The sequence below is a fragment of the Rhizohabitans arisaemae genome (assembly GCF_025996515.1).
Classification (GTDB): Bacteria; Actinomycetota; Actinomycetes; order Streptosporangiales; family Streptosporangiaceae; genus Rhizohabitans; species Rhizohabitans arisaemae.
Map to the genome: position 1 here is coordinate 574,621 of NZ_BLRH01000035.1, position 57,143 is coordinate 631,763.

The window sequence follows — 57,143 nt, forward strand, 5'->3', positions numbered from 1 at the left end:
AGGTCAGCGAACCGTTCACGGTCTTGGTGTCCACCAGGTCCTGCCGGGTGATCGGCGCGGTGGCCGGGACCGGTGCCGCGCCGGGTGCCGCCGCGCCGGCACCCCCGCCGCCGATGACGGTCGTCGCCGTCCAGACGGCGACGACGGCCGCGAGCAGCCCACCCCCGGCGAGGGTTAGGCCCTTCCTCACAGCGAGAACCCCTCTGGTGCGAACTTGACGCAGATGTCCTTGATCTTGTTGATCTTCTCTTCCGGCGTGCCCGTGGGGAACTGCCATTGGACGCTGCCGTCGGGGCCGGGGTCCTTCATGTCGATGCCGTTCTCGCGCATGCACTGCGCGAACTTGGTCAGCTTGTCCAGGTACTCCGGGTCGACTTTTTGTGTGCCCGCGTCGGCGAACGCGTCCTTCAGGAGGGGCCTGCACTTCGCTTCGGCCTTCTTGGCCGTCTCCTGCTGCTCCGCGCTCGTGTTGTACGTGAAGCCTCCGTCGGGGCCGGGGTCCTTCATGTCGATGCCGTTCTCGCGCATGCACTGCGCGAACTTGAGTGCTGCCGCCCGCCGATCGGTGGGCTTCGCCGAGCCGGAGGGTGCGGTCGTGCCGCCGTTCGCGGAAGCCACCCCGTCGTTCTTCGCGGTCGTGCCGCACGCGGTCAGGGCCAGTGCCAGCGGTACGACGGCCAGGAGGGTTTGAATCCTCATGAGTGAGCTCCTAGACGCCGCGGGTCGTTCGCCCGGGGCGCGAGCACACTTCACCTGTCATGGTGCTAAATCCGGGTAAGCCCGGACGGCTTATCCAGGGTTAACACCGTCCGTGCCACCCTCAAAGGGACAGGGAGGGGGCGGGATGCGGGTACTCGTCGTCGAAGATGAGGAAGAGCTGGCCGACACCATCGCCCGGGGCCTGCGGCTCCACGCGATCGCCGTCGACGCGGTCTACGACGGGCAGGAGGCGATGGAGCTGTCCGGACACGTCCACTACGACGTCGTCGTCCTGGACCGGGACCTCCCCGAGGTGCACGGGGACGACGTCTGCCGCGCCCTCACCGCCACCGGAGCGGCCGGCCGGATCCTGATGCTCACCGCGGCGGGGCAGATCCGCGACCGGGTCGACGGGCTGTCCCTGGGCGCCGACGACTACCTGGTCAAGCCGTTCGCGTTCGCCGAACTGGTGTCCAGGGTCCGGGCGCTGGCCCGCCGCGCGCCCCGGGAGGCGGCTCCGCCGCTGGAGCGAGCCGGGATCCGGCTCGACCCCGCCCGCCGTACCGTCGTCCGGGACGGGCGGGAGGTCACGCTGAACCGCAAGGAGTTCGACCTCCTGCACGAGCTGCTCCGGGTGGACGGCGCCCTGGTCAGCTCGGCGGCGCTGCGCAAGAGCGTGTGGGACGAGCACGCCGCCGCGGGCACCGGCGCGCTGCGGGTCACCCTCACGTCGCTCCGGAAGAAGCTGGGCGCCCCGTCGTTGATCGAGAACGTTCCCGGCAAGGGATACCGGTTGTGAGGGCCCGGGTTCGCGCGGCCCGGCTCTGGTGGAACCGGCGAGGGCTGCGCATGCGGCTCACCGCGCTGTACGGCGGGTTGTTCTTCGTGTCCGGATCCACCCTGCTCTGGCTCAGCTACCTGCTGACCGCGCAAGCGCTGACCCGGCGGTTCGACGTCAAGTTCTCCATGCGGAGCGATCAGCCCGACACGGTGACGCAGGAAGCGGTGAAAGAGGTGGCGCAGGCGGGCGTCGACGTGCGGCTCGACGGCGCCCTCGACGAGATGCTCCGCTCATCGCTGATCGTCATGATTCTGATCGGGGTCATCGCGGTGCTGCTCGGCTACCTGGTGGCCGACCGGGCGCTCCGTCCGCTGGACCGGGTCACCGAGGCCGCGGAACGGCTGTCGGAGAGCAACATGCACGAACGGATCGCGCTGACCGGCCCGCAGGACGAGGTCAAGCGGCTGGCCGACACCTTCGACGCGATGCTCAACCGGCTGCACCGGGTGTTCGAAGCCCAGCGCAGGTTCATCGGCAACGCCTCACACGAGCTGCGCACCCCCCTCACGATCAACCGCACCGTCCTGGAGGTGTCGCTGGAGGAACCGGCCGCCTCGGAGGACCTCAAAGCGCTGGCCCGGGCGCTGCTCGGCACCAACGCCCGGTACGAGCGGCTGATCGACGGACTGCTGCTGCTGGCGCAGGCGGAACAGGAACTCACCGTCCGCAAGACGGTGGACCTGCGGCACGTCGTCCTCACCGCACTCGAACAGATCGAGATGAGCCCCCGCAAACGGCCGGCCGCCGTCCACCGCGACCTGACCGCCGCCCTCGTCGAAGGCGACCCGCTCTTCCTGGAGCGTTGCGTGTTCAACCTGGTGGAGAACGCGATCAAGTACAACGTCCGGGACGGCGAGGTCTGGGTGAACCTGCGGGTGGAGGACGACGGGGCCGTCCTCACCGTGGAGAACACCGGCCGGCCGGTCCCCCCGTACGAGATCGACGACCTCTTCGAACCGTTCCGCAGACTTCAAGGCGACCGGATCCGCTCCTCTCAGGGCTCCGGCCTGGGCTTGTCCATCGTGCGCGCCATCGTCGACGCCCACCGCGGGTCCCTCTCCGCCGCCGCCCGCCCCGAGGGGGGTCTCGTCGTGACGGTACGGCTTCCCCGCTGACGCCGTACGCCGTCGGTACGTCAAGGTGCTTGACCGGGAGGGGGCCACGGCCCGGCCACCGAGAACCCCGTGGGTGGCTCGGTGGTGCCGGATGCCGTGGCCGTGTGACCGTCACCGCTGAGGGTGCGGACCTTTCTCAGGCCCCGATCCCCTCGGGAGCGAGCTTGTTGCAGATCGCCCTGGCCTTGTTGACCTTCTCCTCCGGGGTGCCCTGGGGGATCTGAATCTGGATCCGTCCGTCGGCGGCGGGGTCTTCCATGTCGATGCCGTTTTCGCGCATGCACTGCGCGAACTTGGCCAGCTTGTCCAGCGTCTGCTGGTCGGGTTTGCGCCCGCCCTCGCCGCCGGCCACGTCCTTCATGAAGTGCCGGCACGCCTCCTGGGCCTTCTGGACCTTCGCCTGGTCCCCCGGCCCCGATTTGATTCTGATGCCGCCCTCCGGCCCGGGGTCTTCCATGTCGACGCCGTTCTCGCGCATGCACTGCGCGAACTTGAGTGCCGCCGTCTGCCGGTCGACGGATGCCGAAGGCGAGGCCGAGGGGGCCGTCGTGCCGCCGCCTGCGGAGGCCACACCGTCGTTGGTCGCGGTGGTGCCGCATGCGGTCAGCGCCAGCGCCAGCGGCACGACGGCCAGGAGTGTCCGTAGTCTCATGAGTGAGCTCCTTGATCGCGGGTTGTTCACCCGGGTCGGGAGGTCAACTTCACCTGTTGTGGTGCTAAATCCCGGTAAGCCTGGGCGCCTTGTCCCCAGCCATCCGCCGAAGCGGGACTCTCGGCGCTGAAGGATCCCGACGTCCGCCGGATTGTCCTAGGCCGCGAGATCTAAGCCGGGGTCGAGGGTGACGCGGTCGGCGACGGCGACGGCCAGGCGCCGGCTGAGCGAGCCGGTGCGGGAGACCACGGTGACCCGGCGGCCGGCGGCCGTCAGCCAGATCGCCAGCTCGGCGAAGTACCCGTCACCGGAGCCGATCACGATCCGTTCGAAGCGGAGGTCGATCCGCGCGGTGTACGCGGCCTCCACCAGCGCCTGGTCGGCGCCGTCGGGGCCGGCGCGGGTCAACAGCTGAACGCCTGGGAGGGCGAGGCCTACGGCGAGCAGGGAGCGTGGGTTGACGGCTACCACGAACTGGTCTAGGCGGCCGATGGCGACAAGCCGGGTGTAGGCCCGCATGACTTCTCGGACGTCCGCCGTGGTCGGGCGGCCGGATCCGGTGAGGTTCTCGATGTCGAGCAGGTGAATGGCGCGGTCTTTGCGCAGGGTCTGCAGGCGGGAGGAGAGCACCATGACGAACCGATCCCTTCACAGCGAAGGCGTGTCGTATCCAAGTGATTCCATTAGAACACCTGTTGACTCAATCAACCAGACTTTTTGAGGACGTTGCATTAGCCCACCCGATTGCAGTACGGTCGGATGCACAGGAAAGGGGTGTCCCATTGGGGAGAGACATCCAGGTCACCGCCGCCGACGTGGCGCGGCTGGCCGGTGTGGGCAGAGCCGCCGTGAGCAACTGGAGGCGTCGCCACGACGACTTTCCGCAGCCCGCCGGGGGGACGGCCACCAGCCCGTCCTTCTCCTACGCCGACATCCGGCGGTGGCTTCAGGCGCACGGGGAGAGCAAGACGTTCCCCGAACGCGAATGGCTCTGGCAGGAGCTTCGCCTGATCGTCGAGGAGGACGACCTTCCCGCCCTCATCGCGGACCTCGGCGTCTTCCTGCTGTTCCTCCGGCGGGAGGCGGGCGCCTGGCGACGGCTCGCGGCCAAGGACGACACCGAACTGGCCCGGCTGCTGCCCGAACGGATCCGAGGGACGTGTACGGGCTTCGCCTTCCCCGCGGACCTCGGGATCGCCGAGGCCGGGCTGATGCGCCGGGTCGGCGAACTCGCCGGCGACCAGGGAGTGCTGGAAACGTTCGAGTTTCTCCGCCGGCGCTACTTCGAACTGCATTCCCGGCGCGTTTACACGACCCCCGGCGAGGTCGTCACCCTCATGCTCGACCTGCTCGGCGACGACGTCGGCTCGGTCCTGGATCCGGCCTGCGGCTCGGGGAGCTACCTGATCGGCGCGCACGACCGCTTCACCGGCGTCACGCTCAAAGGCCAGGACGCCGATCACGCGGTCGCCGGCCTCACCGCGGTACGGCTCGCGCTGCACGGCGCCGACTCCGACCTCCGCTGCGGCGACTCCCTCCGCGCCGACGCCTTCCCGCAGGCGTCGGTGGACGCGGTGGTCGGCAACCCGCCGTTCAACGACCGGAACTGGGGCTACGACGAGCTGACCGCCGACCCCCGATGGGAGTACGGACTGCCGCCCCGGATGGAATCCGAACTCGCCTGGGTCCAGCACGCCCTCGCCCGTCTCAACCCGGGCGGTACGGCGGCGCTGCTCATGCCGCCGGCCGTCGCGAACCGCAAATCCGGCCGCCGGATCCGGACCCAGCTGCTGCGTCGCGGGGCACTGCGAGCCGTGATCGCCCTTCCCACCGGGAGCATCCCCAACACGGCGGTGGCGCTGACCGTCTGGGTGCTGGTCAAACCCGGCGACGGGCCCGCGCCCGGCCACGTCCTGATGGTGGACACATCCGACCGCGACGACTACGCCGACCTGGCGGTCGGCTCCTGGCGCGCGTTCCGCGAAGGCCGCCCCCTCGACGAAACCGTGAGCCGGGGCGTCCCGCTGATCGACCTGCTCGACGACGAGGTGGACCTCACTCCCGGGCGCCACCTGTCCACGGTCGGCGAAGCGCCCTCCGCGGAGCAGGTCACCGGGGTCACCGGCGAACTGACGAAACTCCTCGGCGTCGTCGGCGACCTGATCCCCACTGTGGACGCCGACTCCCGGAGTCTTCCGCTCGTACCGGTGTCGGAGCTGGTACGGCGCGGCATGCTCACCCTGCTGCAGCAGACTCCGGTACGGCCCGGCGAGGGCTCCGACGTCCCCGACGGCACCCGGGTGCTCACCGCCCGCGACGTCGTGGAAGGCCGTCCCGCCTCGGGGACCAGCCCCGAGCACGCGGTGGGGAGGGCGATCGTCGTCCAACCCGGCGACGTGGTGGTGCCCCAGGTCGTACGGACCTTGGTCGCCACAGTCGTCACCGAGGGCGGTGCGGTCGCGGGATCCCACCTCAGCGTGCTCAGACCCGACCCCGCGCAGCTGGACCCCGATTTCCTCGCGGGCTTTCTGTGCGGCTCGGAGAACCTGCGCGAATACAGCTCCCTGTCCTCGCAATATCGCGTCGAGGTGCGCCGGGCCCGGATACCTCTGCTCCCGTTCGACGAGCAACGCCGATACGGTACGGCCTTCCGGCGGCTATCGGCGTTCCACGCCGCACTCCGCGAGGCGACGGCCCTCGGCGAGACCCTGGCCCAGCGGATCGCCGACGGCCTCACCCACGGCACCGTGACCCCACCCGGCGAGAAAGACGACACCGGACGGATCGATGAGAAAGCCCGCCGCAAGGCGACCCGCCAACACTGATTGGGAAACGGGTTGGCACCAGAAGTACACGGACTTCATCTGGTCGGTGGCCGATCTGCTGCGCGGTGACCGTCAGTCGGAGTACGGCAAGGTGGTACTGCCCTTCACCATGTTGCGCCGCCTGGACTGCGTTCCGATTCGGCTCTCCGGCTGAAGGTGCGTCCGTGCTTCCGGGACGTCACGGCAGGGCCCGGCGCCGTACCGGAAGCGTCACCGCGGACACCGATTTCTTCAGAAGTCTGTGCGGGTAGGGAACACCGGAGACGGCAATCGGCGTATCGCTTGTACCCGAAGACCCGAAGACCCGAAGACCCGAAGAAGGGAGGCCCGCGGTGGACGACTTCGTCGGGTTGATCGGTTCCTTCGCGGAGGAGGATCTGCTGGTCGCTCCGGGGCGGGGTGATGAGGAGACGGCGTGGAACACGCGGTGGATCGGTGTTCCCGAGGGTGGGGTGGACGCGGAGGAGGTCTGCGGGGCGCTGGTTCGGCTCGGCGAGGTGCTTCGTGTTCGTTTCGCGGCGGTGGAGCCGCCGCTGACGTTCTACGGCTGGCATGATCGACAGGCTGGGCAGCTCCGGCTTTCCCTGCGTTCCGTAGGGCCGCACCGGTTGCCATTCGGCCGGCCTTACCGGGTGTGCGTGGACCCGGCCGAGGTCGCCGCCTCCGTGGCGGCGGATGTCGCGCCGGGGTTGGTCGAATGGTATGAGCTGGAACCCGCGGATGCCGTCGAGGAGGAGAGCGAAGCCGAAGAGGCGACGTTCGCGGTGTACGTCGTCCCGCTGGGTGGGCGCACGCCGTGATTGGGTATCCCCGCGCAACGGCGAACCCGTCGACTCCCGGCCCGCCGAAAGCGTCTCGCTGAACCGGCTTCACTTCCTCTGACCGCAGGCGTCTTACGGGCTGGCTGCCCGCGTCCGCGATCATCGTGGGGATGTCTGTCAAATCGGGGTCTGACAAGGATGCCGGTCGGGCGGGTCGGCCGGGCCGTGTCGTACGGACGTGCGCCGGGCGGGATAGCCGATCTTTCTCCAGGTCCGGGCCGACCCGGTCATGACGGGGGCGGGGCGCGCTTGCCGATCACCGGAAAGTCGGGAAGGTCCGAGGTTGCATAAGAAGGTTTCCTAATTAATACTTCGATGAGCAGGCCGTTTCTTCTCACCATTCTCCCGTGGGATGTGACGGCCTGTCTTTTCGGCAGTGGTCGATACCGGTGCCACGGTTCGATGCCGGTCCGCGCCCTCTGTCGTGGTGTCCCCGGCGACGTTCGGCACGTACTCGACCGTCGCTCCGGCGCGAGCGGCGCCTCCGCGACGGGTCGTCGCGACCATGGCATCCGAGCATGCCTTCGAGGATCTTTGACAGTCGGCGCTTACTACTTCCCTGGGATTGGCTCCACTGGTGTCATCGCGGCGGGGTGCCTGTGTATCGGACGGGCGCGGGGTTGCTCGGCGAGCCGTTGGGGCCCGGTGCGGGAGGGTGGGGAAACTACGTATTGCATAGGAAAGTTTCCTATCTAATACTCCGTTGAGCAGGTAATTCGCTTCAGTTTTCTTGTCTGGGCGTGACGTCATGCCATGCCCTGGGAGTTGAAGGAGGCACCATGGTTCGACGTCTTGCCGCCGTGGCGATGCTGGCGGCGGTCTGCGCGGTCTCGGCCCCCGTCGCAGCGCAGGCCGCGTCATACGAGGACGTTCTCTACAGTCCGTTGACCGTTGGCGGCTCTTTCTGTGTTTCCAAGTACGGCCCGAGCTACGTCGCCGGTGCCTATGAGTCGGTGTTCTTCTACTGCTACGGGCCCAAGGTGCGCGCCGACGAGCGGGAGGCCTGCCAGTACATGGCCCCGGGCCGCTACGTCATCTCGGCCAGGCCCGGCATCGGGGGCGCCCTGGTGTGCCGCCTGGCCGTCTGACCTTCAGCCCGCGCGCCGGAGTCGGGCCGTCGCGGGCCGGTTCGCGGACCCGCGGCGGCCGCGCCGACACGTTCGGCAGAGATTGCAGGGAATGTCAAGGATCTAAGTCAACTTCTGTAGGAGGCATCATGGTTCGACGTGCCCTTGCTCTCGCCGCCGCCGCGGTTCTGGCGGCCCTGGCCATGTTCACCGCCACCGCCCCGGCCCAGGCGGCGGCTCCGCAGAGTGCCGTCGCGGCATCGTCGTCGGAAGACGTTCTCTACAGCCCGCTGGTTGCCGGGGCCTACTGCACGGCGCGGTATGGGTCCACCTATTACGTCGGCGCCTACGAGTCCTGGACCTTCTACTGCTACAGCGGCAGCCACCCCAAGATTCATGCCTATGATCGGCAGGCATGTGAGTACCTCAGCCCCGGTCGCACGGTCTACTTCGTCAGGCCCGGCGTGGGCGGTGCCTTGGTGTGCAACCTGTCCGTCTGAACTCGGGCGGAAACCCTGACCTGCTCGTCGGTTGCCGACGGGCAGGTTTGTTGCGTGCGGACCCGCGGTAGTCGTACGAGGCCGTTCGGTAAGGGTTGCGACATCGGTGAAGGATCATTGTCAAAGCAGTATTGCATAGGAAGGTTTCCTATTTGATACTTCGTTGAGCAGTACGTTTCCTCTCATTGTCACCCAGTACGGGCTCCGCTATGTCGTTGAACGGCTGCCCGTCGTGTGTAGGAGGCATCATGGTTCGACGTACCCTCGCTCTCGCCGCCGCCGCGATTCTGGCGGCCCTGGCCATGTTCACCGCCACCGCCCCGGCCCAGGCGGCCACCCTCGGCAAGACCGCCGCCGCGGCCACGGCGTACGAGGACGTGCTCTACAGTCCGATGGTCGCCGGGCAGTGGTGCTCCTCCAGATACGGTTCGAGTTACGATGTCGCCGCTTATGACGGCAGCACGCTTTACTGCTACTCCTGGCGCGGCAGGACGAGCGCCGACGCGTATTCGATCTGCAAGTACTTCCGTCCCAGTTCGGTGGTGCTGAGCTACTTCCGTGACCCCTCCGGGAGCTCCGCGTTGGTCTGCCGCTTCCAGATCTAGGTCCGACGGCCGAACGGCCCGGCACCGATCATCGGTGCCGGGCTTTCCGTGTCACCGGCCCTCGCCCGGGCCGCGGGTGAGCGGGGCGGGAGCCGGGGGCTGCCAGGGCAGGCGGCCCTCCACCTCCATTTGCAGGGAGAGGCTGAGAAAGGTACGGATCAGGACGATCAGCGCGAGCACCCCGACGCCCGCGAACGTGGGGGAGACCGCGACGGTCCTGATGATGTCCCCGGCGACCAGGAACTCCAGGCCGAGCAGGATCGCCCGGCCGAGTCCCTGCCGGTAGTGCCGGTAGGTGGCCTCCGCGGAGTCCCGCCGGAGCCTTCGGTAGACGAAGACGCAGGTGACCAGGGACGCGCCGACCACGATGACGGCGACTCCAGCCAGATCGATCGCCCGGCCCGCGGCCTCGACGACCGACTCCAGGTCCACGGCCGACTCCCCCTTTCGGACGCCGGGGAGCGCCGGGTACGGCGTACGCCCGTACCGCTCCTCGCCCGGTACCTCCCCCCTACCCAGATCGCGGTGTCACCCCGCGTTCCCCTCTGACTCGGCGAGAAAGAACAAGTCATCGACCGCTGCAAGGTTGGGTCTGTTCAAGGTGATCAGGGCGAGCTATGAAAGGCGCAGAGGCTGTCAAGTCCTGATATTTCCGGGCAAGACGGGCGCCTACCCCCCGCGATCGAAACGGAGAACGTATGAGCCGACTGCGCAAGGTGATCGTCTCCATGGTGAGCGTGCTCGCCATGGCGATCGCATTGGGGGTTCACGCCCCTCCCGCGAACGCGTCCGTCCCCAACGTCTGGGGCTTCGCCTACGTCAACGTCGCCGCGGGAGTCCCCAGCCTCGCCCACCAGGCGGGTAGCTGGGCACCGGGCCTCAACGTCTCCGTCGCCCCCGGCGGCCTGCCCGGTCAGACCATTGTCAAGTTCCCCGGCATCGGTGTTCCGGGCGGTGTCGTCCACACCACCGCGGTCGTCGACGCGCCGCATTGGTGCCAGGTCGAGAAGTGGGGGCCGTCGGGCACCGACGAGGTCGTCTCCGTCCGCTGCTACCAGTACGGCGGCGCGCCGGCGTTCGCGCCGTTCACGGTGGTCTTCCAGGAGAGCTCGGGTCCCCTCCCGGCGCCCAAGGCGTTCGGATACGTGCACTGGGGCGGTCTGGCCGTCGCCACGCAGTACAACTCGGCCCTGGCCGTCAACACGGTGACGCCGGTGACCACGGGACGCTGGGACGTCGCGCTGCCCGGGCTCGGGTCCGCCGGATTGTCGGGCAACGTGCAGGTGACCGCGGTCAACACGACCCGGCCCGTGCGCTGCAAGGTCGCCCGGTGGAGCGGGAACCTCGCCCAGCAGAACATCCGGGTGCACTGCTTCGACGGGACGCTCAACCCGTACAACACCGGCTGGACCCTCACCTACCACCGGGAGCGCGCGATCACCGGCATGGCGCTGCCGCCGAAGAACTTCGCCTACACCTTCGACAACAACCCCGCGCTCAGCCCGTACGTCCCGCCGGCCCCGGTCAACTACAACTCCCAGTCCGCGGTCAACACGATTCAGACCTCGGGGGTCGGCTTGCGCCTGGTCACCTTCCCCCAGGTCGGCACGCGGCCCGACCACGTGCAGGTGACCGCCTACGGTTCGGGGCCGGAGTACTGCCACCTGCAGGGGCTCTGGTTCACGACCGGGGTGGACGCCTACGTCCGTAACGTCTCCTGCTGGAACGCGACGACCAGGCAACCCAAGGAGTCCCTGGTGACCTACACCTCGGCCCACTAGCCCGGCGGTTCGGACGGGGTCCGGCCGGTGTCGTACGGCGTGCGCCGGCCGGGCGCCGGAGGGCGACGGGGTCCTGACTCGTCGTGCACGGCCAGTCAGGATGATGGGAAAGGTTTGGGTCGTTCGTCAGGTTCAGGCCACGCGATGAATGGTGCAAATGTGGTCAAGCCGGATACTTCCCTTATGGGATTCGAGCGCCTATCCTGCGATCGAACGGAGAGTTCAAGGAGTCGACTGTCAAGGGCGATCGTCACGCCGCCGGGTGCACCGGCCGTCGCGGTCGTGCTGGTACGTAACCATCCTCTGGTACAAACACCTCTGATTTCCGTACATCCATTCACAAGCCAGGGTTGGCGATGTCGGCCTGACCGACTCCCGCCCTACCACCCCTCGGTCCCTGCGTCTTCGGATGTTCCTGACATCCTGTAAAATTCACAGTAAGATGCACATCGTTTGAAATGTCGTGATCATACGGCCCGTGGGATAGGCGCGAGATCAGGAGAGGCTTACATGGCTCAGGACGACCACCTCACGTCCACTCGTATCCGGAGAACCCAAGGGGGCCTCCGCGATAGAGCCCTGTCGAAGTCCAACGACATGTCCGGCGAGGTTCGCCTTCCAGGATCCGGATCCGTCGTCGCCTGCGCCAGGTACGGCGCGGTGCGCAACGGCGTGCGCAAGATGACGGTGGACGCCATCGCCAGCCTGGAGGCGTGGATCGCGGCGCTGGACCAGGCCGGTCCGCACCGGCGTGACACCGGGAATCCGGCGGACCTCCGCCGGCGGTAGCCGGGGATCGGGCGCACGGCCTCGGTGGTAAGAATGGGTACCGTGGGTACCCGCGCCGAGGGAGGACGATGAGTCGCTGGGCCGAGCTGACAGGAGGGAACTCCGGAGCCGACTACGCGTCCAGGTTCGCCTCGCTCGCGGCCTCGGGCGTGGACGTCCACGGAGAGGCGACGCTGTGCGCGTCGCTGGTGCCGCCGGGGTCGCGCGTGCTCGACGCGGGATGCGGGACCGGCCGGGTGGCCATCCGCCTCGCCGAGCTGGGCTACGACTGCGTCGGCGTGGACCTCGATCCGTCGATGCTCGCCGAGGCCCGGCGGGCCGCACCCGCGATGACCTGGATCGAAGCCGATCTGGCCGCGCTTGACATCACCCCGGGATTCGATCTGGTGCTCGCCGCGGGCAACGTCGTCCCGCTGCTCGCGCCGGGCACGGAGGCGAAGGCGGTGACGCTCCTCGCCGGCGCGGTCCGCCCCGGCGGCCTGCTCGTCGCGGGGTTCGGGCTGGACGCCGCGCACCTGCCGGTTCCCCCGACCGCGGGGCTGGCCGAGTACGACGAGTGGTGCGCCGCCGCCGGGCTCGTCCTGGAGCGGCGCTTCGCCACCTGGGACCGGGCGGAGTACCGGGGCGGAGGCTACGCGGTGAGCGTCCACCGCCGTCCCGGCTGAGCACGACACAAGGATCCCGCGCGGCCCGTACCGGGTGCCGTCACCGGCAGTTGGCCCAGCCGACGCCGGCGCTGTGGACCCGGTTGCCGCCGGAGAACCGCACGCACTTGCCCTTGCTCGGGAGCAGGACCGGGCCCGCGTAGAACTTGAACGCGCCCCGCTGGGTCGCGGTCGCGCCCTTCTGGACCTGGAGGGTGACCCACACCGGGGTGGCCTTGCCGATGTGGGCGGTCTTCATGGTCACCGCACAGGTGAGCCCGGTGCGCGTGCTGTAAAGCTGGTACGTCCGCCCGCCGGGGAACGGCTGCGACCGCTGGAGGTAGTAGCCCGATCCGCGCCCGGCCTTGTTGCAGACCTGCTGCGGTGTATAGGGGTTGACCGCCGGGGCGGGCGCCGGTTTCGGCGGGGTCGGCTTGGGCGTCGGTGCGGGCGGGGTGGGCCGGGGTGTCGGTTTCGGCGGGGTCGGTTTCGGGGGTGTCGGACGGGGGAGCGGCACCGGGTCGACGGTCGGCTCGACTTTCGGCGGTTCGGGGGCCGGTGGCCGCGGCGGCGTCGCGGACGGCGACGGAGGGTTGGCGGGCGCCGGCTTGGCGGGTGTCCCGGTGGGTCCCGGCGCCGGGTCGGGCGGCGTGTCCGGGGCGGGGACGGCCGGGGGCTTCTCCGCCGGCGCCGACGGACCGATTCCGGTCGCCCGGGGCGGGGGCAGGGCTTCGGAGGCGGGGTTTCCACCCGGTTCGGGCTGCATGGTGTCACCGGTGGCCGGGACCTCGGTCGCCTGGCCGACCGGGACGGCCGAGCCCGCCGACTGGGGGCTGAGGTAGCGTCCCACCGCCCAGAATCCCAGTCCGGACACGAGGATCACGACGATCGCCGTCGTCAGCACGATCGGGAGTGCCGCCGAGCGTCCGGCCCGCGGAGGGTGCGCCGGGGCGTGTGGCCCGGGGCCCGGTGGCGGGCCCCACGGGGCGGGCGGCCCGTTCCACTGCTGCGGCGGTACGGCGTGCGCGGCTCCGCCCGGCGCCGGGGGCGGGGTGACGGGCAGGGTGGGGCTCGGCCCGTACGGGGGCCGTCCGGCCGTGCCGTACCCGGGTTCGGCGGGCCGGCCTCCGGGTGGGGCCTGGTGCCAGGGTGGCGGTACCGGATCGGTGGTGCCGGGAATCGGCGGGACGCCGCCGGTGGGGGACGGGGCAGGGTTGGTCGGGTACTCAGGCGGGTAGCCCGGCGGTGGCGGACCGGGGTTACCCTCAGCCGGGCCCGGAGGTGGTGCTTGCCCCATCGCCATCCTTCCAGGAACCAATCAGACGAATCCGGAAATCTCGGGATCTCATGACATTCTGTCAATCTCGTCCCAAGAGACTCAGAAGTTTCATGCTATTCACTGGTTCGTACGGCTTTGCCGTCGGCGGTGAGTGATCGTCGATCACCCGCCGGAGGTGTGATGGCGTCCCAGATGCTTCGTGCCCTTGTCGGGTGAAATGGAGTCCTGTGTGTGATTTCGGGTGGTAAGTCCGATTCGAAGGGGAATCATAGAGACGCCCCCCGTGAAGGTGATCCGTCCGTTCTTGGGCGTATGAGACTCCTTGCCGAAGGAGGGGGCATGAACAGATCCTGGGCAGCGGGCGCCGGTTTGACCGTCGCCGTTCTCCTGGCGAGCGCATGCGACGTCGACCACCCGTTCACCGTGGCGAAGATGTCCAACCAGGTGCGACCCGCACCGGCGGCCGAAGAGCCGTATCAGGCGCCCCCCGCCGGAACGGCGACCGAGGCGCCGACCATGAGCGAGTCACCGGGAGCGCCGGGCATACCCGTGCCGACGGGACCGGCGACGCTGAACATCGCGGAGTCGCAGTTCGGCTCGATCCTGGTCGGAGTCGACAACAGGACGCTCTACCTCTTCGAGAAGGACATGGACGGCACCTCCGCTTGTCTCAACGAGTGCGCACTCGCCTGGCCGCCTTTCCTGACCGAGGGTGAGCCGACGGCGGGCCAGGGCGTGGATCAGAAGCTGCTCGGCACGATCACCCGCCCGGACGGGAAGAAACAGGTCACCTACAACGATCACCCGCTCTACTACTACATCGCGGACAAGCAGTCCGGCGACGTCCTGGGCCAGGGCCTGGAGGCGTTCGGCGCCAAGTGGTTCGTCGTCAACTCGCACGGGGACAAGGTCGAGGAGTAGGCACGCCGGATGGCGGTGGCCGGTCGCGGCCGCCGCCATCGGCGGTCGCTCCCGCCCCGGACACAGGTCGGGGGATCGCTCACGCGCTACGATCTGACCGTGCAAGACTTCAAACGTGTGTGCGATATTGCGATGAGTCTGCCGGAGGTGACCGAGAGCACCTCATGGGGGACGCCGTCCTTCAAGGTTCGCGGGAAGTTCTTCCTCCGCTGGCACGAGGACCCCGAGCTGGTGGTGTTCAAGGTGGAGCTGGAGGAGCGTGCCGCGCTGGTCGGAGAGCGCCCGGAGACCTTCCTGGTCACCGGCCACTATGAGCGGTATCAGCTGATGCTGGTCCGCACGGCCGACCTGCCCGACGACGAACTCCGCGAGCTTGTCGTCGAGGCCTGGCGAATGGCCGCCCCCAAACGCCTCCTCGCCTCCTTCGACGGCTGATCACGAGAAACCTCCGGCTCGTGAGCGTGGCGGCGCCCAGCCGGGTAGACGGTGGATAGGCGCGGTCGCCGGTGCGCCGGAGGCCGGAATAGACGGGGGCGCACCGATGTTCGGGCGCTTGAGTGTTCAACGGGATCATGGAGGCGTGACATGAGCGAGTTTTCCGACGACGTCAAGGCGTTGTTCCAGGAGCGTGCCCACGCGTGGGTCACGACGGTCCGTCCCGACGGTTCGCTGCACAGCACGGTGGTCTGGGTCGACGTCGACGGCGACGACGTCATCTTCAACACCGCGGTCGGGCGGGCGAAGGAGCGGCACCTCAGGGCCAACCCCCGCGTCTCGGTGAGCGTGCTCGACCCGGGCAACGACTATCGCTTCGCGAGCGTCTCGGGTGAGGGGAAACTGGAGCTGGAGAACGCCGATCCGGTGATCGACCGTCTGGCCAAGAAGTACCTCGACGCGGACTCCTACCCCTTCCGCAAGGAAGGAGAGCAGCGCATCACCGTGCGGATCCGGCCCGAGGAGGTCATCTTCAGCTCCGGCGGGTGACCTCGCGGATCCCCGGTCGCGCCACGGCCGGGGACATCCCGGTGCCGCGGTTTCCCATCGCCTCGCCGTACCTGCTCGCCCTCATCGCGACGACGACCTTCTTCGCCAAGGTGCAGCGGGCCCGGCGCACCTCGGCAAACCGTTCGTCCGCGGCATCGTCTGAGGGGAGCGCTGCGAGCAGTCCGCTTTGTGCTCGTCCTGACCTACGACCGCGACGGATCCCGCCTTCACTGTGTACGGGTCCAAGGTGCGCGGCCCGTCTACTGAGCCGGCTTGGCCTCGTCGGCGGCCCCGGCCCGCTCGCCGCAGAACACCGCTTTGAGGAGGTTGTCCCGCGCCTTCGGGAACGCCTGGGCCACATCGGGTGCGGCGTCGCCGTAGGTGATCGAGGCGGTCAGCGTCTTCTTGCCGTCGGGCGTGCCGTACATCACCGACACGTAGCCCCCCGCGGTGCTGCCGTTGTGATGGAGGACGGTGCCGCAGTTAGGGCCCAGATCCTGCACGTACGTCCCGAGGCCGTAGCCGCCGAAGGGGCCGACGCTCTTCGGGTGCGGCTTGCGCATCTCGGCGAGCAGCTTGGCCGACAGGAGCCTGCCGCCGTTCAGCGCGGAGAAGAACGTGTGGAGATCCCGGGTGGTCGAGATCATGTCACCGGCGCCGGCCGTCATGGAGGGGTTCTGGCGGGTGACGTCGATCACCTTCCACCTGTCGGTGGCGTCTTGGTAGCGGAAGTAGCCGCGGAGGTGCGGCCGGGGGAGCTCCGGCGAGGTGCCCGGCACCACGGTGCCCCGCAGCTTGAGCGGACCCAGGATCCGCCGCTTCATCTCCTCGGCGATCGGGTTGCCGGTGACCTTCTCGATCAGCAGCAGGGCCAGCGTGTAGTTGGTGTTGGAGTAGCTCCAGTTCGTCCCCGGCTCGAACCGCGCCGGCTTGGACAACGCCGCCCGCACCAGCTCCTCCGGCCGGTAGGTCTTGAACCGGGCGTCCGCCCACTCCTTGCCCGTCGAGGGGATCAGCGACTCGATCGACCCGTCGGGGCGAAACTCGCCGGTGTAGTTGTACAACCCGCTGGTGTTCTGCAGCAGCATCCGCACCGTGATCCGCCGGTCCAGCTTGAACTCGGGCAGGTGGTCGGCCACCGGGGCGTCCAGTCCGATCTCGCCGTCGGCCACCAGTTGCAGTACCAGGGTCGCGATGAAGGGCTTGGTGCTGCTGCCGATCCGGAACCGCCCGTCCGCCGGCGGCTTCGCGTTCGCGCCGAGCCTGCGCCGCCCGGCGCTGCCGGCCCACTCGCCCCGCTCATCGTTCACGCGCGCCTGCACGCCGAGGAAACCGGCGTCGACGATCGCCTGGACGGCCTTCTGCAGTTCCGGGCGGTCTTGTCCGGCGGCATCCTTCGACACGGCCACGCGGCTGTCCGCGGCGGCCACCCCGGGTGCGATCGTCCCGGCCAGCAGCCCGGCCGCCAGAGCTGTGACCGCCACCGGATGGGACGCCCTCGGCGCCCGGCCCCCGGAGTTCTCGGCGCTGTGGGGGGATGTACTCATGGTTGATTCTCACTTCGCGATAGTACGTGTTTTGTGCAGCTCGAAAGCTATGTTGCATTCGAAATACTGTCAATCAACTCAATGTATCTTCCCAGGTAGATGTCATTAATTGGAGCAATGACGCTGGGCTCGAATGCAATGCGGTGTTGCAATGACTGGCGGCGAAGACAATACTGGCGGCATGCCAGGAGGACGATTGACCCAGCAGGACCGCGAGCGCATCGCGTCCGGACTCGCCGACAAGCTCTCCTACGGTGAGATCGCCAGGCGGCTCGACCGGCCGACCTCGACGATCACCCGGGAGATCGCACGCAACGGCGGCCCCGCCGGCTACCGGCCCCAGCAGGCGCACCAGGCGACGATCCGGCGGGCACGGCGCGGCACACCGGCCCCCACGCATGCGGCGGCACCGCCGGTCGCCACACTGGAACAGGAGATCATCGAGATGGCGGTCAGGGCGGGGATGCCGAGAATGACCGCGCGCGTGCACCACGACCTGATGCTGTCCGAGGACGGCAGACGCACCGCGGCCGAGCTGACCCGCAGGCTGGAGGTCAGCCCGGCCTCCGTCTCCGTGGCCGTGAACTTCCTGGTCCAGCACGGATTCGTCCGGCGTGAGCGCGATCCGCGGCGGCGTCGGGACACCTACGTGGTCGACGACGACGCCTGGTACCACGCGATCATGGTCAGCGAGCGGCGGACACTCGAGACGGCGCGGGCCACGACGGCGGCGGCCGAGACGTATGGGCTCGACAGCCCCGTGGGGCAACGGCTGGCCAAGACGGCGGCGTTCCTGGAACGCGTCAGCCTGGACGTCATGGAGTCGGCCGACCGCTGGCGCACCCTCCTGGCGTGACGGGTCCCGGCGGTGCGTACCGCCACCACGGTCGGACTGGTTCCCGCCCTCACCTAAGGACCGGGGTCGGTGTTGAGGCCGCACTCGTATCCCAGGATCACCGCCTGTACCCGGTCCCGGAGCCCGAGTTTGGCGAAGATCCGTCCGATGTGCGTGCGTACCGTCCCGCCGGACAGGCACAGCTCGCGGGCGATCTCCGCGTTGGACCGGCCACGGGTGATCAGCACGAGGACCTCCAGCTCGCGCTTGGTCAACGCCCGCAGCCGGCCGGCCCGCTCCGGCGGCCGTACCGGCTCCCGGGCGACGAAACAGTCGATCAGCCGCCGGGTGACGCTCGGCCCGGTGACCGCCTCACCCGAGGCGACCGCCCGTACGGCCGACACGAGATCGCCGGCGAGGGCGTCTTTGAGCAGGAACCCGCTCGCCCCCGCCCGGAGCGCGTCGTAGACGTACTCGTCCAGGTCGAAGGTGGTGAGGATCAGGACCTTGGCCGTACCGACGTCACGCCGGATGCGCCGGGTGGCCTCCACCCCGTCCATCCCCGGCATGCGGATGTCCATGAGCACCACGTCGGGACTGGTCTCGCGGACGACCGCCACGCCGTGGGCGCCGTCTGCGGCCTCGCCCACGACCCGGATGTCGTCGGTTTCGTCGAAGATCATGCGGAAGGCGGCGCAGAGGAGCGGCTGGTCGTCCACGAGCACCACCCGAGTCGGGCGGTTCTCCGCCGGGGTGCCGCCGGTCACGGGGAGACCTCCCCGCCGACCGGAAGCCGCGCGTACACCGACAGGCCACCGCGTGGATCACGCCCGATCCGCAGCTCGCCGTCGAGCATCCGGACCCGTTCGGCGATGCCGCGCAGGCCGTTGCCCTCCTCGGGCCTCAAGATCCCGACCCCGTCGTCGCCGACCTCGACCGCCACATGATCGGATGCGAAGGCCAGGCGGACGTCGGCCCGTGCGCCGGGGCCCGCGTGCTTGACGACGTTGGTGAGCGCCTCCTGCACGATGCGGTAGACCGCCAGGTCGACGCCGGTGGGGAGGGCCGCAGGGTCGCCTTCCACCCGGAAATCGACGGAGATCCCGGCCGCGCTCACCCGGTCGGCGAGCGCCGGGAGCCCGCCGACCCCGGCCGGCGGGCGCCGGTCCCCGTCCTCGTCCGAGCCGTTCCGCAGGGCCCCGAGAAGCTGCCGCAGCTCCGACAGTGAACCCCTGGCCACGGAGACGACCTCCCGCATGGCCCGTTCGCTCAGCTCCGGGCTGCGCCGCCGGGTCGCCACCGCCGCCTGCGCCTGCGCGACGACGACCGACAGCCCGTGCGCGATCACATCGTGCATCTCGCGGGCCAGCCGGGTCCGCTCCGCCAGGACGGCGAGCGCCGTCCGCTGGCGATGCTCGCGCTCCAGATCCGCCGCATGCCGGTGGGCGGCCAGCAGGCGCTCGTTCCTGCCGCGCACGCCCTCGCCCCAGGCGAAGGCCAGCACCAGGGCGAACATGGCGCCGATCGACAGGCTCACCGCTTCGCCGAGCAGGTCGGTCAGGGACGTCACCGGCACCCTGACCCACTCGCCGCCCAGCTCGGCCTTGCTCCCGAAGCTCTCGGGGAGGGAGACCTTGCTCCCCCTGCCCCGGGGGCGGAGCAGGTTGACCAGGCTGATCGCGTACACCCCGGCCGCGGCCAGGCCGAGTGCGGCCCGGCCGACCCACCGCGGGAGATCACGGCAGGTCAGGGCGGACAGGGTGATCGGCACGATGAGGTCGACGGGCTGCAGGGAGACGAAGAGGTCGAGGTGGTGCGCGCCTCCGCCGGCCAGGGCCGCCAGAAACGCCGGGAAGGGCCATCGGTGCCGGGCGAACAGCGCGGCCGTCATGACCGCGCTGCAGAACCACCACAGCGACTCCTCGCCGCCCGAGTCCGGCCTGGACGTCGTCACGAGGGCCACGGCGACGGCGGTGTCCGACAGGGGAACCCGTTGGCCGACGAGGAATCGGCGCAGCTCACCGAGGAAGCGCACCAGCCCATCGTAGGTTTCGGCGCCGCGCCGCACATCAGAGCGGACTCGTACTTCCCGGGCGGGGATCTCATCCTCGGGGAGGGGGGGATCCGGCGTCCGGGCAGACGACGGAGCCCGCTCGCCGCTGCGACCTTGAGGGGCATGACCACACTTCTTCGGCTGGGCGCCGTCGCGCTCCTCGCCTGCTCCGCCGCATGCGGATCGGGCCAGGCCGACCCGGGGGGCGCCGACGGCGAGACGGAACTCCTCAACCTCGGCAAGGAGCTCGCCCAGTGCCTCCGCCAGAACGGCATTCCCGATTTTCCCGACCCGCTGGTGAAGGACGGCAAGCTGGTCATGCCGAGCCGGCCGGCGGGTCAGGACACCACGTTCGACCGGGCCCTGAAGAGCTGTGATTCGGTCGCCAGGAAACTGGACCAGTCGGGGGCCGGCGACCGGTTCTCCGACGCCGACGTCGCCAAACTCCGCGCCTTCGCCCGGTGCATCCGCGAGAACGGGGTCCCCGAGTGGCCCGACCCCAAATCCGACGGCAGCTTCCCGATCCTCAACACGCCGCTCGACGGCAAGACCGAGCGGCTTCAGCGGGCGCTGGAGCCGTGCCGGAAGCACTGGAACAAGGGATGGCGGGTGTCATGAGCCGGCCCGCTCCCCGATCGCGGGGCCGGACGGTGGTCGCCGTGGTCGTCGTGGCCCTGGTGGTCGGCGCGACGGTCGTCTGGTGGACCAGGGCGGGCCAACCCGGGCCCGCGGCCACGCCGTCGCAGGTGACGACCACCACGGCGCCGGTGGCCCGCGGGACCGTCACCGAGCACCTCCAGCTCACCGGGACCCTCGACTACGAAGGCGAGTATCCGGTGGTTCACCAGGGCGATCCCGGGATCCTCACCGCGGCGGCCTCGCCCGGCTCCGTCATCCGGCGGGGTGAGCGGCTGTACACGGTGGGCGACCGCCGCGTGTTCCTCCTGTACGGGAAGCTTCCCGCGCACCGGGAGTTCCGTCTCGGCATGACGAAGGGCCCCGACATCCGGCAGCTGGAGCGGAACCTGGTCGCCCTCGGCCTCGACCCGGACCGGCGGATCGACGTCGACGACCGGTTCACCTGGGCCACCTCCGCCGCGATCCGCCGCTGGGAGGCTGACTGGGGGGTGAGCTCCTGGCGCCGTACCGGCCGGCTCCCGCTGGGCACCGCCGTGTTCCTGCCCGGCCCGCTCCGCGTCGGGCAGGTACGGGCCGGGCTCGGCACCACCGTCGGGATGAACGCCGGCATCCTGGTCACCACCTCCACCCGGCAGGTGGTCCGGGTCCGGCTTACCACCGACCGGCGGCACCTGGTCAAGCCCAAGGACAAGGTCGACATCGGCTTGCCGGGCGTTCGCGAGCTCAAGGGCACGGTGACCCGGATAGGCCGGGTGGCGACCCCGCCGCAGACCTCGGCGGGAGGCCAGGTGGCCACCGTACCGGTCACGATCACCGTCGAGCTGCCGCCGGGCCCCGACCTCGACCAGGCCCCGGCCCAGGTGAACATCGCGGTGCGCACCCGGGAGAACGTGCTGACCGTCCCGGTGACGGCGCTGCTCGCCCGGCCGTCCAGCGGATACCAGGTCCGGCTCGTCTCCGGCCGCGTCGTGGAGGTGAGCCCCGGCCTCTTCGACGGCGCCGCGGGCACCGTCGAGGTGAGCGGGGAGCTGACGGAACGGGACGAGGTCGAGGTGCCGATCCGATGACGGCCGTACTGGACGTTCGGGAGGCGTGGAAGGTCTATCCCGGGACCCCTCCGGTGGAGTCGGTGCGGGGCGTCTCCTTCACCGTCGAGCGCGGGGAGCTGACCACCGTGGTCGGAGCCTCCGGCTCGGGGAAGACGACGCTGCTGAACCTGGCGGCCGGGCTGGATCGGCCCACCTCCGGCACGATCCGCATCGCGGGACATCCGATCGAGAATCTCTCCGACCGCATGCTGTCCGGACTGCGCGCACACCGTCTGGGGGTGGTGTTCCAGCGGTTCCACCTGCTCACCCATCTCAGCGTGACCGACAACGTCGCGATGGGGCTCCTGTATCGCGGTGTACCGGCCGGCCTCCGCCGTGCCGCCGCGTCGGAGGCGTTGGAGCGGGTCGGCCTGTCCCACCGGGCGGGCCATCGGGCCGATCGGCTCTCGGGGGGAGAGCAGCAGCGGGTGGCGATCGCCCGGGCGGTCGTGGGTCGGCCTGAACTGGTGTTCGCCGACGAGCCGACCGGCAACCTGGACTCGGTTTCCGGGGCGGGTGTGCTCGAACTCCTCGGCGAGCTGAACCGCGACGGGACGACCATCGTCGTCATCACCCACGACGCGAAGGTCGCCGCGGCCGGACGTCGCCTCATCGAGATGCGGGACGGGCGGATCGTCCGTGATTCCGGGGGGACCCCATGACCCTGAGCACGGAGCTCAGGCCGCCGCGCCTGCGCGCCGCCGACCTGCTGCCCGTGGCCACCGGCGGTCTGCGCACCAGAAGGGCCCGGCTCCTGCTGTCGATCCTCGGCATCGCCATCGGCATCTCCGCCATCGTGGCCGTCCTCGGCATCACCCGGTCCAGCCAGGCCGACCTGCTCGCCCGCCTGGACCGGCTCGGCACGAACCTGATGACGGTCTTCAACGGCAGCAACCTGTCCGGCCGGGAGGTGCCGCTGCCCGCCACGGCCGCGCTCACCATCCGGCACACCGAGGGCGTCGAGGCCGTGGCGCCCACGGCGGAGCTCGACGGGATCGGCGTCTACCGATCGGACCTGATCCCGCCGCAGATCACCGGCGGGCTGTCGGTGCGTGCGGCCGACTCGTCCCTGGTGCCGACGTTGCGCGGGGCCACGCTGGTCGGGAAACACCTCGACGAGATGATCGGCGGCTATCCGGTCACCGTCCTCGGGCACGCGGCCGCCAAGACCCTCGGCATCGCCGACCTCTCCGGCACCCCCCGGGTCTGGATCGGCGGCCGGTGGTACACCGTGATCGGCATTCTCCGCCCGCTTGAGCTGGCCGCCGAGATCGACCGGTCGGCGCTCATCGGCTTCCCGTCCGCCGCGCGGGACTTCGGGCACAACGGCCGGCCCAGCCGCATCTACGTGCGCAGCCGGACCGAGCGCACCCAGGCGGTCTCGGAGCTGCTGGCGCGGGCCGCCAATCCGAGGAGCCCGCACGAGGTCGCGGTCAGCCGGCCCTCCGACGCGCTGACCGCCCGGCTGGAGGTGGCCGACTCCGCCACCGCGCTCTTCGTGGGCCTCGGCGCGGTCGCCCTGCTGGTCGGCGGGGTCGGCATCGCCAACGTGATGATCGTGTCGGTGCTGGAGCGGCGAGCCGAGATCGGGCTTCGCCGGGCGCTCGGCGCGGCGCGGCGCCATGTGGCCGCGCAGTTCATCCTGGAGTCGCTTCTGCTCGGCTTCGCCGGTGGGGTGGTGGGCGTGCTTGCGGGGGCCGTCATCACCTGCGTCGTGGCGGCCGGGCGGGGCTGGCAGGTCCTCATCCCGCCGGAGGCCCTGGGCGGCGGCCTGGTCACGGCCGTGGCGATCGGCACGCTGTCCGGGATCTATCCGGCGATGCGCGCCGCGTCGGTGCCGCCCACCGAGGCTCTGCGCACCTCCTGAGCACGGCCGGTCCCGACGGATCGCCGGTGCGGACAGGGTGCCGAAGAGTGGGGTACGGGCTGCGCCGGGTACGGCGTGTGAGCCGGCGTAGCCCGTACCCTTAGACTCACGGTGGATTCACGCTTGGTGACTTTAGGTCGCAGATAGGTGAGTTGGTCGTGGCTTATCCGTTGGTTCCGCGGATAGCGGAGAGCGCGCTGCGAGAGCTGGTCGCCGCGTTCCGCGTGGTGGTGCTGAACGGGCCGCGCCAGTCGGGGAAGACCACGCTGCTGGAGGGGTTCAACCGCCGGGCCGGAGGGACCTTCCGGACCCTCGACGACGAGGACACCCTGACCGCCGCCGTGGAGGATCCGGCCGCCTTCGTCCGGCAGCGGCCGGGACCGCTCATCGTCGACGAGATCCAGCGCGGCGGGGACCGGCTGCTCCGCGCGGTGAAACGGGCCACCGACACCGACCGGGACCGGGGCCGGTTCATCCTGTCCGGGTCCGCGAGGTTCCTCACCGTGCCGACGCTCTCGGAGTCGCTGGCCGGGCGGGCCGCGTTTCTCGACCTGTGGCCGCTCGCCGTCGTCGAACGGGCCGGGACGGAACCGGACTTCCCGCTCCGGGTGGCCGCGGGGCCGCAGGACCTGCTCGCCGCCGACTCGCCGTGGACCAGGGAAGACTATCTGCGGATCATCGTGGAGGGCGGCTACCCCGAGCCGCTGTACGAAGCCACCCCCGGCCACCGGGGCCGGTGGTTCCGCGACTACCTCACCACGATCGCCACGCGGGACATCCGGGAGTTCGCCACGGTCCGGCACAGCGAGGCCGTGCTCCGGCTGCTCGCCCTGCTCGCGGCCCGCCTCGGCACCACCCTCTCCCGGAGCGGCCTGGCCCGGGCGATGGAACTCGGCTGGGAGACGACCCGGAACTACCTCGGCTACCTTGAGGTGGTCTTCCTCACCGGGGAGGTGCAGGCCTGGTCGGCCGGCGCGGGCTCCCGGGTCACCAAGGCGCCCAAGGTCTTCCTCACCGACACCGGGCTGGCCGCGCATCTGCTCGGGCAGACGGCGGGTTCGCTGGCGGTCCCCGGCAACCGGGCGCTCGGACCGCTGGTGGAGACCCTGGTCTTCACCGAGCTCACCAAGCTGCTCTCGTTCCACGACGTCCCCCCGCTGCTGTGGCACTACCGCGACCGGGACCAGCGCGAGGTCGACTTCCTGCTGGAGCTGCCCGACGGATACGTGGTCGCCATCGAGGTGAAGGCGAGCACCTCCCCCTCCTACGACAGCGCCAAACACCTGGCCTGGCTCAGGAAGCGGATCGGCGACCGGTTCGCGCTCGGCCTGGTGCTCCACCTCGGGCCGCGGAGCCACTCCTTCGGCGACCGCATCCTCGCGTTGCCGGTGTCGGCGCTGTGGAACCACGGCCTGCCCGCCGACCGCCCCCAGGTCAGGAGCGGATCCGCAGGTTGACCGCCTTGAGGCGGGCGTAGGCGTCCGCTTCGGTACGGGCGTGGCCGCTGGACCTGTGGGGTCCGCCGCGCCCGCCCGCCTGCGGCGATGTGCGGTTCAGGGGTCGATGTCGCCGACAGGCCGGATTGGTTCCGGGCAAGGTCTTGTCATCGCTCTATCTATACGTATCCTTATGCGTATAGTGTCCATGTATCCTTATACGTATAGGGACGAGGATGTGATGATGCCCAATAAAACGATCTACGTTTCGGATGAGGATCTGCCGCTGTTCCAGCGGGCGCAGGAGATCGCCGGAGGCAAGCTGTCGACGGCGATCAGCGCGGCGCTGCGACGTTATGTCGAGATGGAGGAAGGCCGCCTCGAAGGCTACGACGAGATCATCGTCAAGGTGGGTGTGGGCACCGGCCGCAAGCAGCGTTTCTCCGGCGTGCTGCTCGGCGAGTGGGGACGCACCCAGGGTGAGCGGATGGAGATGCTCAAGGTGTACCGCTCGCGGCAGGGCAAGTACGTCCTGCACGTGGACCGATCACCCGAGTGGACGGACGGCCTCGAGGGCGAGAACTGGCTGGAGAAGATCACCTCCCGGGGCGCGTGGCGGACCTACCTGGGGTTGACGGACTCGAACTGGGGCTTCGTCCAGGGCGAGTCGACGCTTGAGGTCTTCGACGGACTCGAGGAGCTGCGCGGCAGGATTCCCGAAGAGTTCTACGACCTCATCGCCAATCTGGGGCGGCACCCCGCCGTGGAGGACCTCGACATCTGACTCCTCCCCATCTGAAGTGAACACCCTCTGAGCCGGACGGTTCACGACAGGCGACCGTCCGCTATTTCGTCATGCCTTCTTTCTCACCCCGAGTACCTGGAGAACATCGAATGCCCCCCGCAATCACCGCCGAAGGACTGGTCAAGAAGTACGGCGACACGGTCGCCTTGGATGGAATGGACCTGTCCGTCCCCGAAGGCACGGTGTTCGGGCTCCTCGGCCCGAACGGCGCAGGTAAGACGACGACCGTGCGGATCCTCACCACGCTGCTGAGGCCGGACGCCGGCCGGGCCGCCGTCGCCGGGTTCGACGTCGTCGCCGACGCGGACCGGCTTCGCGCGCACATCGGTGTGTCCGGCCAGTACGCCGCCGTCGACGACCATCTCACCGGCGCGGAGAACCTGGAGATGGTCGGCCGCCTCTACCATCTGGGCGCCAAGCGGAGTCGGCGGCGTGCCCGTGAGCTCCTGGAGCGTTTCGACCTGACCGACGCCGCCGATCGCCCGGTGCAGGGGTACTCCGGCGGGATGCGACGCCGCCTCGACCTGGCCGGGGCGCTGGTCGCCGACCCTCCGGTGCTGTTCCTGGACGAGCCCACGACCGGCCTCGACCCGCGGGCCAGGACGACCCTGTGGGACGTCGTCGCCGAGCTCGTCGCCGGAGGCACGACCGTACTGCTCACCACCCAGTATCTGGAGGAAGCCGACAGGCTGGCCGAAACGATCGCGGTGGTCGACCACGGCCGTGTGATCGCCCTCGGTACCGCGGACCAGCTCAAGGACCGGATCGGCGGCGACCGGATCCAGGTGACCGTGGAAAGCGCCGTGGACCTGGAGACCGTACGGCGGACGCTGGCCCCGCTGGCCATCGGAGACGTACAGACCGACGCCGTGGCGTCGCAGGTCACGATCCCGGTCGTGAACGGCGCCGCCGCGCTCACCGCCGCCCTCGGCCGGCTGGCCGCCGAAGGGGTCGTCGTCCGCGACGCCGGGCTGCGCCGGCCGACGCTGGACGAGGTCTTCCTCACCCTCACCGGGCACCACACCGTCGAGCACACCAAGGAGTCCGTCCGATGAGCACCCTCCGGTTCGCGCTGGCCGACGGTATGACGATCGCCAAGCGCAACGCCATCAAGATCAAGCGAGCGCCCGACCTGCTCGGCGGGGTGGTGATCCTGCCGATCGTGTTCGTGCTGCTGTTCGCCTACGTGTTCGGCAGCATGATCGACCTGCCCGGCCTGTCGTACCGGGAGTACATGATTCCCGGGATCTTCGTCCAGACCATCGTCATGAGCGCCCAGATCACCGGGTACACGCTCACCCTCGACCTGCAGAAAGGCATCTTCGACCGGTTCCGCACCCTGCCCATGGCGCCCTCGGCGGTACTCACCGGCCAGACCCTCAGCGACCTGATCACCAACTTGACCAGCATCGTCGTGATGGCGCTGGTCGGGCTGGCCGTCGGCTGGCGGATCCACACGTCGCCGCACGAGGCCGTACTGGGCTTCGTTCTGCTGCTGCTGTTCGCGTACGCCTTCTCCTGGGTGACCGCGGCGGTCGCCCTGGCCCTGCGCAAGCCCGAGGTCTTCAACAACCTGGCCACCATCGTCTCGATGCCGCTGGTCTTCCTGTCCAACGCGTTCGTGGACAGCGCCCGCCTGCCCGGGCCGCTGCGGGCGGTCGCCGAATGGAACCCCGTATCCACGATCATCCAGGCCGCCCGTGAACTCTTCGGCAACACCGGCTCCGCGATGCCGGTGCCGGACGCCTGGCCGCTGCAGAACGCGGTGACGGCCTCACTGCTCTGGTCGGCGCTACTCTTGATCGTGTTTGTACCCCTATCCACCCGGCTGTACAAGCGAGCTGTCAGCCAGTGATCCCACGCGAGGGGACGTCGCATATGGAGCCGCAGGCACGTGCCACCGACGACGACCGCGAGAAGGCCGTCCAGCGGCTCCAGCAGGCGTTCGCCGAGGGAAGCCTCGGCGCCGGTGAGATGGACGAGCGGCTCGAACGGGCGCTCCTCGCGAAGTCCCGCAGCGATCTACACGCGTTGGTCTCCGATCTCGGGGACGACGTGGTCCACCTGACCCACGGTTCCGGGAGCTTGAAACGAGCGGGCGACTGGCGGGTCCCCCGGGCGCTGCGCATCGACTCCGAGTACGGCAAAGTGCGGCTCGACCTGTCCCGAGCCCTCATCCGGCATCCGGAGATCGACATCGAGCTCCGGCTCCCCTACGGCTCCGCCGTGATCGTCCTGCCGTCCGGCGCGAGCGCGAACACCGACGGGGTGCACACCCAATGGGGCCGGGTGACCTGCAAGGTGGCGGACTACGCGCGTCCCGGCAGGCTGCACGTCAACGTCACCGGAGAGCTGACGTACGGCCGTTTGATCGTCCGCAACGCGCACCGGTGGTTCGGCACCCGCCGATAGACCGCCACTCGTCGACCGCGAGCGGAGCCCGGGGGCGCCCTGCCCGGTCGAAGGGCACTGGCCGCCGGCACGGGGAAACGGGCTCGCGCGCCGTGACGAGTTCGCCGGAGGGAAAGTCGCCCTCGCCCCGTCTCGGCGGTTGTTACCGTCGGCACATGATGCAGGAATCAGGGAAAAGCTGGACATATGTACTTATGACGCCGGACGCACTGGTTACGGACTCCCTTTCATGGATCATGGAAAGACTACGTTCAGCCGACTTCGTTCCCGTCGCCGGAGCACTGCTCCGCGTTGACTCCGCAACCATGCTGAGCATCTACGACACTCCCCCGCGAAGGAACCAGCGGGCCCGGCCTCCGCGACGCGCGTTCGACCTGTGGTACGGGCTGGGCCCCGCATACGTTCTGCTGCTGCAATACGACAAACCTGACGCCTGTACTGCGCTGTTGAAGGTCAAGGGAGCGACGGATCCGAACGCCGCGCAGGCTGATTCGATTCGGTACGCCGGCGAGAACGTGCTCATGAATTTGGTCCACTGCCCGGACGACGAAATCTCGGCGATCGATGAGCTCACCAAACTCCTGGGGGAGAGCCGCGCCGTCAATCTCCGGCAACTCGTCATCGCTCCCAGCGGTCGGGTTCAGTACTTGACGGTCGACACACTTGATGACGCACTGCCCGTACGCAGCGGCGGCACGGCGCTGTCTGTGCCGCTCATCGTCAACGGCATCCGGCTGCGTATCGCACAACACCTGGCCATCAGCGGGTTTTCGAGCGACAGTGCTCTTTCCCTCCTGGCGGAAGCCAGGTCGGCACTTCGTCGAGAGCGCGATGAGATGGCTCGGGCCGCCGTCGGCTCCGGGCGGTTCGATGTCGCGCGTGCTCACGCCGGACCGCTTCACGACCTCCTCCACCGTGTTGCCCGACAAGTGGGGGAGCCCGTATTGGGTGAGGCGCTTGTCGAGCTCTCCGCCTTCACGAGTTCGAAAGGCGATTGGGCTGCCACGAAAGAGGCCCTGAACGCCGGATCTGTCTACGTCTCTGAGGTGGAAAGCGCGGTCCTGGAGATGAGTACGTATCTATGACCCATGGCCGGGGACCGCTCGGTGGTCGGACTTCGGTCGGCTCGTCTCGGCCTCCAACCTGCTCGAAGTCGTCCGGACGCGGCCGGGTCCGACCCCTACCGGGGTCCGATTCTTACAAGACTGTCTGGTCACAGGGTGGGTAGCTTCGTTCGCATGGACATGATTTCCCGTGCCGAAAGGTACCTTCACCTGCATGGACGCCTGATCGATCGGCTGAGGTTCGAGGCCTTGTTCGCGGGTGGGTCCAAGGAGCGGGTGCTGGACGTGCTGAGCGGCTACCAGAACGCCGACGGCGGGTACGGCAACGCCCTGGAACCCGACCTCCGTGGTCCGGGCAGCCAGCCGGAGCCGGTTGAAGTGGCGTTCTGGATCCTGGACGAGCTCGACGCCTTCACCGGTCCCCGGGTGAAGGCCGCCTGCGACTATCTGCTCGGCGTCACCGCCGCCGACGGGGGTGTTCCGTTCGTACTGCCCAGTGTGCGCGACACCCCTCGGGCGCCTTGGTGGGAGACCGACGACGACCCGCCGGGCAACCTCGTCCCGACCGCCTCGATCGCCGGGCTTCTGCACAAGCACGGGATCGCGCATCCGTGGCTGGGCCCGGCGACCGAGTTCTGCTGGTCCCGCGTCGCCGCCATCGGGGAGACCACCCCCTACGAGGCGCGGGCGGTGATCACCTTTCTCGACCTGGTGCCCGATCGGGCGCGGGCGGAGGCGGAGTTCGCGCGGCTGCGGGAGGCGATCCTGGCGACGGTCGAGTTCGACCCGGACGCGGGCGGGGAGGCCCACTCCCCGCTGGACTTCGCCCCGGAGCCGCTCCGGCTGCCGCTGTTCGAGTCCCGGATGCTGGAGCGGCACCTCGACGCGCTGGTGGCCGAGCAGTCGGCGGAGGGCGGCTGGGCCGGGAACTGGCCGATGTGGACGCCGCTGGTGGCGCACGAGTGGGGTGGCTACGTCACCGTGGCCAGGCTTAAGACCCTGCGCGCCTACGGCAGGCCGGCCTGACGGTCACCGTCGGTGAGATTGTGTCGGTGCGGGCGCATACCGTGGAGGCATGTACGCGGAATGGGCCCCCACACCGGAGCTGACCGGCCGGGTCACGTGTTTCTGGCGTCTGGTCGCCGAGGCCGCCGGCACCCAGCTCGTGGTGCCCGACGCGTGCGTCGATCTCATCTGGGGTCCGAACGGACCGTTCGTCGCCGGCCCCGACACCGGCCCGGCCTACACTCCGACGGCCACGGGGGACACCTTCGTCGGCATCCGCTTCAAGCCGGGATCCGTCGGCGGGCTTTTCGGCGTCCCGCTGTCCGAACTGCGGGACCTGCGCGTCCCCGTCACCGACCTCGACGCGTTGTCGGTGCCCGACGAGCCGTCCGGCGGCAGGCTGGGTGCTCTGCGGTCCGTCGTCACGGCCCGCCTGCGCCGGACCTCGCCGCCCGACAGGTCGGCCCCCGCCGTCGCGGCGGCGCTCCGGGGCGGTCGAAGCGTGGCCGAGGTGGCGTGGGAGCTCGGATTGAGCGAGCGCCAGCTCCACCGGCGTAGCGTGGCCGCGTTCGGTTACGCGCCCAAGACCCTGCAGCGCGTCGTCCGTTTCCAGCGAGCCCTGCGGCTGGCCCGTACCGGCATGCCGCCGGCCGAGGTGGCGACCGCGGCGGGCTACTTCGATCAGGCGCACCTGTCCCACGACGTCAAGCGACTGAGCGGCGTGCAGCTGCGCCACCTCGTCTAGCGACCCACCGTGAGCCGTACGGACGCGTCCGTACCTGGCGATCGGCGCTACGTAGGGTCACCGAGGTCAAATGAGGGATCGCTGGACGGGGTGTTCAGTCGCCGGGGAACGCGCGGTGGTCGTGCGGGACGAAGGGCGGTCATTCGGGAGGTCGGCGGAAGGCCAGGGCGAGGGAGCGGAGGGCGAGGGTGAAGCCGACCAGGAGGAGGGTCCAGCCGATGAAGGTGTAGAGGCGGACGTGGGGGGCGATCCACGGACCGGCTTCGGTGGTCATCAGGAGGATGGCGGCGATCACGGCGGTGGCGGCCATGATGGCGACGATCACCTGCTGGACGAGGCCGCTGAGGAATCGGCGGTCCCGGGGGTCGGCCAGGGGGCGGATGTTGACCGAGAGGCGGCCCTGCTCCAGATCCTCGGTGATCTTCCCGATTCGGCGGGGGAGGCGCTGAAGGAGGGGAAGGAAGGCGACGAGCCTGCTCTCCAGGTCGGCGCGGACCGCTTCGGGGGCGGTGGCCTCCGCCATCAGCGCGCGGCCGTGCTCGCGGGCGAGGGAGACGACGTCCAGACCGGGGCTGATCAGGGCGAGGGTGCCGTCGAGGGCGGCCAGCGCCCGGAATGCGGCGGCGATCTGCGGGGGGATCGCGAACCGGTGCTCGTTGATCAGCGCGAACAGGGCGGCGAACATGCTTCCGCTGCCGGTACGGGCGAAGCCGGATCGATAGCGGAGCATGAGCAGGCCGAGGGCGCGCTCCAAGTCGCGTTCGGCCAGGCCCTCGGGCCGGTCCAGCATCTCGATGAGGGCGTCGGTCGCCGCGATCGCGTCGTCTTTGTCGACGGCGAGCAGCAGCATGCCGAGCGCGGTGCGGGTGGCCTCGTCGAGGCGGCCCACCGAACCGAAGTCCAGCAAGGCCAGGCCCCCGCCGGGGGTGATGAAGACGTTGCCGGGGTGAAGGTCGGCGTGGAAGACGCCACTGAGGACGATCTGGTCGAGTACCTCGTTGAGCAGGGTCCGCGCGATCCGCAGCCGCTCCTCCGCGCTGAAGCCGTTCAGGACGTCGGCCGCGTCGCCCACCGGGACGCCGTCGATCCGTTCCATGACCAGGAGCGTGCTGCCGGAGTACTCCTCGTAGGCCTTGGGGACCTGGATTCCCCCGCGCTGGGCCGCGGCGACGCTCCGCATGTTGTCCAGTTCGACCGAGTAGTCGAGTTCCTCGTGCAGGGAGGCCGCGAACCCCTCGGCGAGCCGGGAGACGCGCAGGGACCTGCCCCACGGGGTCACCCGCTCCAGCCGGTGCGCCAACCGGAGAATGATCTCCAGATCCGCGGTGACCTGCTTGCGGGCTCCGGGTCGCTGGACCTTGACCACGACGTCCCGGCCGTCGAGCAGATAGGCGCGGTGTACCTGGGCGACCGACGCCGAGGCGAGCGGCTTGGGGTCGACGGTGCGGAAGACCTGGCCGACGGGCCGGCCGAGCGCGGCGGCGATGGCCGGTTCGATCTGCGACCACGGCTCGGGCTCCGCGCGGGTCTGCAAGCTGGAAAGCTGGGCGATGAACTCCTGCGGGACCAGGTCGGGGCGGGTGGAGAGCATCTGGCCGAGTTTGACGAAGGTGACTCCGCCCGCGTTCAACGCGTCCCGGAGTGAGCGCGCGAGCTTGGAGGTGCTCTCGTAGCGGGTCGGCCACCGGCGTCCGCGCAGGTATCCGCCGAGTCCGTGCTTGACGGCGATCGCCGTGACCTGGGTGTAGCGCCTGGCGCGTCGCCGCCGGGCCTTCCAGCCGGTGAACAGGGTCTTCACGGGTGGCAGGGTGCCGGTCGGCGCGATGACCTCCAGCGCGACCAGGGCTGCGACGCCGAGCACGAAGACCCAGGCGGCGGCGAGGACCAGGAAGGCCAGCCCGGTGCCGAGCGGCACGATGAGCCGGGTGCCTCGGACCAGGCCTGCGAGGTTCGCGAGGTACACCCAGATGGACCCCAGCGCCGTGATCATTATCAGCCCGGTCAGGATGGTTCGGGGCCACCCCACCGGGATCCCCAGAATGCGCCGGGTCATCAGCGCGACCAGTGTGGCCAAGGCGAGCGTGCCGAGGACGGCTGTCAGTTCCCCCACGTCGGCTCCGCTCCTCAGCGTCCGCCGGTCTGGTCCGGCCGATCGTCCGGTGGTGGACCCGGTGCGGCCGAGGCCTCTTGGGCCGCGTCCGGTTCGACGTCGGAGTCGCCGCCCTGCGGAGCGGTTTTCCGCAGGGCGTCCAGAACCCGCCGCTCCTCTTGGTCGATCCAGCGCATCGTGGACTTGGTGAAGTGCTTGCCGTACCGGAACAGCAGCTCGGGGGCGCCCAGCGCGGCGGCCTGCTCCGCCTCCGGCAGCCGGTCACCCGGCAGCACCGCGTCGATCACGCTCTCGAACTGCGTGAAGATCTTCTTTCGTTCCTCAAGCAGTCGTCCGACGAGGTCCGGGCCGCTCTGGCCGGCGAAGAAGAGTTTCACGAGGTTCTCGTCTCTGATCTGGACCGGGGAGGAGATCGATTCCAGCCACCACCGCAGCGCGGCACCGCCTTCTTCGGTGATCTCCCAGCGCTGCCGGGAGCGGGGACCCTCGGCCTCGCCGACGGGCCTGATCAGGCCTTGCTCGGCGAGAAAGCGCAGCTGGGGGTAGAGCTGGCCGTTGCTGATGCCCCAGAACGCCTCCATCGACCGCTTCGCCGCACGGAGGATCTCGTATCCGCTCTGCGCCTTGAGGGAGAGGAAACCGAGAATCGCCCAAGCCGTAGGGGTCAGTTCCACCTGGGGCGGTCTGTTCGAAGCGTCATCGGGGCCCGTCACCATGACCCCACCTTAATACATCTGGCAGACATATTCTTAGATTGACGTCTATGTAGCTGAACTGGGGAAATGTCGCTGACGTTGGGATTTAGGTGAGCTGACTGGTTTGACCGCCAAACACTCTCCGTACTGCTATGTCTGCCCGACTTATCAGTCGGAAGGTGTCGTAGGTTCGTGAAAGCCGGGAGATGACTCTGGGGAGTTCTGCCGGCGGCAGGACTGGGCGCGACGATGTTCGCCGCCCTGCCGGACCCCGAGGAGCGGCCCGCGGGCACCCGATCCGGGAGGAGACCCGGGCGCGGTTGGGGTTCTACGCTCACGTGAAGTGAAGGCGGAGGAGCGGCGCATGTGGGTGCATCTGGAGACGGAGCGGTTGCTGTTGCGGCGGTTCACCGAGGCGGACGAGGACGATCTGGTGGCGTTGGACGGGGATCCGGAGGTCACCCGGTTCATCAACGGGGGGAAGTCCACGTCACGCGAGGACGCGCGGAGCAGGATCGCCCGGTGGCTCGGTCAGTACGAGGAGCGGGACGGGTTCGGGTTCTGGGCGGCGGTGGAACGGGGGTCGGGGCGGTTCCTGGGCTGGTTCGAGTTCCGGCCGCCGGGGGGTGAGCCGCCGCCGGGAGAGGTCGAACTGGGTTACCGGCTGCGCCGCGAGGTGTGGGGCCGGGGGCATGCCACCGAGGGAGCCCGGGCATTGATCCGAAAGGGCTTCACCGAGCTCGGGGTGGAGCGGGTGATCGCCCACACGATGGCGGTCAACCTCGCCTCCCGCCGGGTGATGGAGAAGTCCGGCCTGGTGTTCGTACGGGCGTTCCACCAGGACTGGCCGGAGACGATCGAGGGCTCCGAGCACGGCGACGTCGAGTACGCGCTGACCAGGGCCGAGTGGGAGGCACATCCCGAGCCGAGGTGACCGGTGTGGTGTTGATCTGGACAGGCGTCCGCCCTGGCGGGTCGGCCTTGGACGGACGCCGGTGCCCGGGGCGGCTCGTCGCCTGGCGGGTGAGGTCGCCGTGCGGCCTTGACTCCGGGGGGGTGGATAAAGGCCGAACGGCGACCTCGGTTCAGGGGAGCCGGTCGGAAATCAGCCGGCGTTGAACACCAGGATCCGACTGTGCTTGTTTTCAGCCAGGCGGGCAGGTGAAGCGCAGCTCATTTGAGATCTTGGTGCGGTAATCCGGCACAAAGCCCCTGATGACGGTTCGCCAGCTATGCGTACCCTCCCCGTAGCAGCCGTACTGAACATAGTGGTCGGAACCGCGGGACACGGTACGGGTTGAGACGTCTATCCAGCGAATGCCGCTCCGGCGCTGAACTGAGATCGAGCCGTAGCTGTCCGACGGGCAGGAGGAGTGAATGCTGCCGTAGCCGATGACCACAGCGCGGCGTCTGGTGGTGAGGCCGATGTGGACATCGCAGGAGGCGGCCGCGGACGCCGCCTGGGCGGAACCCGCACCACCGACTGCGGACGTCGCCTGGGCGGAACCCGCGCCGCCGGCCACCAGCAGCCCTGCCGTCAGGGTGGCCGCGGCCAGTGACGCTGAGATGCCTTTTGTCTTCATGCTTGTTGCCCCCATATCCATGGTTGACATCGGATGAGCCCCCCCGTAATCACAATGAGGATTTTCGGGCAGTCCTACATTCGCCGGGCTTCGCCGTCGGATCTGTCTGGGCGGTCTGGACAATCGAGGGGCCGTGACCGCCGTATCCCGGCGGGTCATGTGGGAATCGTCGTGCGATGCACGATCGCCGTGCGCCCCCGACAGACAAGGGGGTCACACGGCGATCGCGGTCCGAGGACAGGCCGACTACGCGCTAGCAGGAGACGCGGATCCGATTCGAGATCTTGGAGCGGTACCCCTCCGGCAGGAGACCCCTGACGACGGTTTGCCAGGACTGCGTGCCCGAACCGCGGCAGTCGTACTGGATGGTGTTATTGCCACCGGGCCTTATGGAGTAGCTTGCGACGATCAGCCAGCGGAGGCCCGTCCACCGCTCGATTGAGACCGAGCCCCTGGTGTCCGACGGGCAGGAGGAAGCGATGCTGCCGCTGCCGTTGATCAGGTAGCCGCTCTTGTAGGTGTTGCCGATGTGCACTTCACAGGAGGCGGTCGTCGCCGTGGACTCGGCCGCGGCGGATCCCGCACCACCGGCCACCAGCATTCCAGCCGCCATGGTCACAGCGGCTAGCGATGCAGAAATGCGCTTCATTCTCATGGTGCTTCCCCCATACATATTGTTCGGCGTTCGTCCCGTTCAGCCCCGTCGAAACGAACACCATGAGGGTCTCCGGCGACTGTATATTTTCGGTATATATCCGGATTTTTCGCACGTTCCATGGCGCCGATCGGTCGTGACCCGTTCCCTGTGGATGCAGGGGTTAAGGATGCGTATGGAGTCGGCGGTTCGGCGTCAAGATGGCGTATGGAAGCAGGGTTGGCCGCCCACCCTGTCCTGACAATGTGGACAAATCTCCTCACAGGAGGACTTAATGTCCACAGTGCTCAGCCCCGCCGCCCCCGCGGCCGAATCCTCGGGCACCGGTGACCGGCATCGGCTCACCGTCGTCGGAGGGCTGGCCGCGCTCTCCCTCGACGCCATGGCCTCGGTGGCGTACGGGCCCGAGGCCATCGTGCTCGTCCTGGCGCTGGCGGGCGGACTGGGGCTCGGGTTCACCCTTCCGGTCACCCTGACCATCGCGGCGCTCCTGGCCGTCCTGGTCTTCTCCTATCGGCAGGTCATCGCGGCCTTTCCGGAAGGCGGAGGCGCCTACGGGGTGGCCAAGGCCTACCTGGGCCGCCGGGCCGCGCTGACCGCCGGAGCCTCGCTCATCATCGACTACGTGCTCAACGTGGCGGTCTCGGTGGCCGCCGGGGTGGCCGCGCTGACCTCGGCGATTCCGGAGCTGCTGCCGTACACGGTCTGGATCTGCCTGGCGGTGCTCGGGCTGATCACCGCGGTCAACCTCAAGGGCATCGCGCACAGCGCGCACGTCTTCATCGCCCCCACCGCGATCTATGTCGGCTCGATCGTCCTGGTGATCGTCGCGGGGCTGGTCCGCGGGGAGCCCGCGACGGTCTCCCCGGAGCACGCGGCGCAGAGCCTGGAGACCGTCGGGGTGCTCCTGCTGCTGAAGGCGTTCGCCAACGGGTGCGCCTCGCTGACCGGGGTGGAGGCCATCGCCAACGCGGTGCCCTCGTTCAAACGGCCGAGGATCGTACGGGCGCAGCGCGCCGAACTCGCCCTGGGCGGGCTGCTGGCGGTCATGCTGATCGGCATCGCGGCGCTGATCGAGAAGTTCTCGATCGCCCCGGTCGAGGGGGTGACCGTGCTCGCCCAGGTCACCCAGGCGGCGCTCGGCGACGGAGCGCTCTTCTACCTGGTGCAGTTCTCCACCGTGATCCTGCTCGCGCTCGCCGCCAACACCTCCTTCGGCGGTCTTCCGGTCCTTGCCCAGCTGCTGGCCAAGGACAACAACCTGCCGCATCTGTTCGCGCTCCGAGCCGACCGGCACGTCCACCGGTACGGGATCGCGTTCCTCACCGTGACCGGCGCGGTCCTGCTGATCGTCGCGGGCGGGGACATGAACCTGCTGGTGCCGCTCTTCGCGATCGGGGTGTTCGTCGGCTTCACCCTCTCCCAGTGGGGCATGGTCCGGCACTGGCGGACCCAGCGGCCGGCCGGCTGGCGCGGACGGGCCGCGCTCAACGGGTTCGGCGCGCTGCTGACGCTCGTCGCCGCCGTGGTGGTCACGGTCTCCAAGTTCACCGAGGGCGGCTGGCTGATCGTGGTCGCCCTGCCGCTGCTCGTCGCCGTGATGGAATGGGTCAACCGCTCCTACACCCGCATCGGCGACCGGCTGGAGCTCGGCGAGACCCCGGTCCCGCCGAGGCCGGGCCGCTCGCTGGTGGTCGTCCCGGTCAACTCGGTCAACCGGCTCACCCGGGACGCACTGGCCGCCGCCATGTCGCTGGGCGACCGGGTGGTGGCCGTCAACATCGCGCACGCCGAAGAGGAGGAGGCGGCGCGGACGTTCACGCGGGAGTGGGAGCGCTGGCATCCCGACGTCACGCTGGTGCAGCTCTACGACGCGCATCGACGCCTGGACACGCCGCTGCTCGAATACCTCAAGCGTGTCCCCGAGACCCACGTTTTCGTGCTGATCCCCGAGGTTGAGCCGGAGCACGCCTGGCAGCGGCTGCTGCAGAACCAGCGCGGCGCCGTACTCGCCCGGGCCCTACGCCGCGGCACCGACACCGTCGTCTGCCGCATGCGGTTCCGGGTCCGGGCGCAGGGCTGACCGGCCGCCGGGAACACAGGCGGATCAGTCTCCGGCTGTGTTCTACGTCAGGGGACCGGAGGGGGCGGCTGTGCAGGCCGGGTGACAGCGATGTGTGCTGGCGATGACAGGGCGTCTCGGCACGCTGCGGGCATGGACATCGTCAACACCCATCAGGCACATGCGTGGAACGGCTATGAAGGCAGGCACTGGGCCGATCGGCACGACAGGTACGACGCCATGGTCGGCGGCCTCAACGGGCCGCTGTTCGAAGGGGCGGTGATCGAGCGTGCGCATCGGGTCCTCGACATCGGGTGCGGCGCCGGCGCGACCACCCGGATCGCCGCGCGGTCGGCACCGGACGGGCACGCGTTCGGCGTCGACCTGTCGGAGCCGATGCTGGAGCGGGCGCGCCGGACCGCGGAGGCGGAAGGGCTCGGCAACGTCACCTTCGAACAGGGGGACGCGCAGGTCCATCCGTTTCCGGAGGCACACTTCGACGTGGCCGTCAGCCGGGGCGGGATCATGTACTTCGCCGATCCGGTCGCCGCGTTCGGCAATATCGGCCGGGCGCTCAAGCCGGGCGGCAGGCTGGCCTTCGTGTGCGGCCGGGACTCCGGCGAGGACGAGGCCGCCCGGCTGTGGCAGGCCATGGCGCGGCACGTCCCCCTGCCCGACCCGGCGGAGGACGACGCGCCCGGACCGGTGAACTTCACCAATCGGGACCACATCGTCGAGGTGCTCACCAAGGCGGGTTTCACCCAGGTGACGGCCACGCCGTTCGAGACGGTCTCGGTGTTCGGCCGGGACGCGGAGGACGCCGCCGAGTTCGTCTTCGGCTGGGGGCCGGTGCGTCACTGGCTTCGCGACTCGGATCCGGCGGCCGTGGCGCGGGCCCGGGAGGCCGTCGTGGCGGCGCTTCGCCCGTTCGAGATCGACGGAGCGGTGAGGTTGACGGGACCCGTCTGGCGGTTTACGGCCCGCGTCGGCTGAGGTGGGTTTCGATCAGGGCGAGCGCGTCGGCGTGGCTGAGTCCCCGACCCCTGCCGTAGGCGGCCTCAAAGGCATGTTCGCCCAGTTCGGCGCGTAGCTCGGGGGCCGTCGCCGCCAGGTCGGAGTCGAGAGCCTCCAGCGTGCCGAGGAGAGCGTGCGCGGCGCCGAGAAGTTCGGCCGCGTCGGCCGGTCGGCGCTGCCGGGCGCGCAGCCGGGCCAGGTGGGCGGCGAGGGCCGCGGTGAGCCGGGCGTCGGACGCCGGGTCGAACACGCCGGCCAGATGCCGCTCCGCCGTCGTCAGGTCGTCGCCCGCCATGGCCAGCTCCGCCGCCGCGCATTCGAGGAGCACGCGGTACGGGGGGCCGGTGTGCGGGCCGGCGGCCTGCCGGGCAAGGTCGAGCTGCCGTGCCGACTCCGGCAGGTCGCCCGCGCGGCGGGCCAGGTCCGCGAGGGTGATCCTGGCGAAGACCAGCTGGTCCGCGCTGAGCGATTCGGTGCCGATCAGTTCGCGTAGCTCGGCCGACGCTCGGTCGGCGTCCCCCGCGCGGGCCCGGGCGTCGGCCGCCCACACGCGCTGCGGGACGGCCCGGTCGGACGGGTCGAGTTCACGCAGCAGGGCGACCGCCTCGTCCAGGTCGGCGACGGCGTCCTCGAACTCCCCGGCGGTGGTCCGCAGGTCGGCCAGCGATGTGAGGGACCACGCCAGGCCGCACCGTTCCCCGATGGCCCTGAACCCCGACACGGCGCCGTGCAGGTCGCGGCGCATGGCCTCGAGGTCGCCCGCGTCGCCGTACAGCGTGGCCCGCAGCAACCGTGCCAGGGAGCGTGTCCAGGGGTCGGGGTGCGACAGCCGTGACTCGACGACCGCGACCGCCGAGGGGTCGCCGGTGACCAGGGTGACGACGGGCTCGACCAACGCCACCGTCGGATGCCTCGCGTCGAGGTGCGGAAGCAGCCGCCGGACCCGGTCCGCTCCGGTTCCCGTGGCCAGCAGGTGCAGGGCGCAGGTGACGGCCTCGGCTTCGAGCGGGGCCGGACCGGGGAGATCCAGGGTCCGTCGTGTCCAGGTGGCCAGGGTGTGGTGGTCGCCGCGGACCAGCCAGTACGTGCCGAGCGCCGCGCACAGCCGGTGGGCGGTGGCCGTGTCCCCGGACTCGCAGGCGAAGCGCAGGGCGCCCAGCAGGTTGTCGCGTTCGGCGGTCAGCCGGGCGATCCAGGGCAGCTGGCCCGCGCCGCGCAGTTCCGGTTCGGCGCGTTCGGCGAGGCCGGTGTAGTAGGCGGTGTGGGCGGCCCGGACCCGGGTGAGCTCCCCGTCGCGTACCAGTTCGTCCAGGCCGTACGCGCGGATCGTCTCCAGCATGCGGTAGCGCTCGCCGTCGAAGCCCAGCAGCGACTTGTCGGCCAGTGAGGTCAGCTGGTCGACGGTCGTCGCCGCCACCGCCTCGGCGCTCTCCACGGTGATGTCGCCGGGGAACGCGGCCAGTCGCCGCGCGAGCAGGCGTTCGCCGTCGTCGAGGAGGTCCCAGCTCCAGGCGACGACCGCGCGCAGCGTCCGATGCCGGGGTTCGGCGGCGCGGTCGCCGCGGGCCAGCAGCGTGAACCGGTCGCCGAGGCGGGCCGCCAGCTCGTCGAGGGGAAGGGAACGCAGCCGGGCGGCGGCCAGCTCGATCGCGAGCGGGAGTCCGTCGAGCCGCCGGCACACGTCTTCGACGAGACGGGGGTCCAGGGTGAGGCCGGACCGTACGGCCACCGCCCGGTCGGCGAACAGGCGCGCCGCGAACCCGGGGGCGAGCGGGGGCACCGCATAAACCGTCTCGCCCGTGACGCCGAGCGGCTCGCGGCCGGTGGCCAGGACACGCAGGCCCGGGCAGCGGCCGAGCAGCTCCACGGCGAGGCGGGCCGCCGCGTCGCCCACATGCTCGCAGTTGTCCAGGACGAGCAGCGCGTCGCCGAGACGTTCCAGGGTCTGCGCCAGGCGCTCCACCGGGGCGCCCGGATTCTCCGGCAGGCCCGGCCCGCGGACGCCGAGCGCGGCGGCCGCGGCGTGGGCGACCGCCTCCGGGCCGGACACCGGCGCCAGCTCCACCAGCCACGCCGTGTCGGCGCCGTCCGCCGCCACGGCGGTCGCCAGCCGGGTCTTGCCCACGCCGCCGGGACCCACCAGGGTCACCAGGCGGTTCGCCGCCATCAGGCCATGGACGCGGGCCCGCTCCTCGTCCCGGCCGATCAGCCCGGTGAGCGGCGGGCGCAGGTTGCCGCGCGGTCGCGCCGCGGTGGTTTCGCCGCGCAGGACGGCCAGATGCGCTTTGCGGAGCTCGGGGCCGGGCTCGGCGCCGAGTTCGTCGGCGAGGAACGCGCGGAACTCGGCGTAGGCGGCCAGCGCCTCGGCCTGGCGTCCCTCGGCGTGCAGGGCCAGGATGAGCAGGTTGCGGATGCGTTCCCGGAACGGATGCCGTGACGCCAGCTCGGCCAGCGTGGCGACCAGGCCGTCCGATCGGTCGGCGGCCAGCGCGGCCTCCGCGTGGTCCTCCCGGGCGGTGAGGCGCAGTTCCGCCAGGCGCCGGCGTGCCGCGTCGGGGGCCTCCTCCGGGATCTCTCCCCGCCACAGCCGGAGACCTTCACCCAGCAGGTGGAGCGCGGCCGACGGTTCTCCGTCCCGCAGGGCGCGGCGTCCCGCGCCGGCGAGGCGTTCGAACCGCCGCGCATCCACCGCGTCGGCGGGCAGGTCGAGGAGGTAGCCGCCCGGCGCCGACAGCAGCCGGGGCGCCGGCAGCGCGCGGCGGAGCCGCGCCACCAGCGACTGCAGCGCGTTCCCCCAGTCGCCGGGCCCGCCGTCCGGCCATACGGCGTCCGCCAGCGTGTCGGCGGGGACGGTACGGCCCGGGTCCAGCGCGAGCCTGATGAGCAGCGTACGCAGGCGGACGCCGCCGATATCCGTCTTCTCGCCGCCCGCCACGACTTCCAGCGGACCGAGGATCCCCACCCGCACGGCTTCAACGTAGTGATTTCGGCGCGGCCGGATCAAATCCGCCGCCGCCGGTCCCCGCGGGGGGCCGGCGGCCGTCTCGCCAGTCCGTCCGAGACGGCCGCCGGTGTCTTGAACGGGCTCGACGCCCGGTGTGGCCGACGGTCAGCAGGTGACGCGCAGTGGGCCGGAGGTGCTGATCACCACGGTGCCGTCGATGTTCAGTGACAGGTGGCTTCGCCAGGACTGCAGGCCCGATCCGGAGCAGTCGTGGTCCACGGTGGTGGGGGACCCGATGGTGATCGGCTTGCTCTTGACATTGATCCAGGCACCGCCTAGCAGGCGCTGAATCGCGAGCGTGCCCGTGGCCGTGCAGTTCGCGACGGTGACGGAAGTGCGGATCGTCGTGCCGATTTTGGCGATGGCGGGATGTGAGGCGACTGAGCAGGAGGCGGCCGTGGGTGCCGCCTCGGCGGCGGCTCCGCCTGCCACCAGGATTCCCACCGCCATGGTGACCGCGGCCAGGGATGCTGAGACACGTTTGTTTCTCATGGTGTTGCCCCCGTACGTGTGGTCGAGCCGTGCAATGCCGATGATCGGCTTGCCGGACACCATGAGGATTGGGGACGGCCGTATATTCGCCGTATATTCGGCTGCTCAAGTAAGCGTCCTGTTTGCTTCCGGGCGGCGGAGCGCGAGGTCGGGAAGGCCGCCGGGGTGTGGCCGACGTCGACGCCCGGCGGGACGAGGGCGTCGATCGCGTCCAGGACGCCGGGCGGGAGTCGCGCGGCCCCAGGTGGCCGGTGAGCCGGCCCAGGGTGCGCGGGGCACAGGCCCCTGACGATGGGCCAACCCTTTAGGTTAGGCTTGCCTAATTCAGAAGTGCGCCGTGTGCGCGGCAGACCGGAGGAACGCGAGTGCCCACCCTCGGCCGTGACATCTTGTGGCGAGCGATCGGCGGACAGTGGCGGCACTCGGTCCGCGGGTCCGTGCTCGCCGCCGGACACCAGGCCGGGGAAGCCCTGGTCCCCGTGGTCATCGGCCTCGTCATCGACGAGGCCGTCTCCCGGGAGGACCCCGGCGCGCTCATCCGGTGGATCGTCGTGCTCGGCGTGGTCTTCGCCGTGCTCTCCGTCAGCTGGCGGTTCTCGGCCCGCGCCGCCGAGCGGGCCTCCCAGCAGGCCGCGCACCGGCTGCGGACGGAGCTGACCGAGCGGGTCCTCGCCCCCCGGGGCGGCGCCGAGGCGGGCCGGCTGCCGGGTGAGCTGGTCAACGTCGCGACCGAGGACGCCCGGCGGGTCGGCGCCGTCAACGTGGCCTTCTCCGCCGGGATCGCCGCGCTGGCCGGGCTGATCGTGGGCGGGGTGGCGCTGCTGCGCGTCTCGGTGCCGCTGGGCCTGCTCGTCCTGCTGGGAACCCCGCCGCTGCTGCTCCTGGCGCACCTGCTGGGCAAACCGCTGGAGCGGCGCAGTCACGTCGAGCAGGAACGCGCCGCGCACGCCTCGGGGGTGGCCGCCGACCTCGTCGCCGGGCTGCGGGTGCTCAAAGGCATCGGAGCGGAGGCCGCGGCGGTCGAGCGCTACCGCCGTACCAGCAGGGACTCCCTCACCGCCACCCTGCGGGCCGCCCGGGCCCAGTCCTGGCACGACGGCGGCATGCTCATGGTCACCGGGGTCTTCCTCGCGCTGGTGGCGCTGGTGGGCGGGCGGCTCGCGGTGGGCGGGGACATCAGCGTCGGCGAGCTGGTGGCGGCGGTCGGCCTGGCGCAGTACCTGGTGAACCCGCTCTCCGTCCTGTCCTGGGCCAACGGCGAGTTCGCGCAGGGCCGCGCCTCGGCCGCGCGCATCGCCGCCGTGCTCGCGACGCCACCCGCCGTCACCGGCGGCGCCGGCGGGCCGCCCGGCCCGGTCCAGGGCCGGATCCGGCTCCGGGAGGTCTCCCACGACGGGTTGCGCGGACTCGACCTCGACGTGGCGCCGGGCGAGCTGCTGGGGGTCGTGACGGCGGACCCCGCGGCCGCGGATTCGCTGCTCCGGCTGCTCGGCCGGTCCGCCGACCCCGCGTCGGGCACGGTCGAACTGGACGGGACGGCGCTGACCGCGCTCGACCCCGACGGGGTGCGCCGCGCCGTCGTCGTGGCCGAACACGACGCCGACCTCTTCGAGGGGAGCCTGCACGACAACGTCGCCGCCGCGGCCGCGAGCCCGGCCTCGGTCGAGACGGCCATGGCCGGCGCGGCGGCGGACGAGGTCGCCCACGCGCTGCCGCGGGGTGCCGCCACCGTCCTCACCGAGCAGGGGCGATCCCTGTCGGGTGGGCAGCGGCAACGGGTGGCGCTCGCCCGCGCGCTGGCCGCCGCCCCACCGGTCCTGGTCCTGTGTGATCCGACCACCGCGGTGGACGCGGCCACCGAGGCCCGGATCGCCTCCGGGATCCGCCGGACCCGGGCCGGGCGGACGACGATCGTGGTGGCGACGAGCCCCGCGCTGCTCGCGGCGACCGACCGGGTGGTGTTCATGGAGGGTGGGACCGTGGCCGCGGAGGGCACGCACGCCGACCTCGTCCGCGACAGCCCGGCCTACCGGGCCGCGGTGCTGACCTGATCACCGTGGCATCCGATCCGCAGGCAATCCCAGCGAAGGACAGGGGAGCGATGAGCCGCACCGAGGAACCTCAGGCCGTCGAACGCGAGCGGCTCGCCGTCGCGAGCCCCGCGCAGGTCCGGGCGGCGGTTCGCGCGCTGGCGCGGCCCCACCTGGGCACGGCGCTGTCCGGTCTGGCGGTCCTGACCGTCGCGACCGGGGCCGGGCTGCTCACCGCCCCCGTACTCGGCCACATCATCGACCTGGTCACGCAGGGCCGGGCGGCCGACGCGATCACCTTCCCGGTCGTCTGGCTGATCGTCATCGCGGTGGTGCAGGGGACGCTGACCGCGCTCGGCACCACCCTCGTCGCCCGGCTGGGGGAGAGCATGCTCGCCACCCTGCGGGAACTCTTCGTGGAGCGGGTGCTGCGGCTTCCCCTCGGCCGGATCGAGCGGGCCGGCTCCGGCGACCTGACCTCCCGGGTGACGGGCGACGTCTCGGCGATCACCAATGTGCTCCGCGACGCGCTGCCCGCGCTGGCGCGCTCGGTGCTGACGATCGGGCTCACCCTGGTCGGCCTGGCCGTGCTGGACTGGCGGTTCGCCCTCGTCGCCCTGGTCGCCGTGCCGATCCAGGTGTACACCGTGCGCTGGTACCTGGGCCGTGCGGTCCCGCTGTACGCGGCCCAGCGGGTCGCGGTCGGCGACCAGCAGCAGCAACTGCTCGGCACGGTCGGCGGCGCGGCCACCGTACGGGCGCTGCGGCTCGGGGAGACGCATGTCCGGCTCGTCGGGAGCCGCTCCCAGGCGGCGGTGGACCTGGCGCTGCGCGGGATCCGGCTGATGACGCGGTTCTACTCCCGGCTCAACCTCGCCGAGTACGTCGGGTTGTCGGCGGTGCTGATCACCGGGTTTCTGCTGGTCCGGAGCGGACAGGTCAGCATCGGTACGGCCGGGGCCGCCGCGCTCTACTTCCACAACCTGTTCACGCCGATCAACATCCTGCTCGGCCTGCTCGACGACGCGCAGGTCGCCGCCGCGGGGCTGGCCCGCCTGGCCGGGGTGGCGTACGGCGAGCGGGCCCCCAAGACCGTGACGCGACCGGCGATTCCCCCCGGCCCCCCGGTCCGCCTCAGCGGTCTCGGATACGCCTACCAGCCCGGTCACCCGGTGCTGCACGACGTGAACCTCGACCTGGCGCCCGGCGAACGGGTCGCCCTGGTCGGGACGAGCGGCGCGGGCAAGACCACGCTCGGCAAGCTGCTGGCGGGGGTGCACCGGCCCGGCCTCGGGTCGATCACGATCGGCGGGACGAGCCTGCCGGAACCGGGGGAGGTCGCCGCGGACCGTATGGTCGCGCTGGTCACCCAGGAGGTGCACGTCTTCGCCGGCCCGCTCGCCGACGACCTGCGACTCGCCCGGCCGGAGGCGACCGAGGCGGAGCTGTGCGCGGCCCTGGACCGGGTCGGCGCGCTCACCTGGGCGCGGGCGCTCCCGCAGGGGCTTGCGACCGTGGTCGGCGAGCACGGCCACCGGCTCTCCCCGGCTCAGGCCCAGCAGCTGGCGCTGGCCCGGCTCGTCCTGGCGGATCCGCCGGTGGTGGTGCTGGACGAGGCGACGGCGGAGGCGGGCAGCGCCGGGGCGCGGCTGCTGGAGGCGGCGGCGCTGGCGGCGACGGAGGGCCGGACCGCGCTCATCGTCGCGCACCGGCTCACCCAGGCCGCGTCCGCCGACCGCGTGGTGGTGCTCGACCGGGGGAAGGTCACCGAGTCCGGCCCGCACGAGGAGCTGGTGCGGGCCGGAGCCGGTTACGCGGCGCTGTGGGAGGCGTGGTCGGACAAGCGGCTTCAGCCGGACGTCTGATCCATCGCCTCGGCGAGGCTCCGGGGACGCAGGTCGGTCCAGTGCTCCTCCACGTACGCCAGGCAGGCCTCCCGGGATTCCTCGCCGTACACGGTCTCCCAGCCGGGGGGCACCTCGGCGAAGGTCGGCCAGAGCGAGTGCTGGCCTTCACGGTTGACGAGGACGAGGAAACGGCCTTCGGGGTCCTCGAACGGGTTGGTGCTCACGGATCGTCTCTCCTCACTGCGCGGGGTCGGCGGTCGCCGTGGTCAGGATCTCGGTCAGGTCGTCGGCGAGGCGCCGGATCGTGCCCCGGTCGAACCGGGTGGTGTCGTATTCGAAGAGGCAGGTGACCTCCCCGGCGCCGTGCGGCTCGAAGAACGCGAGGGTCAGGTCGGCGTTGCACGCCCCGGTCGGGACCGGCTGGAAGGTCAGCCCGAGCGCGTCGAGGGGGCCCGGGTCGGCCTGCTCGTGGTGGACGAGCATCACCCGCGGCGCGGGCAGCCCGAGTTCCCGCGCCACCCGGTCGAACGGGACGTCCTGCCGGTCGTAGGCGGCCAGGTCGGTCTCCCGGACCCGGCCGAGCAGCTCGCGGAAGCCGGGGTCGCCCCCGGTGTCGGTCCGCAGCGGCACGATGCCGGCGAAGCAGCCCACCAGGTCGGTCAGCGACTCCTCGGCCCGGCCGGCCACCATGGTGGCGACGGTCAGGTCGGTGCCGGCGCCGTGCCGGGTGAGCAGGGTGGCCAGCGCCGCGTGCAGCACCATGAACATGCTGGTGCCGGTGCGCGCGGCCAGGTCGTCGACGGCGGCGTGCAGCTCGGGGGGCAGGGGGAAGGCCAGATGGTCGCCGCGGGGGTCGCCTCCCGGCGGCCGGTCGTACGGCAGCGCGGGCCCTTCGGGCAGGTCGCGCAGCGTCCGCCGCCAGTAGGCGAGCTGCCGTTCGGCGACGGCGCCGGTGAGCTCGCGGGCCCACAGCGTGTAGTCGGCGTAGGTGACCGGCAGGGGGTCGAACTCCGGGGCGTCGCCGCGGAGCCGTGCCGTGTAGGCGTGGACGAGGTCGCGGGTGAGCGGGACGACCGACCACTCGTCGGCGCCGAGGTAGTCGAGCCGGAGCAGGAGGGCCTCGGCTCCGGAGTCGTCGGTGAGCAGCGTCGCCTGCAACGGCGTCTGCCGGGCCGGGTCCGTCTTCCGGCCGGCGATCTTCCGGAGCGCCCGGTCGAGGTCGGGGACCCGCGCGTGTTCGAGCCGCCACCGCGCCGGTTCCTGGACGGGGTGCCCGTCGCGTTCGGCGAAGACCGTGCGGAGCGGTTCGTGCCGGGCGACGACGTCGCCGAGCGCGGCCTCGAGCGCCTCGGCGTGCAGTCCGGCGGGTGCGCGGAGGGCGAACGCCATGTCGGGGACCCGTCCGGTCCCGGACCGGTGGCGGGTCCACTGCCATTCCTGGGGCGGGGCCGCGGGGAGTGTCGCCGGGCGGGCCGCCGGGCCCAGTCGCGGCCGGGTACGGCCGTCGGCGCCGTCCAGCCGGTCGGCGAGCGCCGCGGGGGTGGGCGCCTCGAACACGTCCCGCAGGGTGAGGTCGGCGTCGAGCAGGGTCCTGACCCGGCCGAGCAGTCGCATCGCGGACATGGAGTGGCCGCCGAGCGCGAAGAAGTCGTCGTGCAGCCCCACCTCGGGGAGCCGCAGCACCTCGGCGAAGAGCCCGGCGAGCGCCCGCTGGCGTCCGCTGCGCGGCCGGGCGTCCCCGGTCAGGGCGGACCAGTCGGGTACGGGCAGCGCCCGGCGGTCCAGCTTCCCGTTGGGGGTGAGCGGCAGCGGCCCGTCCAGGATCGCGATCGAGGAGGGGACCATGTACTCGGGCAGCAGCCCGGCCAGATGCGCGCGGAGCTCCCGGGGGTCGGGCCGGTCGCCGGGCTCCGGCGGCTCCGCCGCGTGCGGGAGGTCCCGCTTGAGGACGGCGTATCCGATGAGCCGGGTTTCCGGGCCGGTCCGGTCGGCGACGACGGCGGCCTGGGCGACGGCCGGGTGCCGGGTGAGCGCACCGGCCACCTCGCCCGGCTCGATCCGGAAGCCGCGGATCTTCACCTGGTCGTCGGCGCGGCCGAGGAAGTCGACGTTCCCGTCGTGCCGCCAGCGCGCCCGGTCCCCGGTGCGGTACATCCGGCTCCCGGGCGGGCCGAACGGGCAGGCGACGAAGCGTTCCGCGCTGAGGCCGGGCCGCCCCAGGTAGCCTCGGGCCAGCCCGCGTCCGGCGACGTACAGTTCACCCGGTACCCCCGGCGGCGTCGGCCGGAGCCGGTCGTCGAGGATGTGGACCCGGGTATTGGGGTCGGGGACGCCGATCGGCACCGCGCCCGCCCAGTCGGGTTCGGCGGGCCACAGGGTGGAGTTGACCGTGGCCTCGGTCAGGCCGTAGGCGGCGAGGAGCCGTACCCGCCCCGCCCAGCGGGTGATCACGGCCGGGGGGACGGTCTCGGTGCCGACCAGTACGGTCGCCCCCTCCGGTGGGTCGCAGCCGTCGGGGAGCGCGGCGACCAGCGAGGGCGGCAGGATCGCGTGGGTGATCCGCTGGTCGACGAGGAAGCCGGTGAGTTCGGGGCCGGGAGTCCGGACGCAGTCCGGGGCGATCACCAGGGTGCCGCCGTGGCAGAGCGCCATGCACAGTTCGAAGACCGTCACGTCGAATCCGGGGGAGGCGAACTGCAGCACCCGGCTGTCCGGGGTGAGGCCCATCCGGTCGACGGCGGTGGCCACCAGGCTGGAGATCCCTTCGTGCGGGACCACGGCGCCCTTGGGCCGGCCGGTCGAGCCGGAGGTGTAGATCACATAGGCGGCCTGGTCCAGGGCGATCGGCGGGAACCCGTCACCGGTTCCGGCCGGTTCCGGCCGGTCGCCGAGGCCGGGGTCGTCCAGGATCAGCGTCCGGACCCCGTCGACGGCGGGTACCTGTCCCGCCGTCCGCTCGGTGGCGACGACCACGGTCGCCGCCGCGTCGGCCAGCATGTAGGCGAGCCGGTCGGTGGGGTGGGCCAGGTCGAGCGGGAGGAAGGCGGCGCCCAGTTTGGCGGCGCCGAGGATCGCCGCCACCATGTCCGCGGACCGGGGGGCCGCCACCCCGACGACGCTTTCGGCACGAACCCCGGAGGAGGCGAGCCGCCGGGCGATCCGGTCGGAGCGGGCGTCTAGTTCGGCGTAGGTGAGCGAGATGTCCGCGTCCGTCACGGCGACGGCGTCCGGCCGTTCGGCGGCGCACCGCCGGAACAGGCCGGGGAGGGTGTCCTCGTCCACGGGCCGGTCGGTCCGGTTGAAGCCGGTGAGGACCCGGTCGCGTTCGCCGGGGACGAGCACCTCGATCCGGCTCACCGGCAGGGCGGGGTCGGCGGCGACCTGGCGGACCAGGGTCTTCAGCCGGTCGCCGAGCAGGGTGACCGCGTCCCGGTCGAACAGGTCGGACCGGTATTCGAGCACGCAGCCGAGGCGTTCCCCGTCGTCCACGAAGGAGAACACCAGCTCGAAGCGGGCGGTGCGCACCTCGGCCGGTTCCGGCAGCGTCTCCAGACCGGCGAGGGTGAAGGGGTCGGCGGAGCGGTTGCGGTAGCCGACCATCACCTGGAAGAGCGGGTTGCGGCCGGGGGAGCGCACCGGGTTGACCTCCTCCACCACGGCCTCGAACGGCACGTCCTGGTGGGAGAAGGCGGCGAGCGCGGTCTCGCGCACCCGGTCGACGAGTTCGGCGAAGGCCGGGTCGCCGGAGAGGTCGGTGCGCAGCACGAGGGTGTTCACGAAGAAGCCGACCAGCTCGTCGAGGGCGTCGTCGCCGCGGCCGGAGACCGGCAGGCCGAGCGGGAGGTCGTCGCCGGCGCCCAGGCGGTGCAGCAGCGCGGCGACCACGGCGTGGCACGCCATGAACATGCTGGCGCCCCGCGCCTGGGCGAGCCGCCGCAGTCCGGCGCAGTCCGCCGGGTCCAGTTCGAACGCCAGCTCCCCGCCCGCGGGGCTGGGCCGCGCCGGCTGGGGCCGGTCGGTGGGGAGCTCGATCCGCTCCGGGACGCCTTTGAGCGCCGTGGCCCAGTAGGCGAGCTGCCGGGCGGCCGTGCTCGCCGGGTCGTCGCGGTCGCCGAGCAGGTCCCGCTGCCAGAGGGTGTGGTCGACGTACTGGACGGGCAGCGGCGCGAACCCGGGGGCCGCTCCGCGGCGGCGCGCGGCGTAGGCGTCGGAGAGGTCGTGCAGGAGCGGGCCGTCGGACCACTCGTCGACGGCGATGTGGTGCAGGACCAGCGCCACCACGTGCTCCCGGTCGCCGAGGCGGACCACGACGGCGCGCAGGGGCGGCTCGGCGCCGAGGTCGAAGGGGCGGTCCAGCGCCTCGGCGAGGACCGCGGGCAGGCCGTCTTCGTCGGAGTGGACGAGCTCGACGGGCGGCCGGGCTTCCTCGGCGGGGAGGATCCGCTGGTACGGGTGGCCCGGCGGCCCGGCGATCAGGGTGCGGAGCGGCTCGTGCCGCGCGGTCACGTCGGCGAGCGCGGCGCGCAGCGCCTCGACGTCGAGGTCGCCGCGGAGCCGGAGGACGATCGGGTAGTTGTAGGTGGGCGACGGGCCTTCCAGCTGCTCGATCAGCCAGAGCCGCCGCTGGGCGGGGGAGAGCGGCGGTCTTTCCGGGCGTTCGGCGACGGGGCGCAGGACCGGCCGGGTCGCCCCGTCGGAGGCGGCGGCCCGCCCGGCCAGCTCGGCCACGGTGGGTGCCTCGAACAGGTCTCGGATGGACAGCTCCGCCCCGAGCGCGGCCCGGGCCCGGGCGACCAGCCGGGTGGCGATGAGGGAGTGCCCGCCGAGGTCGAAGAAGTCGTCGTCGACGCCGACCCGTGCCACGCCGAGCAGTTCGGCGAACAGGTCGCACAGCACGGTCTCCTGCGGCGAGCCCGGCGGGCGGCCGGCGGTTCCGGCGGTCACCTGGGGCCGGGGCAGCGCCCTTAGGTCCAGCTTGCCGTTGACGGTGAGCGGCAGCCGGTCCACGGTCGTCAGCACGGCGGGGACCAGGTAGCCGGGGAGCCGGGCCTTGAGGGCCTCCCGGACCGCGGCCGCCGGGTCGGGCTCGGCCCCGTCCCGGGGCACGATGTACCCGATCAAGCGCTTGGTCCCACCCGGTCCGGTGTCGGCGACCACCGCCGCGTGGTCCACCAGCGGGTGCTCCTCCAGCGCCGAGGCGACCTCGGCGGGCTCCACCCGGTGCCCGCGGATCTTCACCTGGTCGTCGGTGCGGCCCAGGAAGTCCAGGTTCCCGTCGGGGCGGCGGCGCACCAGGTCCCCGGTTCGATACATCCGGGCACCCGGCTCGGCGGCGAACGGGTCGGCCGTGAAGCTCGCCGCGGTGAGGCCGGGCCGCCGGTGGTAGCCGCGGGCCAGCCCGACCCCGGAGATGTAGAGCTCACCCGGGGTCCCCGGCGGCACCGGGCGCAGCGCCGCGTCCAGCACGTACGCGCGGGTGTTCCAGATCGGCCGCCCCACGGTCGGCGTCGCGCTGTCCTCGGTGGACGCGCCGAGCGTGTTGATCGTGTACTCGGTCGGCCCGTACAGGTTGTAGCCGAACGTCCCCGGGGTGTCCCGCAGCGTCGCCCAGACGGTCTCCGACACCGCCTCGCCGCCGAGCAGCACCAGCGGGGGCCGGTGCCCCGCCAGCAGACCCGCCTCGATGAGGTGGTGGGCGTAGGTGGGGGTCACGTTGACCACGTCCACCCGCTCCCGGTCGCAGTAGGCGACCAGCGCCTCGGCGTCCCGGCGCAGGTTCTCGTCGCAGACGTGCACCTCGTGCCCCTCGACCAGCCAGAGCAGCTCCTCCCACGACATGTCGAAGGCGAAGGAGACGGTGTGGGCGATGCGCAGCCGCCGTCCCCCCGCGGCCGCGATCGCCGGATCGAAGATGGCCTCACGGTGGTTGAGCTGCATGTTCGTGAGTCCCCGGTACGGCGTGACCACGCCCTTGGGCCGGCCGGTGGAGCCGGAGGTGTAGATCACGTAGGCGGGGTGGTCCAGCCGGTGCGGCAGGTCGCGGGCGAACTCGGGGAGGTCCCCCGGCGGGAGCGTGCCGAGCTCGTCGAGCAGGACGCGGGCCACCCCTGTTTCCGGGAGCGCCGCCGAAGTCGCGGCGGTGGTGACGATACAGGCCGGAGCGGTGTCCTCCAGCATGAACGCCAGCCGCTCCGCCGGATACTCCAGGTCCAGCGGGAGGTAGGCCGCGCCCGTACGGAGCACCGCGAACAGGGCGACCACCATGTCGGCCGAACGGGGCAGGGCCAGCGCGACCACCCGCTCCGGCGCGGCGCCCCGGCTCACCAGCAGCCGGGCCAGCCGGTCGATCCGCGCGTCGAGCTCGGCGTAGGTGAGCCGTTCCGCCCCGAAGACCAGCGCCGTCGCCTCCGGGGTACGCGCCGCCTGCTCCCCCAGGAGCTCGGCGACGGTCTTGCGGGGCAGGGGCCGGTCCGGGATGCGATGCCCGGCCTCGACGTCCCGCCGCTCGTCGGGAAGGAGCAGGTCGAGCGAGCCCGCCGGGAGTTCCAGGTTCCCGGTGAGCCGGTCCAGCACGGTGGTGAACCGGTCGAGGAAGGCCGCCGCCTCGGCGGGGGAGAACAGGTCCGGCCGGTAGGCGAGGGTGAGGCGCAGCCGCCGGCCCTGGGTGACGATGAGGGTGAGCGGGTAGTGCGTGGCGTCGGCCGAGACGGCGTCCACGATGCCGTGCCGGCCGGTGAACTCGGCCATCCGCGTCTCGCCGTCTGAGTCGCGGAGCACGAACAGCGTGTCGAAGAGCCGGCGGTGCCCGCTCTCCGCCTGGAGTTCGCCAAGACCCAGATGCTCGTACGGCATCAGTGCGACCCGCTCGTCCTGGACCCGGCGGAGCAGGCCGAGCACGGATTCCCGCGGGTCCAGGGAGATCCGCACCGGGACGGTGTTGAGGAACATCCCGATGATGTGCTCCACGTCGGGCACGGCGGTGGGCCGGCCCGCGACGGCCGCGCCGAAGACCACGTCGTCGCGGCCGACAGCGGCGGACAGGACCAGCCCCCAGGCGGTGTTGAGCAGCGTGTTGAGGGTGACCCCCCGCCCGCGCGCCGTGGCGCGGAGCCGTTCGCCGAGATCCTCGTCGAGCACGGTGTCCAGGTCGCGTGGGATGACCGGGTGCATGCCGTCGTCGGCGGGCCGGACCAGGGTCGGCTCGTCGAGCCCGGAAAGCGCGCCGCGCCACGCGGCACGGGCGGCGCCGGGGTCCTGCCCCGCGAGCCAGGCGAGGTAGTCCCGGTAGGAGCCGGGGGAGGGCAGCCCGCGGTCGTCCCCGGCCCGCTCGTACAGGTGGAAGAGGTGTTCGAGGAAGAGCCAGGCGGACCAGCCGTCCCAGAGGATCAGGTGGTGGCTGACGACCAGCCGGTCGTGGTCGCCGAGCCGGATCAGCAGCAGCCGGGTGAGCGGCGGCCTGGCCAGGTCGAACCGGCGGCCCCGGTCCTCGGCGAGGAGCTCGGCGATCCGTTCCTCCTGCTCGGCGGAGGTCAGCCGGGTCAGGTCCACCTCGCGGAGCGGGATCGGCACCTCGGCGCCGATGAACTGCACGGTCCGCGGCGAGGCGTCGGCGGTGAACCCGGCCCGCAGACTCGGGTTGCGGGCGAGCAGCGCGCCGAGCGCGCCGCGGAGCCGGTCGGCGTCGAGGGGTTCGGCGAAGGTGAAGACGTCCTGCGCGGTGTAGACGTCGACGGCGTCGCCGTCGTACCGCGCGTGGAAGAAGATCCCTTCCTGGAGCGGGGAGAGCGGCCAGACGTCCGCGACCGGCACCCCGCCGATCCGCCGGAGCCGGGCGAGCTCCTCCTCGGCAGGCCGCGGCAGGTCCTCGGCGGGCGCGACCTCGGCCCCGGGCGCCGCGGCGGCCAGCGCGGCCGGGGTGCGGTGGGTGAAGACGTCCTTCGGGCTGATCGGCAGCCCGGCCCGTCGGGCCCGGCCGGAGACGGCGATGGAGTCGATGCTGTCGCCGCCGAGGGCGAAGAAGTCGTCGTCGGGTCCGGCCGCGGTGCCGAGCACCTCGGTGAAGATCCGGCACAGCAGCTCCTCCCGCTCGCCGGCGGGTGCCCTGACCCGGCGGCGGGGTGCCTCGGGGGCGGGGAGCGCGGCCCGGTCCACCTTCCCGTTGACCGTGAGCGGCAGCCCGTCGAGGACGAGGACCGCGCTCGGAACCATCGCCGCGGGGAGGGCGGCGGCGAGCGCGGCCCGCAGGGTTTCGGCGTCGAGCCCGGCACCGGGATCCGGGACCGTGTAGCCGATCAGGCGGCCGTCGCGGACCGTCACGACGGCCTGGGCGACGCCGGTCAGACCGGAGAGCCGCGCTTCGATCTCGCCGAGCTCGACCCGGTTCCCGCGTATCTTGACCTGGTGGTCGGTCCGGCCCAGGTACTCCAGCGGGCCGTCCGCGCGTCGCCGTACCAGGTCGCCGGTGCGGTACATCCGGGTGCCCGGCGGGCCGTACGGGTCGGCGACGAACCGTTCCGCGGTGAGCCCGGGGCGCCGGTGGTAGCCGCGCGCCAGCTGGTCGCCCGCGATGTACAGCTCGCCGGGCATCCCGGCGGGCACCGGCCGCAGGCAGGCGTCCAGGACGTACAGCCCGGTGTTCCAGACCGGTTCTCCGATCGGTGTCGTCGCGCCGTACGGCTCCCGCGCCTCGGCCCGGCTGACCTGGACCGTCGCCTCGGTCGGGCCGTAGCAGTTCACCAGCGGCACCCCGGTCGACTCCCGCCAGCGCCGGGCGGCCTCCCCGGTGAGCGCCTCGCCGCCGACGAAGGCCCGGCGCAGACCGGCCGACCAGCCGTCTTCCCCGAGAAGCCCGGGGATGAGCGAGGGGACCAGGTCCAGGACGGTGACGCCGCGGTCGCGGACGAGGCCGGTCAGGTGGACCGGGTCGAGGTGGGCGTCGGGGTCGGGCAGCACGATCGCGGCGCCGGAGCAGAGCGGCCAGAAGATCTGCCAGACCGAGGCGTCGAACCCGGCGGAGGCCTGCTGCAGCATCCGGTCGCCGGGCCCGATCCGGAACTCGTCCTGCGCCCAGGCGAAATGCCCGGCGATCGCCCGGTGCGTGACCACGACCCCCTTGGGCGTCCCGGTCGAGCCGGATGTGTAGATCAGGTACGCCGGATCGTCGGGCCCCGCCGGGCGTACGGGATCGGAGCCCGGTACGGCGACGCGCTGCCCGGGCTCCGGGGTGCCGAGAGGAGCGCGGGCTGCGGGAGACCCGGCTCCGGGGCCGACCTGGGTGTGCTCAGCTGTGCTGTGGTCGCGATGCGTGGGATCGGCGGTTTCCGCCGGGCGTACGGGATCGGAGCCCGGTACGGCGACGCGCTGCCCGGGCTCCGGGGTGCCGAGAGGAGCGCGGGCTGCGGGAGGCCCGGCTTCGGGGCCGACCTGGGTGTGCTCAGCTGTGCTGTGGTCGCGATGCGTGGGGTCGGCGGTTTCCGCAGGGCGTACAGGTGGCGTGTCGAGGAGGACGGGCGTGACGCCGTCGAAGGCGGGAAACCCGGTCTCCGGGGTGGTCACGACGGCTCGGGCGCCGCTGTCGGCGAGGGTGAAGGCGAGCCGGTCCGCGGGGTGGGCGAGGTCGAGCGGGACGTAGGCGGCGCCCGCCTTCAGCACACCGAGAAGGGCGACGATCAGCTCGGGGGAACGCGGGACGGCGACGGCGGCGAACTCCCCGGGGCCGGCGCCCAGTGCGGCAAGCCGGTTCGCGAGGTTCTGCGCCCGGTGATCCAGCTCTGCGTAGGTGAGCTCTCCTGCCGCGGAGGCGACGGCGACGGCGTCGGGTGTCTCGGCGACCCGGGCTTCGAAGAGCGCGGTCAGGGTCTGTGCGGGTATCTCCCGGCTCGCCCCTGCGAGGAGGCCTTCGTCGGAGAGCAGGTCGATTCGCCCGATCGGCCGGTCGGGTTCGGCGACCGCCGTGTCGAGCAGGTGGGCCAGCGCCGCCGCCAGTCCCCGGGCGGTTTCGGCGGAGAACCGGGCGGTGTCGTACTCCAGCCGGAGTTCGAGCCGCCGCCCCGGCAGCGCGGTGAGCGAGAGCGGATAGTGGGAGGCGTCGCGCACGTCGACCCCGGTGACCTCGAAGGTCCCGCGCAGGTCTCCGGTGAACGGATAGTTCTCGATCACGACCAGGGTGTCGAAGAGGCCCCGCGCGCCCGGCTCGACGACCCCGGCGAGCCGCTGGATCTCGGTGAGGCCGAGGTGCTGATGGTCGAGCAGATCGGTCTGGGCGTCCTGCAACCGGGCCAGCGCGTCGGCCGGCCGCTCGTCCGGCCGCCAGCGGACCCGCACCGGCAGGGTGTTGGCGAGCAGGCCCACCAGCGACTCGACCCCGTCGACCTCGGGGTGGCGGCCGGACACGGTGGTGCCGAACACCACGTCGCGCTCACCGGTGAGCCGTCCGGCGAAGATGCCCCAGGCGCCTTGGACGACGGTGCCGAGGGTGAGCCCGTTCGCCCGCGCCCACCCGGTCAGCGCGGCCGTCCGCTCCTCGGTGAACTTGTGGACGACTTCTCCGATCGAGCCGGGTACGGTGTCCGCGGCCCCCGCGACCGGCGTCGGACCCGGCAATCCGTGCAGCGCCCGCCGCCAGGCCTCGCG

The 57,143-nt window shown here is 71.2% G+C and carries 50 protein-coding genes (2 of these 50 only partly in view); 32 read left to right on the forward strand and 18 right to left on the reverse strand.

Annotated elements, in window-relative coordinates; translation table 11 throughout:
* Positions 1-190: the 5' end (the start) of a peptidoglycan-binding protein gene (locus RUR_RS24650; RefSeq protein ID WP_283137548.1), read on the reverse strand. The gene continues 878 nt to the left of window position 1, outside the view; the window shows 190 of its 1,068 coding nt (coding positions 1-190); it begins with the start codon at positions 188-190; the stop codon falls past the left edge of the window.
* Entirely contained in the window at positions 187-699 is a 513-nt protein-coding gene (locus tag RUR_RS24655; protein ID WP_283137549.1) for a hypothetical protein, read from the reverse strand. The genes RUR_RS24650 and RUR_RS24655 overlap by 4 nt, the downstream gene beginning before the upstream one ends.
* Positions 700-844: 145 nt before the next feature.
* Between RUR_RS24655 and RUR_RS24660 the strand changes: the two genes are divergently transcribed.
* Positions 845-1,498, forward strand: coding sequence for a response regulator transcription factor (locus RUR_RS24660; protein ID WP_283137550.1), 654 nt, complete (start codon positions 845-847; stop codon positions 1,496-1,498).
* A complete protein-coding gene (locus RUR_RS24665) occupies positions 1,495-2,655 on the forward strand; it encodes a sensor histidine kinase (protein ID WP_283137551.1) in 1,161 nt (386 codons plus the stop codon). Before RUR_RS24660 ends, RUR_RS24665 begins: the two co-directional genes overlap by 4 nt.
* Positions 2,656-2,791: 136 nt before the next feature.
* Here the strand turns inward: RUR_RS24665 and RUR_RS24670 are convergent, their stop codons facing one another.
* The gene (locus tag RUR_RS24670; RefSeq protein ID WP_283137552.1) at positions 2,792-3,307 is read right to left on the reverse strand and encodes a hypothetical protein; all 516 of its coding nucleotides are present in this window, start codon (positions 3,305-3,307) and stop codon (positions 2,792-2,794) included.
* A gap of 156 nt (positions 3,308-3,463) precedes the next feature.
* The gene (locus tag RUR_RS24675) at positions 3,464-3,940 is read right to left on the reverse strand and encodes an NYN domain-containing protein (RefSeq protein WP_283137553.1); all 477 of its coding nucleotides are present in this window, start codon (positions 3,938-3,940) and stop codon (positions 3,464-3,466) included.
* Positions 3,941-4,089: 149 nt separating this feature from the next.
* Here RUR_RS24675 and RUR_RS24680 point away from each other — a divergent pair, with 149 nt between their 5' ends.
* The 6 genes from RUR_RS24680 (at position 4,090) to RUR_RS24705 (ending at position 9,125) form a co-directional block, all read left to right on the forward strand.
* Positions 4,090-6,132, forward strand: coding sequence for an N-6 DNA methylase (locus tag RUR_RS24680; RefSeq protein ID WP_283137554.1), 2,043 nt, complete (start codon positions 4,090-4,092; stop codon positions 6,130-6,132).
* Complete coding sequence (locus RUR_RS24685; protein ID WP_346349063.1) at positions 6,095-6,286, forward strand: type I restriction-modification system subunit M N-terminal domain-containing protein; 192 nt, start codon at positions 6,095-6,097, stop codon at positions 6,284-6,286. Before RUR_RS24680 ends, RUR_RS24685 begins: the two co-directional genes overlap by 38 nt.
* Positions 6,287-6,464: 178 nt before the next feature.
* On the forward strand, positions 6,465-6,932 hold the full coding sequence (locus RUR_RS24690) for a hypothetical protein (protein ID WP_283137555.1): 468 nt from the start codon (positions 6,465-6,467) through the stop codon (positions 6,930-6,932).
* 800 nt (positions 6,933-7,732) lie between these two features.
* Entirely contained in the window at positions 7,733-8,041 is a 309-nt protein-coding gene (locus RUR_RS24695) for a hypothetical protein (RefSeq protein WP_283137556.1), read from the forward strand.
* Positions 8,042-8,169: 128 nt separating this feature from the next.
* On the forward strand, positions 8,170-8,520 hold the full coding sequence (locus RUR_RS24700; RefSeq protein ID WP_283137557.1) for a hypothetical protein: 351 nt from the start codon (positions 8,170-8,172) through the stop codon (positions 8,518-8,520).
* A 248-nt stretch (positions 8,521-8,768) separates the two neighbouring features.
* The gene (locus tag RUR_RS24705) at positions 8,769-9,125 is read left to right on the forward strand and encodes a hypothetical protein (RefSeq protein WP_283137558.1); all 357 of its coding nucleotides are present in this window, start codon (positions 8,769-8,771) and stop codon (positions 9,123-9,125) included.
* A 51-nt stretch (positions 9,126-9,176) separates the two neighbouring features.
* On the opposite strand, the gene RUR_RS24710 is transcribed toward RUR_RS24705, so the two are convergent.
* Positions 9,177-9,557 (reverse strand): DUF1622 domain-containing protein, encoded by a 381-nt coding sequence (locus tag RUR_RS24710; protein ID WP_283137559.1) that lies wholly within the window; start codon positions 9,555-9,557, stop codon positions 9,177-9,179.
* A 266-nt stretch (positions 9,558-9,823) separates the two neighbouring features.
* On the opposite strand from RUR_RS24710, the gene RUR_RS24715 reads away from it, so the two are divergent.
* The 3 genes from RUR_RS24715 (at position 9,824) to RUR_RS24725 (ending at position 12,360) form a co-directional block, all read left to right on the forward strand.
* On the forward strand, positions 9,824-10,906 hold the full coding sequence (locus RUR_RS24715; protein ID WP_283137560.1) for a hypothetical protein: 1,083 nt from the start codon (positions 9,824-9,826) through the stop codon (positions 10,904-10,906).
* A 597-nt stretch (positions 10,907-11,503) separates the two neighbouring features.
* The gene (locus RUR_RS24720; protein ID WP_283137561.1) at positions 11,504-11,695 is read left to right on the forward strand and encodes a hypothetical protein; all 192 of its coding nucleotides are present in this window, start codon (positions 11,504-11,506) and stop codon (positions 11,693-11,695) included.
* Positions 11,696-11,763: 68 nt separating this feature from the next.
* Positions 11,764-12,360, forward strand: a complete 597-nt coding sequence (locus RUR_RS24725; RefSeq protein ID WP_283137562.1) for a class I SAM-dependent methyltransferase — start codon at positions 11,764-11,766, stop codon at positions 12,358-12,360.
* A 40-nt stretch (positions 12,361-12,400) separates the two neighbouring features.
* Here the strand turns inward: RUR_RS24725 and RUR_RS24730 are convergent, their stop codons facing one another.
* Positions 12,401-13,636 carry a hypothetical protein gene (locus RUR_RS24730; RefSeq protein ID WP_283137563.1) on the reverse strand — a complete coding sequence of 412 codons (1,236 nt, stop codon included), beginning with the start codon at positions 13,634-13,636 and terminating at the stop codon, positions 12,401-12,403.
* 321 nt (positions 13,637-13,957) lie between these two features.
* On the opposite strand from RUR_RS24730, the gene RUR_RS24735 reads away from it, so the two are divergent.
* The 3 genes from RUR_RS24735 (at position 13,958) to RUR_RS24745 (ending at position 15,523) form a co-directional block, all read left to right on the forward strand.
* Entirely contained in the window at positions 13,958-14,539 is a 582-nt protein-coding gene (locus tag RUR_RS24735) for a COG4315 family predicted lipoprotein (RefSeq protein WP_283137564.1), read from the forward strand.
* A 132-nt stretch (positions 14,540-14,671) separates the two neighbouring features.
* On the forward strand, positions 14,672-14,974 hold the full coding sequence (locus RUR_RS24740) for an MmcQ/YjbR family DNA-binding protein (protein WP_283137565.1): 303 nt from the start codon (positions 14,672-14,674) through the stop codon (positions 14,972-14,974).
* A 150-nt stretch (positions 14,975-15,124) separates the two neighbouring features.
* Entirely contained in the window at positions 15,125-15,523 is a 399-nt protein-coding gene (locus tag RUR_RS24745) for a PPOX class F420-dependent oxidoreductase (RefSeq protein ID WP_283137566.1), read from the forward strand.
* Here the strand turns inward: RUR_RS24745 and RUR_RS24750 are convergent.
* Positions 15,507-15,653 (reverse strand): hypothetical protein, encoded by a 147-nt coding sequence (locus tag RUR_RS24750; protein WP_283137567.1) that lies wholly within the window; start codon positions 15,651-15,653, stop codon positions 15,507-15,509. The two genes, RUR_RS24745 and RUR_RS24750, sit on opposite strands and share 17 nt — an antisense overlap.
* Positions 15,654-15,783: 130 nt before the next feature.
* Positions 15,784-17,070 carry a serine hydrolase domain-containing protein gene (locus RUR_RS24755; RefSeq protein WP_283137568.1) on the reverse strand — a complete coding sequence of 429 codons (1,287 nt, stop codon included), beginning with the start codon at positions 17,068-17,070 and terminating at the stop codon, positions 15,784-15,786.
* A gap of 196 nt (positions 17,071-17,266) precedes the next feature.
* Between RUR_RS24755 and RUR_RS24760 the strand changes: the two genes are divergently transcribed.
* On the forward strand, positions 17,267-17,926 hold the full coding sequence (locus RUR_RS24760; RefSeq protein WP_283137569.1) for a helix-turn-helix domain-containing protein: 660 nt from the start codon (positions 17,267-17,269) through the stop codon (positions 17,924-17,926).
* A gap of 53 nt (positions 17,927-17,979) precedes the next feature.
* Here the strand turns inward: RUR_RS24760 and RUR_RS24765 are convergent, their stop codons facing one another.
* Together RUR_RS24765 and RUR_RS24770 are read right to left on the reverse strand one after the other, a co-directional pair.
* Positions 17,980-18,672, reverse strand: coding sequence for a response regulator (locus RUR_RS24765; protein WP_283137570.1), 693 nt, complete (start codon positions 18,670-18,672; stop codon positions 17,980-17,982).
* Positions 18,669-19,940: a sensor histidine kinase gene (locus RUR_RS24770; RefSeq protein ID WP_283137571.1), complete on the reverse strand. Its 1,272-nt coding sequence runs from the start codon at positions 19,938-19,940 to the stop codon at positions 18,669-18,671. Before RUR_RS24770 ends, RUR_RS24765 begins: the two co-directional genes overlap by 4 nt.
* Before the next feature lie 141 nt (positions 19,941-20,081).
* Between RUR_RS24770 and RUR_RS24775 the strand changes: the two genes are divergently transcribed.
* From RUR_RS24775 to RUR_RS24830, 12 genes are all read left to right on the forward strand, one after another.
* Positions 20,082-20,576 (forward strand): hypothetical protein, encoded by a 495-nt coding sequence (locus tag RUR_RS24775; RefSeq protein WP_283137572.1) that lies wholly within the window; start codon positions 20,082-20,084, stop codon positions 20,574-20,576.
* Positions 20,573-21,664 (forward strand): efflux RND transporter periplasmic adaptor subunit, encoded by a 1,092-nt coding sequence (locus RUR_RS24780; RefSeq protein WP_283137573.1) that lies wholly within the window; start codon positions 20,573-20,575, stop codon positions 21,662-21,664. Before RUR_RS24775 ends, RUR_RS24780 begins: the two co-directional genes overlap by 4 nt.
* The gene (locus RUR_RS24785; RefSeq protein ID WP_283137574.1) at positions 21,661-22,347 is read left to right on the forward strand and encodes an ABC transporter ATP-binding protein; all 687 of its coding nucleotides are present in this window, start codon (positions 21,661-21,663) and stop codon (positions 22,345-22,347) included. The genes RUR_RS24780 and RUR_RS24785 overlap by 4 nt, the downstream gene beginning before the upstream one ends.
* The gene (locus RUR_RS24790; RefSeq protein WP_283137575.1) at positions 22,344-23,552 is read left to right on the forward strand and encodes an ABC transporter permease; all 1,209 of its coding nucleotides are present in this window, start codon (positions 22,344-22,346) and stop codon (positions 23,550-23,552) included. The genes RUR_RS24785 and RUR_RS24790 overlap by 4 nt, the downstream gene beginning before the upstream one ends.
* 158 nt (positions 23,553-23,710) lie before the next feature.
* Positions 23,711-25,009 (forward strand): ATP-binding protein, encoded by a 1,299-nt coding sequence (locus RUR_RS24795; protein WP_283137576.1) that lies wholly within the window; start codon positions 23,711-23,713, stop codon positions 25,007-25,009.
* A 223-nt stretch (positions 25,010-25,232) separates the two neighbouring features.
* Positions 25,233-25,772 carry an EXLDI protein gene (locus tag RUR_RS24800; RefSeq protein ID WP_283137577.1) on the forward strand — a complete coding sequence of 180 codons (540 nt, stop codon included), beginning with the start codon at positions 25,233-25,235 and terminating at the stop codon, positions 25,770-25,772.
* A gap of 110 nt (positions 25,773-25,882) precedes the next feature.
* A complete protein-coding gene (locus RUR_RS24805) occupies positions 25,883-26,848 on the forward strand; it encodes an ATP-binding cassette domain-containing protein (protein ID WP_283137578.1) in 966 nt (321 codons plus the stop codon).
* The gene (locus tag RUR_RS24810) at positions 26,845-27,648 is read left to right on the forward strand and encodes an ABC transporter permease (protein WP_283137579.1); all 804 of its coding nucleotides are present in this window, start codon (positions 26,845-26,847) and stop codon (positions 27,646-27,648) included. The genes RUR_RS24805 and RUR_RS24810 overlap by 4 nt, the downstream gene beginning before the upstream one ends.
* A 23-nt stretch (positions 27,649-27,671) precedes the next feature.
* On the forward strand, positions 27,672-28,205 hold the full coding sequence (locus RUR_RS24815) for a DUF1707 SHOCT-like domain-containing protein (RefSeq protein WP_283137580.1): 534 nt from the start codon (positions 27,672-27,674) through the stop codon (positions 28,203-28,205).
* Positions 28,206-28,360: 155 nt separating this feature from the next.
* Positions 28,361-29,290, forward strand: coding sequence for a nucleoside-diphosphate kinase (locus RUR_RS24820; RefSeq protein ID WP_283137581.1), 930 nt, complete (start codon positions 28,361-28,363; stop codon positions 29,288-29,290).
* Positions 29,291-29,443: 153 nt separating this feature from the next.
* Positions 29,444-30,295: a hypothetical protein gene (locus RUR_RS24825; RefSeq protein WP_283137582.1), complete on the forward strand. Its 852-nt coding sequence runs from the start codon at positions 29,444-29,446 to the stop codon at positions 30,293-30,295.
* A 49-nt stretch (positions 30,296-30,344) separates the two neighbouring features.
* A complete protein-coding gene (locus RUR_RS24830; protein WP_283137583.1) occupies positions 30,345-31,019 on the forward strand; it encodes a helix-turn-helix transcriptional regulator in 675 nt (224 codons plus the stop codon).
* A 139-nt stretch (positions 31,020-31,158) separates the two neighbouring features.
* On the opposite strand, the gene RUR_RS24835 is transcribed toward RUR_RS24830, so the two are convergent.
* Positions 31,159-33,129, reverse strand: a complete 1,971-nt coding sequence (locus RUR_RS24835) for an ABC1 kinase family protein (protein WP_283137584.1) — start codon at positions 33,127-33,129, stop codon at positions 31,159-31,161.
* Between the two features lie 14 nt (positions 33,130-33,143).
* Positions 33,144-33,803, reverse strand: coding sequence for a PadR family transcriptional regulator (locus RUR_RS24840; RefSeq protein ID WP_283137585.1), 660 nt, complete (start codon positions 33,801-33,803; stop codon positions 33,144-33,146).
* Between the two features lie 385 nt (positions 33,804-34,188).
* On the opposite strand from RUR_RS24840, the gene RUR_RS24845 reads away from it, so the two are divergent.
* A complete protein-coding gene (locus tag RUR_RS24845) occupies positions 34,189-34,758 on the forward strand; it encodes a GNAT family N-acetyltransferase (RefSeq protein ID WP_283137586.1) in 570 nt (189 codons plus the stop codon).
* A 211-nt stretch (positions 34,759-34,969) separates the two neighbouring features.
* On the opposite strand, the gene RUR_RS24850 is transcribed toward RUR_RS24845, so the two are convergent.
* On the reverse strand, positions 34,970-35,407 hold the full coding sequence (locus RUR_RS24850; RefSeq protein WP_283137587.1) for a hypothetical protein: 438 nt from the start codon (positions 35,405-35,407) through the stop codon (positions 34,970-34,972).
* Between the two features lie 253 nt (positions 35,408-35,660).
* Positions 35,661-36,020, reverse strand: coding sequence for a hypothetical protein (locus tag RUR_RS24855; protein ID WP_283137588.1), 360 nt, complete (start codon positions 36,018-36,020; stop codon positions 35,661-35,663).
* Positions 36,021-36,336: 316 nt separating this feature from the next.
* Here RUR_RS24855 and RUR_RS24860 point away from each other — a divergent pair, with 316 nt between their 5' ends.
* Both RUR_RS24860 and RUR_RS24865 read left to right on the forward strand, forming a co-directional pair.
* Positions 36,337-38,145 (forward strand): APC family permease, encoded by a 1,809-nt coding sequence (locus tag RUR_RS24860; protein WP_283137589.1) that lies wholly within the window; start codon positions 36,337-36,339, stop codon positions 38,143-38,145.
* A gap of 132 nt (positions 38,146-38,277) precedes the next feature.
* Positions 38,278-39,117 (forward strand): class I SAM-dependent methyltransferase, encoded by an 840-nt coding sequence (locus RUR_RS24865; RefSeq protein ID WP_283137590.1) that lies wholly within the window; start codon positions 38,278-38,280, stop codon positions 39,115-39,117.
* Here RUR_RS24865 and RUR_RS24870 read toward each other — a convergent pair.
* Positions 39,098-42,106 carry an AfsR/SARP family transcriptional regulator gene (locus tag RUR_RS24870; RefSeq protein WP_283137591.1) on the reverse strand — a complete coding sequence of 1,003 codons (3,009 nt, stop codon included), beginning with the start codon at positions 42,104-42,106 and terminating at the stop codon, positions 39,098-39,100. The two genes, RUR_RS24865 and RUR_RS24870, sit on opposite strands and share 20 nt — an antisense overlap.
* A 141-nt stretch (positions 42,107-42,247) precedes the next feature.
* On the reverse strand, positions 42,248-42,697 hold the full coding sequence (locus RUR_RS24875; RefSeq protein WP_283137592.1) for a hypothetical protein: 450 nt from the start codon (positions 42,695-42,697) through the stop codon (positions 42,248-42,250).
* 302 nt (positions 42,698-42,999) lie between these two features.
* Between RUR_RS24875 and RUR_RS24880 the strand changes: the two genes are divergently transcribed.
* Positions 43,000-44,685, forward strand: coding sequence for an ABC transporter ATP-binding protein (locus RUR_RS24880; RefSeq protein WP_283137593.1), 1,686 nt, complete (start codon positions 43,000-43,002; stop codon positions 44,683-44,685).
* 50 nt (positions 44,686-44,735) lie between these two features.
* Positions 44,736-46,529, forward strand: a complete 1,794-nt coding sequence (locus RUR_RS24885) for an ABC transporter ATP-binding protein (protein ID WP_283137594.1) — start codon at positions 44,736-44,738, stop codon at positions 46,527-46,529.
* On the opposite strand, the gene RUR_RS24890 is transcribed toward RUR_RS24885, so the two are convergent.
* Positions 46,514-46,735 (reverse strand): MbtH family protein, encoded by a 222-nt coding sequence (locus RUR_RS24890; RefSeq protein ID WP_283137595.1) that lies wholly within the window; start codon positions 46,733-46,735, stop codon positions 46,514-46,516. The two genes, RUR_RS24885 and RUR_RS24890, sit on opposite strands and share 16 nt — an antisense overlap.
* A 13-nt stretch (positions 46,736-46,748) precedes the next feature.
* Positions 46,749-57,143, reverse strand: partial view of a non-ribosomal peptide synthetase gene (locus RUR_RS24895; protein WP_283137596.1) — the 3' portion only. 5,454 nt of this gene lie beyond the right edge of the window; 10,395 of the gene's 15,849 nt are visible here — the last part of the coding sequence; its start codon lies beyond the right edge, outside the window; it ends in the stop codon at positions 46,749-46,751.

What these genes read in the sequence shown, in the direction of transcription:
- RUR_RS24830 (WP_283137583.1), top strand. Translation starts at nt 30,345, where the DNA reads ATGTACGCGGAATGGGCCCCCACACCGGAGCTGACCGGCCGGGTCACG.
- RUR_RS24810 (WP_283137579.1), top strand. Translation starts at nt 26,845, where the DNA reads ATGAGCACCCTCCGGTTCGCGCTGGCCGACGGTATGACGATCGCCAAG.
- RUR_RS24745 (WP_283137566.1), top strand. Translation starts at nt 15,125, where the DNA reads ATGAGCGAGTTTTCCGACGACGTCAAGGCGTTGTTCCAGGAGCGTGCC.
- RUR_RS24735 (WP_283137564.1), top strand. Translation starts at nt 13,958, where the DNA reads ATGAACAGATCCTGGGCAGCGGGCGCCGGTTTGACCGTCGCCGTTCTC.
- RUR_RS24785 (WP_283137574.1), top strand. Translation starts at nt 21,661, where the DNA reads ATGACGGCCGTACTGGACGTTCGGGAGGCGTGGAAGGTCTATCCCGGG.
- RUR_RS24675 (WP_283137553.1), bottom strand. Translation starts at nt 3,940, where the DNA reads ATGGTGCTCTCCTCCCGCCTGCAGACCCTGCGCAAAGACCGCGCCATT.
- RUR_RS24700 (WP_283137557.1), top strand. Translation starts at nt 8,170, where the DNA reads ATGGTTCGACGTGCCCTTGCTCTCGCCGCCGCCGCGGTTCTGGCGGCC.
- RUR_RS24825 (WP_283137582.1), top strand. Translation starts at nt 29,444, where the DNA reads ATGGACATGATTTCCCGTGCCGAAAGGTACCTTCACCTGCATGGACGC.
- RUR_RS24850 (WP_283137587.1), bottom strand. Translation starts at nt 35,407, where the DNA reads ATGAAGACAAAAGGCATCTCAGCGTCACTGGCCGCGGCCACCCTGACG.
- RUR_RS24685 (WP_346349063.1), top strand. Translation starts at nt 6,095, where the DNA reads ATGAGAAAGCCCGCCGCAAGGCGACCCGCCAACACTGATTGGGAAACG.
- RUR_RS24790 (WP_283137575.1), top strand. Translation starts at nt 22,344, where the DNA reads ATGACCCTGAGCACGGAGCTCAGGCCGCCGCGCCTGCGCGCCGCCGAC.
- RUR_RS24805 (WP_283137578.1), top strand. Translation starts at nt 25,883, where the DNA reads ATGCCCCCCGCAATCACCGCCGAAGGACTGGTCAAGAAGTACGGCGAC.
- RUR_RS24775 (WP_283137572.1), top strand. Translation starts at nt 20,082, where the DNA reads ATGACCACACTTCTTCGGCTGGGCGCCGTCGCGCTCCTCGCCTGCTCC.
- RUR_RS24655 (WP_283137549.1), bottom strand. Translation starts at nt 699, where the DNA reads ATGAGGATTCAAACCCTCCTGGCCGTCGTACCGCTGGCACTGGCCCTG.
- RUR_RS24660 (WP_283137550.1), top strand. Translation starts at nt 845, where the DNA reads ATGCGGGTACTCGTCGTCGAAGATGAGGAAGAGCTGGCCGACACCATC.
- RUR_RS24855 (WP_283137588.1), bottom strand. Translation starts at nt 36,020, where the DNA reads ATGGCGGCTGGAATGCTGGTGGCCGGTGGTGCGGGATCCGCCGCGGCC.
- RUR_RS24865 (WP_283137590.1), top strand. Translation starts at nt 38,278, where the DNA reads ATGGACATCGTCAACACCCATCAGGCACATGCGTGGAACGGCTATGAA.
- RUR_RS24695 (WP_283137556.1), top strand. Translation starts at nt 7,733, where the DNA reads ATGGTTCGACGTCTTGCCGCCGTGGCGATGCTGGCGGCGGTCTGCGCG.
- RUR_RS24845 (WP_283137586.1), top strand. Translation starts at nt 34,189, where the DNA reads ATGTGGGTGCATCTGGAGACGGAGCGGTTGCTGTTGCGGCGGTTCACC.
- RUR_RS24670 (WP_283137552.1), bottom strand. Translation starts at nt 3,307, where the DNA reads ATGAGACTACGGACACTCCTGGCCGTCGTGCCGCTGGCGCTGGCGCTG.
- RUR_RS24720 (WP_283137561.1), top strand. Translation starts at nt 11,504, where the DNA reads ATGTCCGGCGAGGTTCGCCTTCCAGGATCCGGATCCGTCGTCGCCTGC.
- RUR_RS24730 (WP_283137563.1), bottom strand. Translation starts at nt 13,636, where the DNA reads ATGGGGCAAGCACCACCTCCGGGCCCGGCTGAGGGTAACCCCGGTCCG.
- RUR_RS24800 (WP_283137577.1), top strand. Translation starts at nt 25,233, where the DNA reads ATGCCCAATAAAACGATCTACGTTTCGGATGAGGATCTGCCGCTGTTC.
- RUR_RS24755 (WP_283137568.1), bottom strand. Translation starts at nt 17,070, where the DNA reads ATGAGTACATCCCCCCACAGCGCCGAGAACTCCGGGGGCCGGGCGCCG.
- RUR_RS24705 (WP_283137558.1), top strand. Translation starts at nt 8,769, where the DNA reads ATGGTTCGACGTACCCTCGCTCTCGCCGCCGCCGCGATTCTGGCGGCC.
- RUR_RS24815 (WP_283137580.1), top strand. Translation starts at nt 27,672, where the DNA reads ATGGAGCCGCAGGCACGTGCCACCGACGACGACCGCGAGAAGGCCGTC.
- RUR_RS24885 (WP_283137594.1), top strand. Translation starts at nt 44,736, where the DNA reads ATGAGCCGCACCGAGGAACCTCAGGCCGTCGAACGCGAGCGGCTCGCC.
- RUR_RS24715 (WP_283137560.1), top strand. Translation starts at nt 9,824, where the DNA reads ATGAGCCGACTGCGCAAGGTGATCGTCTCCATGGTGAGCGTGCTCGCC.
- RUR_RS24820 (WP_283137581.1), top strand. Translation starts at nt 28,361, where the DNA reads ATGATGCAGGAATCAGGGAAAAGCTGGACATATGTACTTATGACGCCG.
- RUR_RS24725 (WP_283137562.1), top strand. Translation starts at nt 11,764, where the DNA reads ATGAGTCGCTGGGCCGAGCTGACAGGAGGGAACTCCGGAGCCGACTAC.
- RUR_RS24860 (WP_283137589.1), top strand. Translation starts at nt 36,337, where the DNA reads ATGTCCACAGTGCTCAGCCCCGCCGCCCCCGCGGCCGAATCCTCGGGC.
- RUR_RS24740 (WP_283137565.1), top strand. Translation starts at nt 14,672, where the DNA reads ATGAGTCTGCCGGAGGTGACCGAGAGCACCTCATGGGGGACGCCGTCC.
- RUR_RS24780 (WP_283137573.1), top strand. Translation starts at nt 20,573, where the DNA reads ATGAGCCGGCCCGCTCCCCGATCGCGGGGCCGGACGGTGGTCGCCGTG.
- RUR_RS24875 (WP_283137592.1), bottom strand. Translation starts at nt 42,697, where the DNA reads ATGGTGTCCGGCAAGCCGATCATCGGCATTGCACGGCTCGACCACACG.